This window comes from Lysobacter olei (assembly GCF_054777355.1).
In genome coordinates, this window is sequence record NZ_BAAHAT010000001.1 from 221,534 (window position 1) to 276,439 (window position 54,906).

Sequence of the window (54,906 nt, forward strand, 5' to 3'; positions counted from 1 at the left end):
CCTGCACACCGACGAAGGCGCGACGCGCCTGGGTCCCGGTCAGTGCGCCGGGTTCCGCGCAGGCACGGGCAACGGCCACCGCTTGAGCAACGACACCGCCGACGAGGTGGTGTACCTGGAGGTCGGGGATCGCAGTCCCGGAGATGCGGTCACCTACCCGGACGACGACCTGAAGGCTGAGTGGGTCGATGGCCGCTGGTCCTTCGCGCACACGGACGGCACGCCCTACTGAGCCGAGCCCGGCCCATGACCGCCTTCAACACCACCTGCGCCCGCCCGGGACGCCCCGTGGCCGCGGGCTCACGCACCATCTACCGCGGCCACGTGGCCGGGTTCAGCAACTTACGAAAACCCTCGGCTTGGGACTACCATCAAGCCGACTGCACCCATGCCGTGTTGCCCGGCGCCATGTACGCCAAGCAACACCATCACTGAAGGGCGGTTGCGCTGTCCGGCCCCATCCCAACCGATTGGTAAAAGATGAGCCACTCCACCCCCGAGATCGTTCCGCCTGCGGAGTCCCCTGCCAAGGACGCTGCCGAGCCGCCTACCGGCGCGTTGCGCAGGCAGGTCTTCGGGTTGCTCGTCGGCGCGGTGTTCGCCCCCGCCCTCGTCCTCGCGGTGCTGCAGGTCTATTTCGAATACCGCCAAGTGGAGCGGCAGCAGCATGACCGGCTGCGCCTTGCCGTCAGACTGACTGCCACCTCCATCGACCAGTTCGTCCAGACGCACGCGTCCGCCATTGGTCTGGCCGCGAACACGGCCTCCACCTACGGTGCAGCGCCGGACCTGCCCGGCATTCGAAGCCTGTTCCCGGCTTTCCTTACCGCCCTGACCGCCGACAGCACCGGCAGGATCACGGCCGTGGAACCCGCCTACCGCGCCCCGGGCGGTATCGGACGCACCGTCGCGGACCGGGATTACTTCCGGGTACCTGCGACGGTCAACCGCCCTTATGTTTCCAATGGGTTTGTGGGGCGCGGCCTCGGCTCGGACCCGCTGGTGGCCGTGTCCGCCCCCATTCTTTCCCAAGGCGAGTTCCGCGGGATTGTCGAGGGATCGATCAAGGTGGATGAGTTCACCGCGCTTCGATCCAGCGCATTGCGTTCACGCGGTCAGGAAATGCTGGTAATCGACCGCGAAGAACGGGTGATCTACGCCAGTGCGGGACTGCCCTTCAAGTTCCAGCAATCCGTTGCCAATGCATCCTTCCTTGAAGGTGTGGAACACGAAGGCGCCAGTCGGGCAGTTCTGGACAAGGCGTCCATTCCGACTGGCAGCGCCTGGGTTTCGTGGGCGCGGTTGCATTCCGGTTGGCGCGTGGTCGTCTTCGAGCCTCGTCGGGAGGCGCTGGCGGGGATCTGGCGCCACGCCGCACAAACGGCGGCGGTGCTCCTGCTGGTCACGTTGCTGGTGATGATCGTGGCGCATCTGCAGATCCGGAACATCGCGCGGGCTGCGAATGCCACGCTGGACAACCTGCGCGCTATTGCGGCCGGAGAGCGCCGACCCGGGGCACCCTTGAACGATGTGCCCGCGGAACTGAAGCCCGTCGCCGAGCAGGTCGTGCAATTGGCGGAACGGCTGAAACAAGCCAATGCGGATCTGTCTGACGCGTTGGCCAGCGAGGCCGTCCTGACGGCCAACCTCAAGCATACCAACGAGCAACTCGAACAGACCGTGCAGCAACGCACCGCGGAACTGGAAGCCGCCAATGGCGAGCTCAAGCTGCTGAGCCAGACCGACGCGTTGACCGGCGCCCTCAATGTCCGCGGCTTGGACGCGTGCTACGCCGAGGCAACCGATGCCGGGGGCCGCCTTCGCTACCCTGTCGCCATCGTCATGTTCGACGTGGATTTCTTCAAGGCCTTCAACGATCGCTACGGACACCCCGCCGGAGACCAGGTGCTCAGGCGGGTCGCGGCCATCGCCCTGGCTGCGTTGCGTGGCGAACATGATCGGCTGGCCCGTGTCGGCGGCGAGGAGTTCCTGCTTTTCCTGCCCCACACTCCCGCCAGCGCAGCCATACAGATCGCGGAGCGGGTCCGGCAGGACCTGTACGAATTGGGCATGCCCCATGCCGATGCGACGGATGCTCGGGTCACGGTCAGCCTCGGCGTCGCCAGAGGTGAGGAAGGCGAACGTCTGGACCGCTTGCTTCAGCGCGCCGACGAGGCGCTCTATGCGGCGAAGGAAAACGGGCGCAACTGCTGGGCCGAGTGGGAGCCCAGGCTGGCCTAGCGCCGGCGGCGGCATCCACCGCCGTCCTCAGCGCTTGGCTCGCTGCTCCTTTTCCAACTTGTTCAGCGCAAGGCGCAAGCCTTCATCGCTGCCCAAGGCCACGTCGTAAAGACGCTTCCCTGCAATTTCGGCCGCGGCAACCCAATCGTGCCTGGCAGCCCCCAGAACGAAATCAGCGGCGCGATTGAGCGTCTTGTAACGAAGCCCATAAGCCTCGCGTGCGTGGTGGCGAAGAAAAGCATCGGCCACCCGAGGCGAGGCCTCGGTCACCTCTGCTTCTGGAATGGTCGCCAGTACCTCGCCGGGGTGAAGCTCCTTCGCAATGGTCATCAGCAACTGGGCTGTATCGATGTCCAGCCGTTGCCGCTCCTCACGCGAGCGCTGGCGGTCTCCTGGATTCAGCAGGTCACTCGCGCGGTTCTGGCAGGCCTGCCACAGTTCGCGCATTGACTGATCCAGGTACGGGTTCACGAATCTGTCCATGGAGCGGAAATTAGGGTCGCTTCCGTGAAGGCATCGGCACGAATGAAGCATCATTCTCGAGCTGTACCGAGTCTGTTCAGCGGCGCTTTATGCACCTCACCTGATCGATACCGCAATGACCGCGACACCACCATGATGACTCCAGGTTATTGAGCGGAAGCACAGCGCCCAGACTTATTCCTTGCGCGGCACCGGCACGACCCAGCGACGCTTTGGCGAGCGGATGCGCTTTAGCAGTGTGAGATGCCAAATCATTGCGGTAAGGCAGAAGACCCCAAAATCGTTGAGCGCTGCAGACGTCCCTACGTGTCGGGGTGGCTCGCGGAATAGGCACTGGGGCACGAGCACCAACCGAAGAAAAAAGGCGCGGAGTTCGCGCCTTTTTTCTCAGTGCAAGTCAGCGATTGCGCTCGTTGTCGTGGCGCGGCGCATCTTTGCGGGTGCGGTCCTGATCCTGTTCACGCTCGCTCGCTTGGCGCTGGCTGTCCTCGTTGCGACCCATGCCCTGCTGGCCGCGGTGCTCGTCCTTCTTCTGATTCTGGTTCTGGTTCGTGTTGTGAGTCGGCATTGCAGAAACCTCGTTTCAATTGCGCAGCGTTTGACTGCGGTCGCAGAGTGCAACCTACGGCATTCGAACCACGCGAAAGAATCGTAGGTTCTGCGTGATCGATTGCGCGTTCAGATAGCGAAGCTGAAGCCATGTTCACGGACACGCTGCCGCGCAAGCGTAGACTCGGCCCGGCCATGAAGATCGGCGTTTACCGTAATCCGACGTTGCGCGGCCCGCTTGTCCTGGTCTCGCTGTGCATGCGCCCGAGCATTCAGATCGAGCGCGTGATGGGACCATTGCTGATGCTAGGCGTCGTTGAGTCCGACGCCCCTGGCCGTGGGTTCGCGTGGTCGGTTCCGCTTGCAGCGCTGGGCACCGACATGCACGCCATCGTCGCCAATGCTGGCCAAATCACATGCCTGCTGCGGAACATCGATTCACGCGCCAGCGCCAGCGGCGCAATCATGCCCCAGGCAGCCGCCGATCGAACCCCGGACATCGTCGAATCAGAGTAAGCCCCGCACCGCGCCGGCCTCTTCGGGTTGAGCCGGCATGCCGTACGAAAGTATATTTGCGACCTACCCTCGGGCACTCCCCGCACGATGACGCCACCCTAGACCCCTGCCAACGGTCAACGCCCCTCCCCGGGCGTGGTGGTGTGTGCCTGCTTCCCTGATCCCCAAAAGGCGTGCGCCGGTGGCGCGCGCGGAGTGCTGTCCATGTCTGTTTCCTACACCCTGCGCGAGCAGTGGTTCGGCAATGTCCGCGGTGACCTGCTGTCCGGCCTACTCGTCGCACTGGCCCTGATCCCGGAGGCGATCGCGTTCTCCATCATCGCCGGTGTGGACCCCAAGGTGGGGTTGTACGCGTCGTTCTGTATCGCGGTCATTACCGCCATCGCAGGTGGCCGGCCCGGCATGATCTCGGCCGCCACGGGCGCGATGGCGCTACTGATGGTGGACGTGGTCAAGGACCACGGGCTGCAGTACCTGTTTGCGGCCACCATCCTCACGGGCATCCTGCAGATTGGCGCTGCGGCGCTGCGGTTGAACACGCTGATGCGTTTCGTGTCGCGGTCGGTGGTAACCGGCTTCGTCAACGCGCTGGCTATCCTGATCTTCCTGGCGCAACTGCCCGAGCTGATCGGCATGCCGTGGATGGTGTACGCGGTCTGCGCGGCGGCGCTCGCCATCATTTACCTGCTGCCGCGCGTCACCCGCGCGGTGCCCTCGCCGCTGGTGGCCATCGTGGTGATGACCGCGGTCGTGATGTGGCTGGGCTGGGATATCCGCACCGTCAGCGACATGGGCCAATTGCCCAGCGAACTGCCGCGCTTCCTGATCCCCGACGTGCCGCTGACGTGGGAAACGCTGCGGGTGCTGCTGCCGGTGTCGGCCACGCTGGCCGTGGTGGGCCTGCTGGAGTCGCTGATGACCGCGCAGATCGTGGAGGACATGACCGACACCCCCACCAACCGCCGCCGCGAGTGTGCCGGCCAAGGCTCGGCCAACATCGTCACCGGCCTGTTCGGCGGCATGGCCGGCTGCGCGATGATCGGCCAGTCGATGATCAACGTCTCCTCTGGCGGACGCGGGCGCCTTTCGTGCCTCATTGCCGGCGTCGTGCTTCTGGTGCTGGTGGTGTACGCCTCCGACTGGGTGGGGCGCATCCCGATGGCGGCACTGGTGGCGGTGATGATCATGGTCAGCATCGGCACCTTCCAGTGGAGGTCGTTTGCCGACATGCGCACGCACCCGCGCAGCGCCACGATCATCATGCTCGGCACGGTTATCGTCACCGTGGCCACGCATGACTTGGCCAAGGGCGTGCTCACCGGCGTGCTGCTGACGGCACTCTCGTTCACCCGCCGTGTCAGCGCGATGCTGCAGGTGGAGGACCACGACCGGGAGGACGGCGCCCGCGTCTACACGGTGAAAGGCGGGGTGTTCTTCGCTTCAGCGACGCAGTTCGGCAACAGCTTCGACTTCCTGCATTCGCCAAGGAAAGTGATCATCGACCTGAACCAGGCGCACTTCTGGGACCTCAGCGCGGTCGGTGCGCTGGACCGGGTGGTGCTGAAGCTGCGCGCGCATGGCGCCGACGTGGAGGTGGTGGGGCTGAACCATGCCAGCGAGACACTGGTGGAGCGCGTGGGCACCCACCGCAGTGCGGCGGCAGGGTTCAGCGCGGGCCACTAACGTGCGCCCGGCGTTGCTTCGCGCGGCCAACCGGGTCAGCCAAGCCAACCGGCGCGCCCGCTAATGCGGCACGCGCCGGATCCGCGAGACGTCATAGCCCAGCGCCGCAATCTGGCGGATGCGTGCCTCGTAGTCTGCCGCTGGAATCTGCGGAGTGCGCGCCATCAGCCACACATAGTCGCGCTTGCTGCGACCGACGATGGTCTGCTGGTAATCGTCGTCCACGTACACGATCACGTACTCGGCCTGGATCGGCCACACGAACTGCATGTCCCACACCGCGCCACGACTGCCCTCACGCACGGTGCCGACGGGGTACATGGTCTTGATCGGGGCGTCCAGAGAACCCTTTCGATAGCGGAACGTGGTCTGGATGCGGCCGTCAGAGCGCAGGGCATACGACTCCACCGCGGCATAGGCATCGCGCTCGGGGTAGGTGGGAATGTGCGCAATCACATACCAGTCGCCCATGAAGCGCGGGATATCCACGTGGGCAACCGGTGGGATGCTGGGCTTGACGCTGCCGGAGCGGCATGCGGCGAGGGCGACCATGAGGGCGATCACTACGGCCAATCGAAAGGGGGTCATGTCGGCTCCCCGTCACGGCCGGACGAAGCGGTAATGGGCGACCATCCATTCTTGCCCGTCGCGGTACCCGAACAGTTCCGCGCAGGCCATCCAGAACATGCGCCAGCGCTGGTTCCATAGCGGCGCCGCCGCCGCGCCGTAGGCTTCGCGCAACACCCCCATTACTGCGTCGCGGTTGCGATCGTGCCGCTCCAGCCAGTGGTTGGCCGTGCGCTCGTAGTGCGTGCCATCCAGCAGCCAGCGTTGCTCCAATCGCAGGTGTTCCTGGAAGAACAACAGCAGGTCGGCCGACGGCATCATCCCCCCGGTGAAGAAATGCCGGCCCATCCAGTTGTCCTCGCCCTGCGTCTCGAACGGATACATCACGGTCCTGTGCACGAAGATGTGCACGAACAGCACGCCACCCGGACGCAAGGCGTGGTGGATTCGCTGCATAAGCGCGGCATGGTTGTGCACGTGCTCGAACATTTCCACCGAGACGCAACGGTCATACTGCTGCGCCTCGAGCTGCAGGTCGTTGACGTCGCAGGTGATGACCTGGACGTTGCCCAACCCGCGCTCGGCACACCGGGCTTCGATGTAGGCGCGCTGGGAGTGCGAATTTGATACCGCAGTGATCCGCGCGTTGGGATATCGCTCGGCCATCCACAGGGTCAAGGATCCCCAGCCACATCCCAATTCCAGGATGTCCTGCCCATCGGCCAACGCCGCACGCTCGCCGTACAGCGCCAGCATCGCTTCCTCGGCCTGCTCCAGCGATTCCTTGCCGGTGGGGTAGAGGCAACTGCTGTACTTCAGCCGCTGTCCCAGGCAGTGCTGGAAGAACGCAGGTGGCAGTTCGTAGTGCTGGCGGTTGGCAGCGTCAGTGTGGAGGGCCACCACGCCTGTCCGCAGATCCTGCAGCCGTTGGCGCAGGCGCTCGGACTGGGCGGACACGCCGCCGGCAAACTCGTCCTGCAGGCGCTGGGCACACATGCGGCGGATGCCCGCGCGGATGACGGCATCATGCAGAAGGCCGCGTTCGGCCAATCCCAAGGGACCGTCGGCGGGGCGGTCAAGCGGCAACTCGGCGAGCGTGGTGTTCATCGGGTCCTGTCCTGTGCGTGGGGCCGCGGCGGCCACGGAATCAGCATCGAAGTGGTGCGTTGGTAGTCGCGGTAATCGTCCCCGCGGGTGCGCAGCGCCTGCGCCTCGGTAAAGGGAATGCCGCTGATCCAACGCAGGAACGCGTACATCAGCAGCGGTCCAAGCCAGGCCATCCATGCCCATGGCGAACCCACTGCGAGCGCGACATACGCAAACCAGTGCAGCCACTCGAAGAAGTAGTTGGGGTGCCGCGAGTAACGCCACAGTCCCTCGCGACAGGTGCGACCCCGGTTTGCGGGATTGGCGCGAAAGCGTGCGAGCTGGCGGTCGGCGACGCCCTCCCCGACCACGCTGACGGCCCCGATCGCCAGCGCGAGCGCGATCCATGGCCAGAACGTCGCCACCGGACTGCGCGACACCGCGGCAAACGGCAAGGCAAACAGCACGACCAGCAGTGCCTGGCCAGCGAAGAACAGGTAGAACTTGCCCTGGTGGTTATTCCAGTGCGTGCGCAGGTAGCGGTAACGCCCGTCCTCGGGTTCGTGCCGAACGCGCTGCCAGAGATGCACGGCCAGCCGCAGACCCCACAGGCCACCCAGAACGGCCAGTGCGGCGCGGGCAGGCGCAGCCCCATCGCCCATGGCCGCCAGCAGCACGGCGCTGGCACCGACGCAGGCCGTCCACAGCACGTCCACGATCCCGGCGTTGGCGTGCCTTCGCTGCCAGTGCCAGCCGGCCGTCATGATCAGCAGCGTAAGCACGCCAACGACCGCCAGGACCGAGAACAGGCTCATGCGCAGTCACCTGCACCGTAGCCGGGGCGCGCCATCAACAGGTGCGACACGCCGATGGAGCGCTCCAGGAAGCCGCCTTCGCAGTACGCGAGGTAGAACTCCCAGAGGCGGATGAAGCGCTCATCGAAGCCCTGCTCGCGCACCTCCGGCAGGCGCGCGAGGAAGCGCTGACGCCACGCCCGCAGTGTGTATGCGTAGGACAGGCCGAAGTCCTCCTGGTGCAGCACCTGCAGGTCGCTGGCGCGCGTCTTCGCCTGGTACAGCGCGTTCAAGGACGGGATGAAGCTGCCGGGGAACACGAAGCGCTTGATGAAGTCCACCGTGTCGCGCGCCTGGACGTAGCGGTGGTCTTCGATGGTGATGGCCTGCAGCAGCGCTCGACCACCGGGCCGCACCAGCCGCCCCAACTGCCCGAAGAACGTGTCCAGGTACTGTGCCCCGATCGCCTCCACCATCTCGATCGACACCAGCTTGTCGTACTCGCCGCGAAGGTCGCGGTAATCCTGCAGCAGCAGGGTGACGCGATCCTGCAGGCCCGCCTCGGCCGCGCGCTGGGTGGCCAGTGCGTGCTGCTCGCGGGAAATGGTCGTGGTGGTGACATGGCACCCGTAATGGCGCGCCGCATGCAGTGCGAAGCCACCCCAGCCGGTGCCGATCTCGATGACCCGGTCGTCGGGCGACAGCGCCAGCTTGGTGCACACCGCGTCGAGCTTGCGCCGGGATGCCGTCTCCAGCTCGTCGTCCTCGGCCGCGTACATCGCGGACGAGTACATCAGGTCCGAGGACAGGAACAGCGAGAAGAAATCATTGCCGAGATCGTAGTGCGCGGCGATATTGCGCCGGCTGCCCGCGCGCGTGTTGCGGCGCAGGGCATTCCAGCCGCGCAGGGCCAGCCCGCCCGCCCGCGCCAGTCCGCCTTCCATGCCGTCCAGCAGCGCGCGGTTGCGCACCAACAGACGCACCAACGTGACCAGGTCGTCGCATCGCCAATGGCCTTGCAGATAGGCCTCACCGGCGCCGACGCTGCCCTGTGCCGCGACCAGCCGATAGAACGCCGCATCGTCCACGTGCACGTGAACCGCGGGCAGCCCCGCCGGTCCCGAGTCACCGAAGCGCTGTTCGCCCAATGCATCGCGCACCACCAGCACACCGCCGCGCAGGTCGCTGAAGCGCGCCAGCAATTGGGTGCGGAGCCAGCGTTCCAACGCGCCATACGTGGCGATCGGGGTACTTGGATGTGCGATCTCGTTCATGGCTGCTCACGTGCAATGGAAGGGTGGTCGTGCACCGGCGTGCGCTTGAGCCACAAGCGCAACGCCTGCCAATGGATCGCGCCGATCACCTGCGTGGTCATCAGCGGGTAGCGCCACAACACGCGCGCCAGCGAGGGGCCGTCCAGTGGGCGGCGCTGCAAGGACAGCGTGGCGTCGAAGGCACGCCCGCCCGACCGCGCCACCTGCATGTGCACGCGCAAGGCCTCGCCAGGCGTGTTGAAGCGCCAGCGGTACTGGCAGTCCATTGGCAGGAAGGGCGAGACGTGGAAGGACTTGTCGAATCCCCATTCCCAGCCATCGCCCTGTGGCTTGCCGTCGCAAACAGGCAACACGTAGCTGTGGCGCTCGCGCCAGGGGGTGTTGGTGATCTCGGCCAGCACCGCCTCCAGCGTCTGGCCGTCGCGCTGGAAGCAGTAGTAGAAGCTCACCGGATTGAACACGTAGCCGAAGTAGCGCAGGTGCGTGAGCAGGCGGATCGGCCCGTCGGGGCGATGCCCGAGGTGGGGTGCCACGCGGTCACGAACGGCATCGCTCAGCGGCTGCGCGTGCGGCGCCAAATAGTCATTGCGACGGAATTCGGCAATGTTGGGGCGGTTGACAGACCACAACCAGCGCGGCGCCAGCGTCGACTCGACCTCATCCAGGTCCAGGTACAGCTGCGCCATGCGGTACTGGAACGCATGCGGACGCGGCGCATGGCGGCGGTGTTGCACGCGGCCTTCGTAGACGGCGCTGGCGGTCGGCGCTGCGCTCATGCGGGCACCGGCTCCTCGTGCGCGACCTGCACGCACGTAGGCGCAACATCCTGACAATAAGGATCAAGCGCGGCCACCACATCTCGCGCGCTGCGGATCCCATCTTCGTGGAAGCCCCAGCCCCAGTAGGCACCGGCGAACCATGTCCGACGCTGACCCTGGATCTCGGACCGACGCTGCTGCGCGGCCACCATCGCGTGGTCGTACACCGGGTGCCGGTAATGCATGCGTTTCAGCACGCGCGCCGGATCGATCGCCTCGCTGCGGTTGAGCGTGACCACGAACGGCTCCGGCGACTCTACCCCCTGCAGCACGTTCATGCAGTAGCTGACCGTGCAGGGCGCCTCCGGATCGCGAGGCACATGCGCATTCCACGCCGCCCAAGCCTTGCGTCGCCGCGGCAGCAGGCGGGCGTCGGTATGCAGCACCGTGTCATTGGACTGGTAGCGAATGGCGCCCAGGATGCTGCGCTCGCGCTCGTCGGCATCGTGCAGCAATTCCAGCGCGTCGTCGCTATGACAGGCGAGCACGACGTGATCGAAGCGCTCCCGGCTGCGGGCCGTCTCCAGCTCGACCCCTTGCTCATCTCGGCGTACTGCCTCCACCGGGCACCCGAGTCGCTCCTGAACGCGCCAACGCTTCCGCAGGGCCCGCACATACGTGGCCGACCCGCCCTGCACCACCCGCCACGGCGACCGCCGCCCCAGCGACAGCATCTGGTGGTGCGCCATGAACTGCACCAGGTAGCGTGCCGGGAACTCCAGGATGCGGCTCGGCGGCGACGACCACAGCGCCGACGCCATCGGCACCAGGTGCTCGTCGCGGAAGGCGCTGCCGTAGCGGCCCGCACGCAGGTACTCGCCCAACGTGGGCCCCGGGCCCTCCTCCTCCAGCAAGGCCGGGGCCTCCCGGTAAAAGCGCGCCAGGTCCGCCAGCATGCCAAGGAAGCGCGGTGACAGCAGGTTTCGCCGCTGGCAGAACAGCGCATCCAGCGACGTGGCGTTGTACTCCACGCCGCTGCGCTCGCTATGCACCGAGAAACTCATCGTGGTGGGCTGCGACGCCACACCGAGCGTCTCGAACAAGGCGCTCAGCAGCGGATAGTTATCCGGGTTGAACACGATGAAGCCGCTGTCGATGGCGTAGCGCTGCCGGGCCATCTCCACATCGTGGGTGTGCGTGTGCCCCCCGACGTAGTCGTTGCCCTCGAACAGCACCACTTCGTGCCGGCGCGACAGCCACCATGCCGACGCCAGCCCCGCGATGCCCGAACCGACCACTGCAATGCGCATGCTCAACCCCTTGCCTTGGCCAACACCCAGGCCGGGATCGGCTTGAGATCGTGCACCAGTCCCAGCGCGGCCAGCAGGCGCAGGCCGTACCAGGTGATGTCCACCTCCCACCAGCGAAAGCCCTGTCGCGCCGTGCCCGGGAAAAAGTGGTGGTTGTTGTGCCAGCCCTCGCCAAAAGTCAGCAGCGCAAGCCAGGCGTTGTTGCGGCTGTCATCACGGGTATCGAAGCGGCGGCGGCCAAACCGGTGCGCCAGCGAGTTGATCGTGACCGTCACGTGGAACAGCACCACGGTGGAAACGAAGAAACCCCACACCAGCAACTGCGGGCCGTCGGTGCCCAGCTGTGGTGCCACGTGCTGCAACAGTTCTCCGGCGGCGTACAGCACGGCCGCCAGCAGCACCGGCACCAACGTATCGAAGCGGTCCAGCCAACGCAGTTCCGGATAACGGGCCAAGTCGGGAATGCGCGCCCAATCGGTGCGGAAGCCCTCACGGGTCAGGAACCAGCCGACGTGGCTCCACCAGAAGCCACGCTGCGTCGGCGAATGTGGGTCACCCGGCGTGTCGGCGTGCCGGTGGTGGTTGCGGTGGTGCGCCGCCCACCACAGCGGCCCGCGCTGCACGCTGGATGCGCCGATCAGCGCAAACGCAAACTGCACCGCGCGCGAGGTGCGGAACGTACGGTGCGAAAAATAGCGGTGGTAGAACCCGGTGATGGCGAACATGCGCACGGCATACAGCGCCAACGCCACGCCCACCGCTGTGGCCGACACCCCGACCCACAGCACCGCCACGCACGCCACGTGCATGCCAATGAAAGGCAGGGCGCGCAACCAATCGATGCGATTGCCCCCCTCGGAGTCCTCCTCAACCGGCGCCTGGGTGTCAAACCACCGGGACACGGTGGTCAGCATGCGCGTGGTCAACGGTTGGGGGGAAATCACGGGGGCGGTCATCGCGCACTTCTCCATTTCATCCACGGCGCATACGCATGCCCGGACGAATTGGATGCACGCGCCGCGCTCATCCCCCGCATCGGCCCACCAGTGGGGAGGTCAGTGCCCGTTGCAGCGCGCCGGCATCCGCGGGTGCGGGCGCTTGGGGAAACACGATGCGCACGTCCTGATGCCGCCCCGAGGCGTCGCGGATCGTGGCAATGCCGGCAAACTCCAGCAGCCGCCGGTCCTCGCTGGCGTAGGTCAACTCCATCGACGGGGCTGCGAACCCATACCAGCGGTCCAGGCGCATGGTCATGCGTTGCGCTTGCACGCCGCGCCAATGCACCTTGGGACCGGGCTGCACCCGGACCGGAACGAAGCCCATCCGGCTGGGCACCAGGAATGGCTGCGCCAGTTCACGGCCGGCGCGCAACCGATCCCAGTGCTGGCGCACGCTGGCGTCGAAGCCCGCATCGATCACGGCCCCGGGCGGCATCTCCACCCGGCGCTCGCGCAGCGGGGCCCGGGCGTGCGGGCGGACATAGACCACCCGGCCACCTGGCGTACTGCGCACCCCTTCGCGGTAGCCATCGCGCGCGTCCTCGAAATCGAAGTCCGGCGCGTGCGGCGCGGTACGCTCCAATACCGTCTTGCGCGCAAAGGGGCGACCGTCCGGGCACCGGTACAGCACCAGGCGACGTGCCGTAGCGCCCTCGCGGTACAGCCAGTGCGACTCCCGGTACAGCAGCGCACCGCCGTCGCGGGCATGGGCCAGCGCGTCCTGCGCGAGGACCGGGGCACGGGCCCCGGCGGGACTGGCGCCCAGCACGGCGAGCACGCCCACGAACAGGGGAAGCAAGCGGGTGGGTGGATGCATGGGATGACCCTCTGGCCAGAACTCGCCCCTCTACGGGGCCAAGGCCCCCGCGGATGCAGCGGCAAGGCGCGCGGACCTGCCCGGCCGGCGCATCCAATCCGCCCGGACTTGCGTATGCACGGTCAATCACGATCAGCAGCAGAGACGTGGCTTACCATGCCTGTCAGGTTCACCAGGAGCGCCCGCCCCTCCGGGGCAACACGGACCATGTCCACGCCCACGGCTTCCGCCAAGGACACCCACGATTGGGCCGGCGAAATGGTCGCCGTGGCGCGCTTGCGCGACCGCGACAGCTTCATGCGCATCTACGACCACTTCATGCCGCGCCTGTGCCTGTACTTGCGCGGCCTGGGCAACCCCGAGGCCGTGGCCGAGGAGCTCACGCAGGAGTCGCTGTTGCGCCTGTGGCAGCGCGCCACCCTGTACGACCCCCAGCAGGCCGCTGTGTCGACGTGGCTGTTCCGCATCGCCCGCAACCTCCACATTGACCGCATCCGCCGCGAGCCCCACTGGGCGCAGATGCTGGAGGAAGGGCATGCGGAGGCCGAGCCTGATGCCGACCGTTCGTTCACCACCGCCGAAGACTATGCCGAGCACGAACACCTCAAGGGCCGCATCGACGAGTTGCCAGCCACGCAGGCACGGTTGATGCGGATGTCGTACTTCGAGGCCAAGAGCCACCAGGAAATCGCCGACGAGCTGGCCATGCCGCTGGGGACGGTGAAGTCCCACCTGCGGCGCGCGTTCCTGCGCCTGCAAGGCCAATTGCGAGGTGCGCAATGAACCCGCACCACCACCTCGACCCCTCCACGCTGGTCAGTTATGCGGCGGGCGGCCTAACCGTGGAAATGGCCGTGGTGGCCGCCACGCACCTGGCCACCTGCGCCCACTGCCGCGAGCGGCTGCAAGAGGCCGAACGCATTGGTGGCTGCCTGATCGAACAGCAGCAGCCGCTGCCCTCGCCCGTGCCGGAGCAGCGCCATGCACAACTGCGCGACGCGATGTTGCGGCAGCTGGATGACGCACCCCCTGCCCTGCCCCCCGCGGCTGCACGCAGCGCACCCTACGAGGAAGAGGACCGCCTGCCTGCACCGCTGCACCCGTACTTCGGCACCTCGTACCGCGCATTGAAGTGGCGGTGGATGGCCCCGGGCGTGCACTGCATCCGCGCCCCCGGCACCCGCAGCGGCACGCTGCTGCTGCTGAAGATCGGCCCCGGGCGCAGCATGCCGGTGCACAGCCACGGCGGCACGGAGCTGACCCAGATCCTGCGGGGCGCGTACCACGATGCGTTGGGCCACTTCGCCCCCGGCGACGTGGCCGACCTGGACAGCAGCATCGAACACCAACCGGTGACCGTGCCGGGCACCGCCTGCATCTGCGTATCAGCGTTGAATGCGCCGCTGCGGTTCTCGGGCTGGATGGCGCGGCAGTTGCAGCCGCTGTTCAAGCTTTAGGCGCGAGTTTCCACCGGGCGTAGTTCAGACGCCCGACGGCAGCCGCGACCGCATGGCCCGGCGTCGGTCGTAGGAGCGGCCGTCGGCGATGAAGTGACCGTCACCGACGGCATGAATGAGGCGGCGCTCCTCGCGCTTGGCGTCGATGTGCGCCGCCACGCCTTCCAGCACCACGATGTCGTGCTTTCGCACGATGTCCACGACCCGGCACTCGATGTTGGCCAGGCACTCGGCAATCAGCGGCGCGCGGACCTGCTTGCCGGGCACTGCTGTCAAACCAAAGAGCTCGAACTTTTCCGTGTCGACGCCCGAGCAGGTGCCCACGCCCACCACGGTGTCGAGCAGGTCAATGGTGGGCACCGCGATCACGCACTCGCGCGTCTTGCGCAGCGCTTTGTAGGAATGGTTCCAGACCCCAGTGGTCAGGGCGAAGCGCGGGGTGAAATCCAGCACCATCGTCCAGGAGATCGTCATGATGTTGGCGCGCAGCCCGTCGTGCGTGGTGACCAGCACCACCGGGCCCGGCTCGATGAGAGTGAAGGCCTTGGATAAGGGCAACGATCTCATTAGAGCGATCCCGATGAGGCGGCGCCGTCGAGGCGAGACCAACGAGGCTGTCGACCGGTGCCGCGTCGCAAGGAGAACCCAGTCGAGCCGCAAAGCAGCTTACTGCGAATGGGTCGGGGCAGCCACCAGCTGCCGCGCCATTCATCGGACGTCACGCCACGCGCTCTAGAAAGCCGCCTACGCCAGAGTGACTTCGCCCCCGCTTCACAGAACAGCCCTCTTCGCCTCACACGCCAGGCGCAGACTCACCCCACATCCACCCGGGGACGCCGCCATGACCACCGATCTCATCTTCCACCGCAGCCCGCTCTGGCGTCGCATCCGCTGGGTGGTCTGGGGCGGCGCGGCTGCCTTGCTGGTGCTGCCGCTGGTCGCCATGCAGTTCACCACCGAGGTCAACTGGACCGGCTTCGACTTCGCGGCGATGGCGGTGATGCTGGGCACCGTATGCCTGGCATTCGAGCTGGCGGTGCGCGTGGCCCGCAGCCACGCCTATGTGGTCGGCGCGGGAGTGGCGGTGGTGACGGGGTTTCTGCTGACGTGGATCAACCTGGCCGTCGGCATCATCGGCAACGAGAACAATCCCGCCAACCAGATCTTCTTTGGCGTGCTGCTGGTGGCGATGTTCGGCGCGGTGCTGTCGCGGCTGCAGCCGTTGCGGCTGGCGCGCGCGATGGAAGCGACCGCCGTGGCGCAACTGGCGGCCGCGGTGGTCACGTTCTTCCTGGAGCAGACCCACGTGTGGGTCCTGACCGGCTTCTTCGCGGCGATGTGGCTGCTGTCGGCGCAGTTGTTCCACAAGGCAGCGCGAGAGCACGTCAGCGCAAGTTGATCCACAGGCGCAGATCGCGCGCGGCTGAACGCAAACGACTACGCCCCGCGCTGCGCCAACCAACGGTCGAGATAGTTGGCAAACGCCTGCCGGTCGCGCGCATGCAGGGCGGCTGGGCCGCCAGTCTGCACGCCGGCGCCGCGCAGCTCTTCCATGAAGTTGCGCATCGACAGGCGCTCGGCCATGTTGTCGGCCGTGAAGGGCTCGCCGCGCGGGCTGACGGCCACGCCGCCCTTCTCAATCACCCGAGCCGCCAGCGGAATGTCCTGGGTGACGACCAGGTCACCGGCCCCAAGGCGCTCGACGATGGCGGTATCGGCCTCGTCGTAGCCGCCCTGCACCTGCAGGGCGCGAAGGTAACGCGACGGTGGACAGCGCAACCAGTGGTTGGCGACCAGCGTCACGTGGACCCGCGCACGCTCCGCGGCCCGAAACAGGATTTCCTTGATCACGCCCGGGCAGGCGTCGCCGTCGACCCAGATCTGGGGCGAACCGGCGGCGTCAGCGCTCACGCTTGGTCGGTGGCGGGATCGCGTCCGGGCTCGGCGGTCCGGGCGGAATCGACCGGCTTGGCTTCTTCGCGCGCGGCGCGCTTCTTGGCAGCCTTTTCATCCTGCTGCTTCTTCTTGGCGATCTCGCGCTGGCGCTTTTCAAACGAGTAGTTGGGTTTAGCCACGTTGGCTCCTGATACGACGGTGAAAGGGGATTGGATCGGGGGCTCAGCGCGCCTTGGTCCGCGCCGACCGGGTGCTGGCCTGCGGCGCGGGCGCGCGCTCCAGCGAGGGCGTCACCGGGGTCTCGCCCTTGCGGCGCAACGGGGTGGTGCCCAGCACCTCCACGTGGCCACCCGCCTTACGGAACTCCTCCACCTCCTCTGCGAGGCGCTCGTGCGTCAGCGTCTTGTCGTGGACGGGCTTGGTGAATACCGACGCGACGTTGCTGGCGCCGCTCTTGCCGCGAGGGCTGGACATGGAGATGTTCCTTTTCGAATTGGCCGGGGTCATTTCAGCGCGAGCGGGATATGGCGGTGCCCTTGTTCGGCGTATTCCTGGCGCACGGCCTGGCAGTACGGGCCATTCATCACGAACCGGCGGCAGACAGAGGGACGGCTGCCGTAAATTCCGCAGTTCATGCGGGCACTGTCCAGCGCCACGCACCAGCCGTCCTCGTCGTGGGCCATGACGTGCAGGCCACTGGGAAGCACCGTCGTCAGGTGGGGCGGCGGGTGGTCCTCGGGCTGCAGGACGACCGTCAGGCGACAGCAAACGGCATCGCAGCGCGAACAGTCGGCCGGGGGCGGGGTGTCGGACGGTTGCTGGGCGGTCAAGACGACGCCAGGCGGTGGAAGGCAGGGGGCATGGTCGCTCCTGGGGGCCTCACCCCACGAAGGGGTGGTTCACACATGAAAGGGAGCGAGGCGAAGCCTGCTGCGCGACCGTACGCAGGGAGCTGCACGCACGGATACCCCCCATCCTACAGGACGGGGGCGTTGGCGGCCGACACCGGGGGGCGGGCCTACATCCGGCTGACGCGGAACTTGCGCCCCTTGATCTTGCCCTCGCGCAGGCGGGCCAAGGCTTTGTCGGCCTGTCCGCGGGCAATCGCCACGTATGAACGGGTGGCAAACACGTCGATTTTGCCCACCGCCGCGACCGGCAGCCCGGCGTCGCCGGTCAACGCGCCGACGATGTCGCCGGGGCGCAGCTTGTCGGTCTTGCCGGCGTCGATGCGCAGCGTGACCATCGCCGCCACCGGCGCGCTCTTGGCCTTGCCGGCCAGCGGGGTGGCCTTGTCCCAGCGCAGCGGCGTGCCGCCCTGCCGGGCCTGGATGGGCTCGGTGCGGTTCACTTCGCGCGGGGCCACCAGGCTAAGCGCTAGGCCCGCCTTGCCGGCGCGCCCGGTGCGGCCGATGCGGTGCACGTACACGTCCGGGTCGGTGGGCAGCTCGTAGTTCACCACGGCGGCCAGGTCGTGCACGTCCAGCCCGCGCGCGGCCACGTCACTGGCGACCAGCACGTTGCAACTGCGGTTGGCGAAGCGCACCAGCACCTCGTCGCGGTCGCGCTGATCCATGTCGCCATGCAGCGCCAGGGCGGTGAACCCGTAGTGGCTCAGCGAACCGACCACTTCCTCGGTGTCGCGGCGCATGTTGCAGAACACCACGCACGACTCGGGACGGTATTCCAACAGCAGCGCCGCCAGCAGCGGGGTCTTCTTCGCCGGCTCGACCTCGTAGAAGCGCTGCTCGATGGCGGTGTGCTGCTCGCCGCCTTCCACGGTGACTTCCACCGGATCGCGCAGCATCGCGGTGGCCATGGCGCGGATCGCCTCGGGGAACGTGGCGGAGAACAGCAGGCCCTGCCGCTCCTTGGGCAGCTTGCCGACGATCTCCTTGATGGGCTCCTCGAAGCCCATGTCGAGCATGCGATCGGCCTCATCCAGCACCAGCGTGCGCACGCCGCGCAGGTGCAACGCTTTCTTGCGCAGCAGCTCCTGCAGGCGGCCGGGGGTGCCAACCACCACCTGCGGGTCGTGGGTTTCCAGCGAGGCCAGTTGCGGGCCCAGCGGCATGCCGCCGCACAGCACCGACACCTTTAGGTTGGGGATGCCCACGGCCAGCTTGCGCAGCTGCTTGCCCACTTGGTCGGCCAGTTCGCGTGTCGGGCACAGCACCAGCGCCTGGGTCTGGATCTTGGTCGCATCGATGGTGTGCAGCAGGCCGAGGCCGAAGGCGGCGGTCTTGCCGCTGCCGGTGGGTGCCTGCGCCAGCACGTCGCGGCCGTCGAGGACGGCCGGCAGGCTGTGCGCCTGCACCGGGGTCATGGCGGTGTAGCCCAGTGCGTCCACGCCCTGCAGCAGGGCGGGGGTGAGCGCGAGGGAGGCGAAATCGGTGGCGGCCGGGCCGGGGGCGGCGGCGGCAGCGGGGGCGGTGTCGGTCATGCGCCATTTTCGCAGCTATTGGCCGCGCCTGCGCTGTGCCCCCCCATCGCGCCCGGGCGGACGATGGCCCCGCCCACCCGACGGCGTTCGGCTACGCTGGCGCCATGTCCGCCTGGTACCTCTACATCCTCGAATGCCGCGACGGCAGCCTGTACACCGGCATCACCGTCGACGTGGAGCGGCGTTTCGCCCAGCACGTGGCGGGCAAGGGCGCGCGCTACACCCGGGCTCGGCCGCCGCTGCGCGTGCTTGCCACGTTCCCCTACCCCGACCGTGCAAGCGCCAGTCGTGCGGAGCATGCCGTCAAACGCCTGCCAGTGGCGCGCAAACGGGCGCTGTATGCGCAGGGGGCGACCTCGCCGGACCTGCCCCGTTTCACCAACGACGGTGACTGAGCACCTCCGGGTCTACGCAGACCTTGCGCCCCGTGGGCCACGCTGCGAACCTGAGCGCCGTCCCCACGGCCAGCGCCCATGCAACAGATCGATTTCCACCTCGACCGCGACTTCGTTGAACTCAATCAGCTGCTCAAGCTGGTGGGGCTGTGCGACAGCGGCGGCGCGGGCAAGGCCATCGTCGCCAGCGGCGCGGTGCAGGTGGACGGCGTGACCGAACTGCGCAAGACCTGCAAGATCCACGCGGGCCAGGTGGTGACGCTGGAAGACATCGAGATCCACGTCATCGCGGACTGAGGCACGTCGCGATGGCGCATCGCGCGCGGGCGCGCGATCCGCTCATTGGCCGGCACCGTGCGTGCGGCACCGGCCTTGTTTCCACTAGCGCGCCTTACGGCTCGCGTACCGGCATGCGCGGCAGCTTCTCTTCGCGCGTGGCCGCGTGCCAGGCAAACGTGGCCACCACCGCAGCGGACTGCTTCAAGTCCTCGGGCACCACGTGGTCCAGCACGTCCAGATGGGTGTGGTGGACGTTGCTGAAGTAATCCAGCCGATCCTGCACGAACTGGAAGCCCGGCAGGCCGATGCGGTCGAACGGCACGTGGTCGGTGCTGCCCGTGTTGCGGTGGGTCACGGTGGTGGCGCCCACGTCGTTCAGCGGTTGCAGCCACGCGGCGAAGATCGGCGCCACGGCCGTGTTCTCCTGGGTGTAGATGCCACGGATGCGGCCACCGCCGTTGTCGAAATTGAAGTACGCGCTCAGCTTGGCGTGCGCCGGCTTGCGCTGCAGCGGGCCGGTCGACTCGCGCAACGACAGCGGCAGCTTCTTCTGCTGCGGGTCGGTGGGTTCCGGCCAGCCGCCGTAATGGCGGGTGACGTACTCGCTGGAGCCCAGCAGCCCCTGTTCCTCGCCGCCCCACAGCGCGATGCGGATGGTGCGGCGCGGCTTGGCGCCCACCGCCTTGAGGATGCGCATGGCCTCCATCATCACCGCCACGCCCGCACCGTTGTCGGCCGCGCCGGTGCCGGCGTGCCACGAGTCCAGGTGCGCACCGATGATCACCACCTCGTCCTTCAACGCGCCATGGCCCGGGATCTCGGCGAAGGTGCTGTGGCCCATCTCGTCGGTGTCGCCGGTGAAGCGCGCATCCACGTTCACCCGCAGGCGCATCACCTGCTTGCGCTCCAGCGCGCGCATCACCGCGTTGTAGTGCTCGGCCATCATGGTCAGCGCGGGCACGCCCACCGGCTCACCGGCCTTACGCGAGCCGCCGCCACCCAAGCGGATGATGCCGTTGTCCCAGCTGCTGATGGACACGGTGGCCAGCACGCCTTCCTCGGCCAGGAAGGTGTTGGTGGCTGCGGCCAGCTCGATCTCGCCCAGTCGCTCCTTGGCGTCCTTGGCCCGCTTCGCGGGATCGCGGTCTTTCGGCACGGTGAACGCACGCAGCTCGTCCAACTCGTGGTCGTCATAGCGGTCGCTGTCGGGCTTTTCGCCGGGCTTGTACTCGCGCGCGGCATCCAGGAACACAATCTTGCCGCGCAGCTTGCCGCGGTGCTTGTCCAGGTCGTCGCGGGTCTTGAGCGTCACCGCGATCGCCTCGCCTTCCACCGTTCCCGCCGTGCCCGGCGTCCACGCCTTGGGCAGCGCGTGCAGCGGGAACGGCCGCGGCGCAAGGACCTCGACACTCGCGCTGCGGAACTCCCAGCCGCGACCAAACGGGCCGAAAGCCTCGTCGTGCACATTGGCCAGACCCCAGCCCGACAGACGCTCGCGCGCCCAGGCGTTGGCCTTGGCCATGCCGGGCGAATTGGTCAGGCGTGGGCCAACGTCCTCGGTGAGCTGCGACAGGGTCTGCATGACTTGGGAGCGATGGAAGGCTTCCTGCCGGATCTTGCCGACCATGGCGTGGTCGACGGGTTCGGTGGCGCGCGCGGCGCCGACCAGCCCCAGGCACGCGGCCAGGGCAATGAGGCAATGCTTCACGGTGGTCCCCTGTGGATCGGCTAACCCGTCGATTCTAGGCGCAGACCCCCACCGTCACGTGTGTCGATGGTTGGGGGCCACACCGTGCCGAATCGGGGCCTTGGGCCGGCGCTCACCGCGTCCTGTGCCGCTTGGGCGCGATGCACGCTGTTGAACGATGGATATTGGAACGCCGCACGCCGGATGCCGTTGACCGGCCGGGGCGGCGGCCGCTCAGGCGTAGCGCTGCTGACGGACCCGCTCGTACAGGCACACCGCGGTCGCCGCGCCCACATTCAGCGACTCCACGCCCGGGTGCATGGGAATGCGCAGCCGCACGTCGGCACGCTGGAACACCGCCTCGGACACGCCTGCGCCTTCGCTGCCCATGGCGAGGACCAGGTCTCCTCGCAGGTCGGTGTCGTAGAGGTCGGTGGCCTGCGCCAACGTGGTGATGGCCACGCGGCCCGCAAAGGCCGCCAACGCCTGCAGCGGGTCCACACGTTCGATCACCGGCACGACGAAGTGCGCACCCATCGCCGCGCGCAGCACCTTGGGCGACCACGCGTCGGCCGCGCCCAGCGCCAGCCACACCTGGTCCACGCGCGCGGCCGCGGCGGTGCGCAGGATGGAGCCAACGTTACCCGGGTCCTGCACCCCATCCAGCAGCAGGCAGCAGCCGTCGGTGCGCAGCGGGGGGGCCTCGGGGATGCCGGTCAGCGCCAGCAGGCCCGTGGTGCTCGGCAACTGCTCAATCGCATCGAACAGCTCGGCGGCCAGCACCGTCGCCGGCGCGAAATGCGCCGCCAGCAACGCCGAGACTTCGCCGCGATGCTCGCTGCCTTCGCGCACGAACAGGCGCTGCAGCGGCCAGTCCGCGTCGCGCGCCGCCGCGATCAGATGCGTGCCCACCAGCAACGTCTGTTGGGAGACGTGACGCTCGCGGCGCTGCTCCGCCAGCTTGACCAGATGCTTGACCACCGGGTTCTGTCGGGAACGGATGATGTCCAAGGGCGCCGGCCTGAAAGGGGATGCGGGAATTGTCGCCGCGTGACGGCGCCGTCGCCAGCCGCTTTGCGGGCGACCTGAATGCGGCAATCGGCCGAAGCGGCCGTTTCACGCCCTGCCAACTCCCGCCGCGCGAGGCTGTGGCCACCCCCCTTCCCCCCAAAGGAGCCCACGATGAACGTTCAATCCGTCATGACCGCCAATCCCGCCTGCTGCACGCCCAAGACGCCGCTGCGCGACGTGGCGCAGATGATGGTGAAGCACGACTGCGGACAGATTCCGGTGGTCGACGATGCCGGCACGCCGCTGGGCGTGATCACCGACCGCGACATCACCGTGCGCATGGTGGCCTCCGGCCGCGACACGCTGCATGGCTGCGCGGCCGATGCGATGAGCAGCCCGGCGCAGACCGTGCGCTCGGACAGCCCGTTGAAGGATGCCGTCTGCCTGATGGAGGCGTCGAAGATTCGCCGCGTGCCGGTGGTGGACGCCAAGGGCCACCTCGCCGGCATGGTCTCGATTGCCGACCTGGCACTGCACGGCAAGGACGAGGCCACCGTGGAGGTGGTCAAGGAAGTCTCCGAGCCCAAGCACTGAGTCCCCACGAGCACTTGGCCCCCACGTCGTGGTCGTGAGCAGGTCGGGCGCGCTGCCCGGCCTGCGCTGCCTGTGTCAGGGACGGCGCAGCGCAAAGAACGGAAGCTCGGCGCGCACCCGGTAGCCGAGATGCTCGTACAGCGCCTTCGCCCGGGTGTTGGCCGGACTGACGTGCAGGAACGGCGTGGCACCGCGCGCCAGCGTGTCATTGGTGAGGAACGCGGTAAGTCGGCTCGCCAGCCCGCGCCCCAGGAAGTCGGGGTGCGTGCAGATGGCGCTCATCTCGACATGCTGGTCGGTGCCCAGCCGCTCTCCGATGATAGCGGCCAACCGATCGCCTTCGTAAATACCGAAGTACCGCCCCAGCTCCATGGTGCGGGCGCGGAAGTAGTGGGGATAAACCAGCGCAGTCAGCGCCAGCACGTCCGCGCGGTGCACGTCACTGAGCGGAATGATTTGCGGCCCCGCGACCACGTCCAGCGGCACCTCGCACACCATCTGTGCCAACGGGCCAAACGGCTCCAGTGTCCAGCCCTCCGGCACCTGCGGCGTAACGCCGAGCAGGTAGACGCTTTCGCCCGGGGCCACCAGCGTCCCTAGGGCTTCGTCGGCGTTGAGTCCCCCTTCGGCCACCCCCAGGAACGGCGCGACTTCGGCCGGGAAACGCGCGACGCCGTCCGCGCGCTGCGCAACGTGCGCGTGCCGGGTCTGCAGCGAGGACCAGAACGGATTGTCGAGAAGTGTTTCGCGCATGGGCGTGGCCTTTTTCCCAAGGGTAGCCAAGCGGGAGCCGCTTCGGAGCGGCCTACGGCCAATGGACTGCCATTAGCGCCGCAGTCTTCCTTTCCGAGTGGCCTATGCGAGTGGCTCGACCGTGTCGCCTACCCGGACCACGCCCGCCGAACGCGGGATCAGGTGCTGACCGAAGGTCACGCCATCCGGGGTGCGGCGGTAACGAGTGAGCGTGCGCAGCGGCTCGCCATCCGGATCGCGCTCGCCGCGTGCGGGATCAATGGTGATGAACACGCAGCGGGTGCAGGCCTTGGCCACGTCGAAGACGACATTGCCGATGCGCACGCGGGTCCAGTCATCCTCGGCATGCGGGGGCGCGCCGTCGACGACCAGATTGGGCCGGAACTGCAGCATCGACACCGGCTTGGCCAGCCGTTCGTTCAATGCATCCAACGCCGCCTGCGTGATCAGCATCAGCGGGTGGCCGTCGGCGAAGCTGACTTCGTCACCGGGACGTGCGCGGGTTGACTGCACCGGTCGGTGCACGTCATCGTCCATGTACACCAACCGCACGGGTCGCTGCAGGTAGGTGCTGAGCCAGGCATCGGCCGCGGCACCCGACAAATGGGCGTCGACCGCACTCTTCCACACGGTGACCGGCAAGGTGCCACCAATTGGCGCCATGGCCACGCGCAACGACGGCATATCCGGCGCCTCCAACACCAGGCCGGTGGCGTCGGGCGTCGCGCGCACCAGGGTCAGCTGCGGCAACTGCCGGCCGGTCAGGAACTTGCCCTGCTCGTCCACCACCATCCAGCGACGGTCATGCTGCAGGCCACGCGGCTCGACCACCGCCTGCTCAACGGCCAATGGTGCGGTGGATTTGACCGGGTAAATGTAAAGGCCTGACAGCTGCATCGGCACGCGATTCTCGGGTGCAGGAGTAGCGCGCATGCTAGCAAGCCCGCGGCAAGCGCTCATGGACGCGGCAGGTCACACCGTGCGGCCCATCGACCGATATTGCCCGGTAGTGAATGCGCCGGTCGCCCGGCCCGCAAAGCAAAGGCCGATCCCCGGAAACGCAAACGGCCCGGACATCCCGGGCCGTTTGCATCGTGAGCGGCGCAGGGCTCAGAGCATCGGCAGCTTCAGCCCCTGTTCCTTGGCGCACTGCTTGGCGATCTCATAGCCCGCATCGGCATGGCGCATCACGCCGGTACCCGGGTCGTTCCACAGCACGCGGGCGAGGCGCTTGTCGGCTTCTTCCGAACCGTCGCAGACAATGACGACGCCGCTGTGCTGGCTGTAGCCCATGCCCACGCCGCCGCCATGGTGCAGCGACACCCAGGTCGCGCCGCCGGCCACATTGAGCATGGCGTTGAGCAGCGGCCAGTCGGACACGGCATCGGAGCCGTCCATCATCGCCTCGGTCTCCCGGTTGGGCGAGGACACGCTGCCGCTGTCCAGGTGGTCGCGGCCGATCACCACCGGCGCCTTCAATTCGCCATTGCGCACCATCTCGTTGAACGCCAGCCCCAAGCGATGACGGTCGCCCAGCCCGACCCAGCAGATGCGCGCCGGCAGGCCCTGGAAGCTGATGCGCTCGCGCGCCATGTCCAGCCACTTGTGCAGGTGCGGATCGTTGGGAATCAGCTCCTTCACCTTGGCATCGGTCTTGGCAATGTCTTCCGGGTCGCCGCTCAGCGCCACCCAGCGGAACGGGCCCACGCCACGGCAGAACAGCGGTCGCACGTACGCCGGCACGAAGCCCGGGAAGTCGAACGCATCCTTGCAGCCCATGTCGAAGGCCATCTGGCGGATGTTGTTGCCGTAGTCGAAGGTGGGCACGCCCATGTCCTCGAAGTGCAGCATCGCCTCCACGTGCACGCGCATGGAGTGTTTGGCCGCCTCGACCACTTCCTCCGGCTCGGTCTTCTGCTTGTCCAGCCACTGCTCCAGCGTCCAGCCGGCCGGCAGGTAGCCGTGCAGCGGGTCGTGCGCGCTGGTCTGATCGGTGACGGCATCCGGACGCACACCACGGCGCACCAGTTCCGGCAGGATCTCGGCCGCGTTGCCCAGCAGCGCGATCGACTTCGCTTCGCCGGCGGCGGTGTACTTCTCGATGCGCGCCAGCGCGTCGTCCAGGTCGGTGGCCTGCTCGTCCACGTAACGGGTGCGCAGGCGCATGTCGATGCTGCTCTGGCGGCACTCGATGGCCAGCATGCAGGCGCCGGCCATGGTCGCGGCCAGCGGCTGCGCGCCGCCCATGCCGCCCAGGCCCGCGGTCAGGATCCACTTGCCGGTCAGGTCGCCGCCGTAATGCTGGCGGCCCATCTCCACAAAGGTTTCATACGTGCCCTGCACGATGCCCTGGCTGCCGATGTAGATCCACGAGCCGGCCGTCATCTGGCCGTACATCATCAGGCCCTTCTTATCGAGCTCGTTGAAGTGATCCCACGTGGCCCAGTGCGGCACCAGGTTGGAGTTGGCCAGCAGCACGCGCGGCGCATCCGGGTGAGTGGGGAACACGCCGACCGGCTTGCCCGACTGCACCAGCAGGGTCTCGTTGTCTTCCAGCTCGTGCAGCGACTTAAGGATGGCGTCGAAGCTCTCCCAGTCGCGCGCGGCGCGGCCGATGCCGCCGTACACCACCAGTTCGGCGGGGTTCTCCGCCACGTCCGGGTCGAGGTTGTTCTGGATCATGCGGTACGCGGCTTCGCTCAGCCACGACTTGCAGGACTTTTCGGCACCGCGCGGGGCGCGGATGGTGCGGGACGGATCGCGACGGGTGGACATGGGCCATTCCTGCGGCAGCGGTAATGGGGGAATTATTGCCCCCGGCACGGCGATGCGACAGCGCGGCAGGGTGGCCCGAGGCCCGTTTCAGCAGGTCGAAGGCCGAATTCGCACCCCCAGACCGCAGATTGTTTACGCTGTATACATTCCGGGTCCGTTTGCCGCTGCCTCGCCCACGGCGGCCGCATGACGCCCGACCCCACCCCAACGCCCCTGCACCCTCCATGCCCGCCGCACGCCCCACCGCCGACCGCCTGCTGCACGCCGCCCGCACCCTGTTCGAAAGCGAGGGCGCCGAGGCGGTGAGCATGCGCCGGGTGGCGGCCAAGGCCGGCGTGACACCGATGGCCATCTACCGCCACTTCGACAGCCGCGACGCGCTACTGTGGCGCATCTGCGACGATTCCTTCGAGGAGATCGCGCGGCACTGGCAGGCGCGCGCACGGGGTGGCGACCCGCTGCAGCAGGTTCTGGCCACGCAACGCATCTACCTCGACTTCGCGCTGGCGCATCCGCACCTGTTCGACTATGCGTTCGGCATCCAGCGCGGCCAGGCACGCCGCTTTCCCGAGGACTTCCGCGAACGCCGCTCGCCCACGCTCACCGTGGTGGCCGACGCGGTCGAAAACGCCATGCACGCGGGCACCCTGCGCCGCGACGACGCCTGGGACGTCGCCATGACCCTGTGGGCGCACACGCACGGCCTGGTGGCGCTGTACCGCGCCGGGCGCTTCAGCCTGGACGAACGCAGCTTCCGCGCGTTTTATGACGCGTCGCTGCAACGCCTATTGGCAGGACTGCAAGCCTGAGCGGACTCAGTACACCGAGGCGTCCAAGGTACGCAGCGCATCGGCGGTGTTGATCTGGCCCGTGCGATCCAGGTCCTCGCGGGTATAGGCGTGGCCCGGCATCCCGGTGCAGCGCTTCTGGCCTTTCGCGCTCTGGCGCGCCACGATGCGAGAGCCGGTCTCGCGCAGGCAGTTACGATCGGACAGCGGCTCGCTCGCTTCGTCGGTGCGTGCGTTATTGGAAGCCGTAACCGGTTCGGACGTCCCCGTTTGCGCAAAGACTGCCGGCATCGCGCCGACCAACAGGGCAGTAAGCAGAAGTTGCTTCATGGCGACACCTCACACGTATGGGCCGACGGCCGCGTCGGCGCCCAGTGGCAGGTATACGCCCATGTGGCGCGACCGGCATGTGCCATCACGGGGCCGTTCAAGTCCGCCTCAGCAACGTCCGACCCGCGGCCCCTTGCGACCAAAGTCCACCCCATGTCCGGCATCGGCTGCAACACACGGCTGGCATAAAATCGCCCCATGCGTTTTCGCCTCCTGACTGCCGCGTTCGCGGCCACCCTCGCCGTTTCCATTTCCGCCTGCACCACCGTCGGCAGCACACCGACGGCGGCGGTGGCTGCGCCCCGGCCGGCTGCCACGCCGGTGCTGCTGGTGTCCATCGATGGGTTCCGCGCGGACTACCTCGACCGCGCGCTGGCCCCGAACCTGGCCCGATGGGCCGCCGAAGGCGTTCGCGCGCAGTGGATGACACCGTCCTACCCCTCGCTCACCTTCCCCAACCACTACACGCTGGTCACCGGGTTGCGGCCGGACAGGCACGGCATCGTGCACAACACGATGTGGGATGAGGCGCTCGGCGGCTTCGCGCTGTCCCGACGCGAGGCCGTGGGCAACAGCGCCTGGTGGCAGGGCGAGCCGGTGTGGGTAGGCGCCGAGAAGGCGGGGCTGCGCACCGCCACGATGTTCTGGCCCGGCACCGAGGCCGCCATCCACGGCATCCGTCCACAGCGATGGCAGCCCTATGACGCCACGATCACCAACGCGGCCCGCGTGGACACAGTGCTGGGCTGGCTGTCCGAGCCCGAGGACCGGCGCCCGCACCTGGCCACGCTGTACTTCGACCGGCTCGACAAGAGCGCGCACGAGCACGGCCCCGATTCACCCGAGGCCCTCGCCGCCCTGCGTGACATCGACACCCAACTGGGCCGCCTGAGCGACACGCTGCAGGCGCGCGGCCTGCTGGATCGCGTGAACGTGGTGGTGGTCTCCGACCACGGCATGGCCCCGGTCCCTGCCGAGCACCAACTGAATACCGAAGCGATAGTGGCGCCGACCGATGCACGCGTGGTGGCCTCGGGCGAATCGGTGGGCTTCGAACCCCTGCCCGGACGCCGCGACGCCGCCGAAAAGCAGTTGCTGGGTCGGCATGACCACTACGCCTGCTGGCGAAAGGACGCACTGCCCGCAGCTTGGCGCTACGGCCGCCACCCGCGCGTGCCGTCGATCGTCTGCCAGATGGACGAAGGCTGGGCGGCGCAACCACGCGTCGTCGCCGAGCGCCGTCGGCAGATGGGCCTGCGCGGCGCCCACGGCTTTGACCCGGCCCTGCCGTCGATGCGCGCCGTGTTCGTGGCGCGGGGCCCCGCATTCGCACAGGGCCGTGTGTTGCCCCCCGTGGAGAACGTGGACGTGTACCCGCTCCTCACCCGCCTGCTCGGCATCCCGGCCGCGCCCCATGATGGCCGACCGGGCGCGCTGGACGGCGCGCTGGCCACGCCGGCACGCATATCCGCCCATTGACCGCTCCATGACGGACGACGACGGGTGAATACCCGTCACGTCGGTACCGTGGCCCGTCCACACGCGCCGACGGCGCGCCGCGGCTCAGTCCGCCAGCAGCTCCGCCATCGCGGCGCGGTAACGGGCCTCGATGGCATCGCGCTCGATGTGCCGCCCCTCGGCCACCACGCGGCGGCCGCCCACCCAGGTTTCCCGCACCAGGTTGCGGTTGCCACTGAACAACCAGCGGTCCACGGCGTCGGCGTCGGTCGCGCCGGCAAACGCCGGGGCGTCGGCATCCAGCACCAGCAGGTCCGCATGGCGTTTTTCGTCCAGCAGGCCGATGGCATGCCCGGTGGCATCGGCCGCGCTGGCCATGACCCCGTGCATCAGCGTCTCGCCCACGCTCGTTGACGCGCTGCCGACGGCAATGTTGCGCCGACGCGTCACCAGCCGCTGACCGTATTCCAGCCAGCGCAGCTCCTCCACCGGTGACACCGAGATGTGCGAGTCCGAGCCCACGCCCCAGCGGCCGCCGGCATCCAGGTATTCGCGCAACGGAAACAACCCGTCCCCGAGGTTGCCCTCGGTGGTGGTGCAGATGGCAACCGTGGCGCCGCTGCGCGCAACGCCCTGCACTTCATCCGCATCGAGGTGCGTGGCATGGACCAGCGTCCAGCGCGTGTCCACCGTCGCGTTGTCCAGCAACCAGCGCACCGGGCGCGCACCGCGCACGGCCACGCATTCGTCCACTTCCGCCGTCTGCTCGGCGATGTGGATGTGGATGCGGCTTTCGCGTGGCAACGCGACCAGCACGTCGCGCATCGCGTCGGCCGGGACCGCACGCAGGCTATGCAGCGCGCACCCCACGCGCAAGGCATCGTCTTCATCGGCGCGAAGGCTATCCAGCAGTCGCAGGTACGCCTGGACGTCGTGACCGAAGCGGCGTTGGCGCTCGGACAGCGGGCGCCCGTCAAACCCGCCGGTCATGTACAGCACCGGCAGTAGGGTCAGGCGAATGCCGGTTTCGCGCGCGGCCGCGATCAGCGCTCGCGACATGGCGGCGGGGTCCGCATACGGACGGCCATCCGGCGCATGGTGCAGGTACTGGAATTCGCAGACCGTGGTGTAGCCGGCCTCCAACATCTCGGCGTACAGCTGCGAGGCCACGGCCTGCAGCCGCTCGGGGGTGAAGCGCGCGGCGAAGCGGTACATCGTCTCGCGCCAGGTCCAGAACGAATCCGCCGGATCCGTCTGGCGTTCCGCCATGCCGGCCATGGCACGTTGGAAGGCGTGCGAGTGCAGGTTGGCGATGCCGGGCACGATGCGCGCGGGCGTCGCGTGGGCGACCAGCGGCGACGCGCTCGCCGCGGCCACCGCGCCCTCGTCTCCTGCTGGGCGTTCCCGCTGCGGGGATTCCAGGCGCCCATCGGCACCCGTCGCCAAACCCCGGGGCGCGCTCCAGCCCGCCGCGGTCCATACCTTTGCCTGGGGAATCGTCTGCATGGCGCGAATTGTCGCCGCTGCGGCCGCGCTTGGCGACGCCCGGCGTGCGCGGCCCGCCGGCATTGATGTCCGAATCCGGCGAGTCAACGCCACCCCCCGGTGCTAGCCTGCTTTCATGTCCAGCGCCCCCACCCCTGCCCTTGCCGCCAGCAGCGCCCTGCCCGCGCCACAGGTCTGCGAGCAGGCCCGCTTGAGCCGGGACGCGCGCTTCGACGGCCTGTTCTTCACCGCCGTGTCCAGCACCGGCATCTACTGCCGGCCGGTTTGCCCGGCGCCTGCCCCGAAGCCAGAAAACGTCAGCTACTACGTCAGCGCCGCCGCCGCCGAATCCGCCGGTTACCGCCCGTGCCTGCGCTGCCGGCCGGAACTGTCGCCGGGCGATGGCGCCTGGCGACGCGGCGATGCGGTCATCGCCCGCGCACTGAAGCTGATCGACGACGGCGTGCTGATCGACCAGCCGCTGTCCGCACTGGCCGAGCGTGTGAACCTGGGCGAACGGCAGCTGAGGCGGCTGTTCGTGGAGCGATTGGGCGCGCCGCCGGTTGGGGTACATGGCACGCGACGGCTGCTGTTCGCCAAACAACTGCTGACCGAAACCGACCTGAGCATCACCGACGTCGCGATGGCCGCCGGCTTCGGCAGCCTGCGCCGTTTCAACACCACGTTCCGCGAGGCCTACCACATGGCGCCCCGGGACCTGCGCAAGCGGACCGTCCCGCGTGGCGAGGACGGATTGACGTTGCGACTCGGCTACCGGCCCCCGTACGACTTCAATGCCATGCTCGACTTCCTGCGCGGCCGGGCACTGCCGGGTGTCGAGCGCGTGGATGCCCATGGCTACTCGCGCGTGGTCGCGACGGGCACCGCTCCGGGCTGGCTGCGCGTAAGCGCTTGGCCCGGCGGCGACCATGCGCTGAAGCTGGAACTGCATGGCATTCCCGCGAGCGCGCTGCTGGACACGGTCAACCGTATCCGCCGCATGTTCGACCTCGATGCCGACCCCAGGGCCATCGCCGATGCGCTGGGCGCCAGCCCTCGCCTGAAACCGCTGCTGGACCGGCACCCCGGATTGCGCCTGCCCAGCGGCTGGGAGGGGTTCGAGATCGCGGTCCGCGCCATCCTGGGCCAACAGGTCAGCATGGCGGCCGCCCGCACGCTGGCGACCCGCATTGTCCATCGCTTCGGCCACGTGTTGCCGACGCCGCTCGCCGACGGATTGGAGTGCCTGTTCCCGACGCCGGAGGCGCTGGTCGACGCCGACCTCGCCAGCGTCGGCCTGACACGCGCACGCGCCGATACCGTCCGTGCGGTTGCGCGTGCCCTGCTCGAAGGGCGCGTCGACTTCCGCCCCGAGCGCACGCTGGATGATTTCGTCGCCTGCTGGGTCGCGCTGCCGGGCATTGGTCCCTGGACGGCCCAGTACGTCGCGATGCGCGCACTGGGCCATCCGGACGCCTTCCCGACGGACGACCTGGTGTTGCGCCAGCAGGCCTCCGGCAACGGCGACCTCATCACCGGCAAGGCCCTCGCCCGGGTATCCGAACAGTGGCGTCCGTGGCGCGCCTACGCCGTGATGCACTTGTGGCGCGACGCGGCCCTGCAGGCGGCATTCGCCGCGAAGCCGTCGCGCCAATCCCCTTCCCGCATCGCCACGGCACGGCGAGCGACGCCTGGAGCCACCCCATGATCCGCTACACCACCGTCGACAGCCCCGTGGGTCCGCTGCTGCTCGCCGCCAGCGATGACGGACTGCATCTCATCGAGTTCCACGAATCACGGCACCGCGTGTCCCGCGGCCCGGACTGGGAAGTGGGCGACCACGCGCTGCTGCGCGACGCCGTCCGCCAGCTGGACGAGTACTTCGCCGGCCGACGCCGCGCGTTCGACCTGCCGCTCGCACCGCGCGGCACCCCCTTCCAATGCGCGGTTTGGCGCACGCTGTCCGGCATCCCGTTTGGCGAGACGATCAGCTATGCGCAACTCGCGCAACGGGTAGGCAAACCAACGGCCATGCGCGCCGTGGGTGCCGCCAACGGCCGCAACCCGCTGCCAATCGTGCTGCCCTGCCATCGCGTGATCGGTGCCGACGGCAGCCTGACCGGCTTCGGGGGCGGACTCCCCGCCAAGCGGTTCCTGCTGCAACTGGAAGGCGCATTGCCCCGCGACGACCTGTTCGCCGCCTGAGGTCGCCCACCGGGCGGCTTAGAATGCGCGGATGACCGATACCAACGCATTCCCATGGGATGGCCTGATCACCGGCGTCTCGCTGGCCACGCTCGATGGCCCCGAAGGCTATGGCGCCATCGAGGATGGTGCGCTGGGCTGGCGCGACGGCGTGCTCACCTTTGTCGGCGCCCGCACGGCGCTGCCGGATGCGCCCGAGCGACTGGCCCGCGAGGTGGTCGACGCGTCGGGCTGGATTACCCCCGGCCTCATCGATTGCCACACGCACCTGGTGTTCGCCGGTGACCGCGCGCGCGAGTTCGAGTTGCGCCTGCAGGGTGCCAGCTACGAAGCGATCGCCCGGGCGGGCGGGGGCATTCTCTCGACGGTTCGCGCCACCCGGGAGGCCAGCGAGGACGAACTGCTGCGCCAATCGCTGCCGCGTGCCCGTGCCCTGCTGGCCGACGGTGCCACCACGCTGGAGATCAAATCCGGCTACGGCCTGGACCTGGACAGCGAGCGCAAGATGCTGCGCGTGGCGCGCCAAGTCGGCGAAGTACTGGGTGTGGACGTGCGCACCACCTACCTCGCGGCGCACGCGCTGCCACCGGAGTACAAGGAGCGCGCCGACGAATACATCGATGCGGCATGCAGCTGGTTGCCGGCGCTGCACGACGAAGGCCTGGTCGATGCGGTGGATGCCTTCTGCGAGGGCATCGGCTTCACCCCGGCCCAGACCCGGCGCATGTTCGCGGCGGCTCGCGCGTTGGGACTGCCGGTCAAGCTGCATGCCGACCAGCTCAGCGACCTGGGCGGCGCGGCACTGGCGGCCGAGTTCTCCGGGCTCTCGGCAGACCACGTCGAACACACCAGCGAGGACAGCGTCCGTGCCATGGCCGCGAATGGCACGGTGGCCGTGCTGCTGCCGGGGGCCTTCCACGTGCTGCGCGAGACCAAGCTGCCGCCGTTGGATACGTTCCGGAACCATGGCGTGGCCATGGCGGTGGCAACGGACTGCAACCCCGGCACGTCGCCGCTGCTGTCGTTGCGCCAGGCCATGCAGTTGGCCTGCACCCATTTCCGCCTGACGCCCGAGGAGGCGCTGCGCGGCGCCACCGTGCATGCTGCACGCGCATTGGGGCTGCCGGATCGGGGCGTGCTTCGCGTGGGCGCCCGTGCGGACTTCGTGCAGTGGCAGGTCAGGCACCCGGCAGAGCTGTGTTACTGGCTCGGGGGCCGCTTGGCTGACGCGGTGTACGCCGGCGGTCAACGCATCGGCTGAGCCGAACCCGCCGCGCCTTCCCCGCCAGCGACACCCAGTGACGCCCCGCCACGCCAGACCGGCACCCACAAAAAAGCCCCGCATTGCGGGGCTTTTTCGTCAGCGCTGGCAGCGCTTATTCCTTGGCGGCGGCCTTCTTGGCCACGACCTTCTTCGCCGGGGCCTTGGCCACGGTCTTGGCGGTCTTCTTGGCCACCGGCGAGGCAGCGTTGCCGGTCGCCTTGGTCACGGCCTTGGCCGCACGGGCGTTGCCGTAGCTGGAGTTGTAGCGCTTGCCCTTGGCGGTCTTGCGGTCGCCCTTACCCATGGTCGTGCTCCTGAACTGGTACTCAAAAGTTGAACAAAGATGCCGCGCCGGGACGTCCAGCCCCGCCGCAGGCACCGAATCGGGATCGCGGCTGTCGCGCGCGAGACCGCAAAGCCTAGCACAAGCCGGCCCCCGGCCGCCTCAGTGGGCGCACTGGGCGTCGTGGACGTGGCCGTGGTTCAGCCGCAGGTTGACCAGGTGCGCCAGCCCGACCAGCGTGCCGCCCAGCGTCATCGCCACCGCATGCGGCACCAGCGAATGGTGCAGCGGCGCGTACAGCACCCCCGTCCACAGCACGATCAGGCCCGGTGCCAGCAGCGAGATGGCGCGGATGGCGCGGTGCCGGCGGTAGCCCCAGACGATGCTGAACAGCCCGAGCAGCGAGGCGAACACGACAAAAGCAAACTCGAACGCATCGCTGCTGAGGCTGGCCAGCCCCAACGCGGGCAGCAGCGCGATGGCCACCGGGATCAGCGCACAGTGCGCGGCACACACCAGCGAGCCCATGGCGCCGAAGCGGTCGAGCAGGTGGCGGATGCGGTGTTGGGGCATGGCCGTGACTTCCGGGAGGGGTGAATCCATAATTGCAATACTATAACATTACGCATCACTTCGTCAGCTGGACGCTTTGCTCCGCATGAACCGGATTCGCGCACCCCGTCGCCTGCCACTGGCCCTCGCCCTCGCCTTGGTCCTGCCCGCAGTTCACGCCGCCGAGCCACCGCAGGCGCAGACCGAACACGAGCACGACGCCGTCGACCTGGATGCGGTGATCGTGAAGGCCACCCCGCTGGCCGGTACCGCCGAAGAGCTGACCCGGCCGGTGGAAGTGCTGACCGGTGAGGAGCTGGACGAAGCCAAGGCCAACTCGCTGGGCGAAACGGTCAACAAGTTGCCGGGCGTGCAGTCCTCCTACTTCGGCCCTGGTGTCGGCCGGCCGATCATCCGGGGCTTCGACGGCGCCCGTGTGCAGGTCGTGAGCGACGGGCTGGGCAGCGGCGACGTGTCCACGGTGAGCGTGGACCACGCGGTCAGCATCGAGCCGTTCCTGGCCGACCAGATCGAAGTGCTCAAAGGCCCGGCCACCCTGTTGTACGGCAGCGGCGCCATCGGCGGCGCGGTCAACGTGATCGATGGCCGCGTGCCGGAGGCCGTCACCGACCAGCCGCTGCAGGGCCGCGCCGAACTGCGCGCGGGCAGCGTCAATGACGAGAAGACCGGCATGGTGCGCCTGGACGGCACCTCCGCCTCGGGCAACCTCGTGTTCCATTTCGACGCCCTGCACCGCGAAACCGGCGAGGTCGAGATCCCCGGCCAGGCGGAGAGCGCATGGCTGCTCGCCGAGCATGGCGAGGAGGCCGATCCCGCCAACGAAGGCCGCCTGCCCAACAGCTTCGTGCGCAACGACAGCGCCGCCCTGGGCGTGTCGTGGGTGGGTTCGCGCGGCTTCGTGGGCATGGGCTACAGCCTGTTCAATTCACGCTACGGCATCCCGGGCGGTGGCCATGCGCATGCCGACGAGGGCGATGGCGAAGGCGACGCCCACGGCGACGGCGTGCACATCGACATGGACCAGCGCCGCACCGAGCTGCGTGCGGGCCTGAACGACCTGGGGATGTTCCAGTCGCTGCGCGCCAAGGTCGCCCGCACCGAATACACCCACACCGAATACGAAGGCGACGCGGTCGGCACCGTATTCGACAACGACAGCACCGAGGCCCGCATCGAACTGGTGCACCAGCCACTGGCCGGCTGGAACGGCGCGTTTGGCGTTCAGTGGGGGCAGCGCGATTTCGTGGCCGTGGGCGACGAGGCGTTCGTCCCGGGCTCCAGTTCGAGCGACGCCGGCCTGTTCTGGATCGGCCAGCGCGACGTCGGTCCGGTGAAGCTGGAACTGGGTGCGCGCCACGACCGCAGCAAGGTGGACGTGGACGAGAGCGTGGCCATCGGCCCGAGCCGCGACTTCGACACCACCAGCCTGTCGGCCGGCCTGAAGTGGGAGCCGATTGATCCGGTGCACATCATGTTCGGCCTGGACCGGGCGCAGCGCGCACCGAGCGCCGAAGAGCTGTATTCCAACGGCCTGCACGTGGCCACCAACAGCCTGGAACTGGGCACGCCCACGCTGGACGTGGAAACCGCCAACCGCGCGGAACTGGGCATCCACTGGCACCACGGCCCGTTCAAGGCCAGCGCGTCGATCTATCACGTACGTTTCGACGACTACCTTTACCTGGCCGACACCGGACTGGTGGAACACGAGGTGCCGATCCGCCTGTGGACGCAGGGCGACGCCCGCTTCAATGGCGCCGAAGCGGAGGCCAGCTGGGCCTTCGCCGACAACGCCAGCGGCCAGTGGGACCTGCGCGTGTTCGGCGACTTGGTCCGCGGCGAACTGGCCGGCAGCGGTACCCGCGAAGTGGCCTTCACGCTGGAGCACGAAGGCGTCAGCGAGGACTACATTGCCGAGCTGCCACAGGACGGCAACCTGCCGCGCATCGCACCGTCGCGCCTGGGTGCCGAACTGCGCTGGGAGCTGGGCCAATGGCGCGCCTCGCTGGGCGCGGTGCGCTACGCCGAGCAGGACCGCGTGGCGGCATACGAACGTCCTACCGACGGCTACACCCTCGTTGACGCGCATGTCGCGTGGCACCTGGATACCGCCGGTGGCAACGGTCTGGAAGTGTTTGTCGACGGCAGCAACCTGCTCGACGAAGAGGCGCGGCCGCACACCTCGTTCCTGAAGGAACTGTCGCCGCTGCCGGGCCGCGGCTTCGTGGTGGGCGTACGCGCATTCTTCTGACGAAAGGCCATCCACCCCAGGCGTGTCGACACGACATGCCCTGAACCGCACGCTGCGTGACGAGGCCCGCCCCTTGGCGGGCTTCGTCGTTTCGCTCCGCGCCACCCAAGAAAGACGATGGTGGGGTTTACCGTCGCGCAGACGCAGGTGTATCAACGACCCATGCCGCACACCGCCCACACGCCTCGTTACTGGCCCCTCGTCCTCGCCGCCACCGCCACCCTGCTGGTGACCATGGGCATCCGCCAGTCGCTGGGGCTCTTCATGGAGCCGCTGGGGCGTGACACCGGCCTCGGCATCGCCGAGATCAGTTTCGCGTTGGCAATAGGCCAGCTGATGTGGGGCGCGTCGCAGCCGCTGTTCGGCATGGTCGCCGACCAGCACGGCCCCGGCCGGGTGTTGGTGGCCGGTGGGCTGATGCTCATCGTGGGCCTGCTGCTCGCGCCCGCGCTGCCCAGTAGTTGGGGCCTGCTGCTGACCTTGGGCCTGCTGACCTCGGCGGGCGCCGGCGCCGGCAGCTTCTCCATCCTGATCGGCGCGACCGCGCAGCACATTCCCGCGCAGAAGCGCTCGATGACCGCGGGCATGATCAATGCGGGCGGATCGATGGGTCAGTTCCTGTTCGCACCGTTCGTGCAGGCAGTGATCGCCGCCGCCGGCTGGGCCGCCGCGATGTGGGCGCTGGCGGCGACCGCACTGGCCACGTTGCCGCTGGCGTGGCCCCTGCGGCGACGCGAAGCGCCTGCTGCCGCCACGCAGGCCGCGGCAGCTCAACCGTCCGCCGCCATTGGACTACGCGAACAACTGCGCATCGCCGCGCGCGACCGCAGCTACTGGTGCCTGCACCTGGGCTTCTTTACCTGCGGCGTGCACGTGGCCTTCCTCGTGACCCACCTGCCCACCGAGATTGCGATGTGCGGCTTGTCGGCCAACGTGTCCGCAGTGAGCCTGGCACTGATCGGCCTGTTCAATATCGGCGGCAGCCTCGCCGCGGGCTGGCTGGGCCAGCACTACCGCATGAAGTACATCCTGGCGGGCATGTATGCCAGCCGCGCGCTGTTAATCGTGGTGTACCTGCTGTCGCCGCCCACCCCGATGACGTTCTTCCTGTTCTCGGCTGGGCTGGGCCTGACCTGGCTGGCGACCGTGCCCCCCACCGCCGGACTGGTCACCAAGCTGTTCGGGCCGCGCTACCGCGGCACGCTGTTCGGACTCACGCTGCTGTCGCACCAGATCGGCGGCTTTTTCGGCGCCTGGGTCGGCGGCCTGGTCATGGAGCGCTTCGGCGACTACACGTGGATGTGGTACGCCGACATGGCCCTGGCGCTGGCGGCAGCGGCGGTCAACCTCCCAATCCGCGAGCGTCCGTTGGGCCTGGAAGCCGCGCGGGCGTGATCGCAACGGCGCCGCCCCGCGTCGCGCAACGGGCGTCCCAGCGATCTAGACTGGCCCCAACTTGCAGAAGGACGGGGTCATGAGCGAGCAGATCAGTCACCTTGCCCGGTCATTGCTGGAGCACGGCCGCACCGAGTTCACCGCGCTGGAACGCAGCCTGCTCGAGCGCCTGTCGCGTCGCCCGCCGCTGTCGCGTGACCCCCAGGCCGATTACGAGGAAGGCCTGACGTTCGGCCAGCGCCTGGCCGACCGCATTGCGCGCTTCGGTGGCTCGTGGGGTTTCATCATCCTATTCATGCTGGTGCTGGTGGCGTGGGTGGTGCTCAACACGCTGGTGCTGCTGCGCCACCCCTTCGACCCCTACCCCTTCGTGTTCCTGAACCTGATCCTGTCGATGCTGGCGGCAGTGCAGGCGCCGGTAATCATGATGTCGCAGAACCGGCAGGCGGAAAAAGACCGCGTGACCGCCGCGCACGACTACGAGGTCAACCTGAAGGCTGAGCTGGAGATCATGTCGCTGCATGAAAAGCTGGACCGCATGCGCGACGAACAGCTGGCGGCGCTGATGGAAGAGCAGCAGCGACAGCTGACGCTGATTGAACGATTGTTGCGAGAGCGCGACGTCCGCGATTGACCCGCTACGACTCACGCAGGCAATCCGCTTCGCGGGCAATGCACGCGAAGCCGGCAGACGTTGGCGTGCGCTCTGGATTGCCTGAGCCACTGGCGCGATGAATCAGTCGTGCGGCGTATCCGCGACCGGCGCGGCGCACGCCGCGCACACGCCATGCACTTCCAGCGTCTGGCTGCGCGGCGTGAACCCCAGCGCACGCGCACGCGCATCCAGCGTCTGCACGATGCGCTCGTCCTCCAGCTCTGTGGCTGACTGGCACTGGTCGCAGATCAGGAAGGGCACGGCATGCGCCGGTGCGCCCGGGTGGTGGCACGCCACGAAGGCGTTGATCGACGCCAGCTTGTGGATGAAGCCATGCTCCAGCAGGAAGTCGAGCGCGCGGTACACCGTGGGCGGTGCGGCGGCGTCGTGGGTCTGCTTCATCCGGTCAAGCAGGTCGTAGGCCTTCATCGGCCGGCTGGCATCGGCGATCAAGCGCAGCGCGCTGGCGCGCAACGGCGTCAGCCGCAAGCCACGCGCCTCGCACGCCCTTTCCACCTCGGCCACGAAGGCATCGCCGTCGTGGACGTGGTGTTTGGGGTCGGTGCAGGCGTGGGCGTGGCTCATGCCCCTGATTTAGGCGCTGGCCGGCAGCTTTGCAAGCGCGGCGTCGATGCGCTTCACGGCCTCGGCCTGCCCGGCCAGGTACACAGTGTGCGAGATGTCCGGGCTGACCTGGGTGCCGGTGATCGCCACGCGCATCGGCTGGGCCACCTTGCCCATGCCCACGCCGCAAGCCTCGGCGGTCTCGTGCAGTGCGGCGGAGACCGCTTCGGCGGACCAAGCCGGCAACGCGGCCAGGCGCGCGCGCGCGTCGGCCAGCGGCGCCTGCGCGGCGGCGGTCAGGTGCTTGGTGACGGCCGCCTCGTCGTAGGCGGTCAGCGGGTGGAACCACACCGCCGCGCGCTCGGCCATCTCCTTCAGGGTCTGCACGCGGTCACGCAGCGCGATGACGATGTCTGCCGCCTTCGGCCCATGCGCGAGGTCGTAGCCCTGCGCCTTGAGGTGCCACTCCAGATGCCTGGCCACCGCTTCCGGCGCATCGGCCTTGAGGTACTGCTGGTTCAGCCAGCCCAGCTTGGCCGGGTCCAGGCGCGATGCCTTGGAGTTGACATCCGTCAGGTCGAACAGCTGTGTCATCTCGGCGATGGAGAACACTTCCTGGTCGCCGTGCGACCAGCCCAGTCGCACCAGGTAGTTGAGCAGCGCGTGCGGCAGGTAGCCCATGTCCCGGTACTGCATGACGTCGGCGGCGCCGGTGCGCTTGGACAGCTTGGCGCCTTCCGGGTCGAGGATCATCGGCAGGTGCGCGAAGTGCGGCACCGGCGCGCCCAGCGCTTCGTACAGGTTGATCTGGCGCGGGGTGTTGTTGATGTGGTCGTCGCCACGCACCACGTCGGTGATCTGCATGTCGAGGTCATCGACGACCACCGCGAAGTTGTAGGTCGGATAGCCGTCCGGGCGGAAGATCACCAGGTCGTCGAGCTCGCTGTTGGCGATCTCGATGCGGCCCTTCACCTTGTCCTCCCACGCCACCACGCCGTCCTGCGGGTTCTTGAAGCGGATGACGCGATTGGGATCGTCGCGGTACGGCGCGTTCTGCTCGCGGTAGGCGCCGTTGTAGCGCGGCTTCTCGCCCTTGGCCATTGCCGCTTCGCGCATCGCGTCCAGCTCGCCCTTGGATTCGTAGGCGTAATAGGCCTTGCCGGCCGCGATCAGCTGCTCAGCGACTTCCTTGTAGCGCTCGACGCGGTGGGTCTGGTAGATCGGACCCTCGTCATAGTCCAGGCCCAGCCAGTCCATCGCCAGCAGGATGGCGTCGATGGCCTCCTGGGTGCTGCGCTCGCGATCGGTGTCCTCGATGCGCAGGATGAACTGGCCGCCGCGGCGGCGCGCCTCCAGCCAGCAGTACAGCGCGGTGCGGGCGCCGCCGATGTGCAGGTAACCGGTGGGGCTGGGGGCGAAACGGGTGCGGCAGGTCATGCGGGGGTGGCTCGGGCGGAAAGGGGGCATTTTACCCGGAGTTGGGGGGAGGTCCCGGTGTAGAACGATGTGCGGCTCCGGGACGCGCCGTCCAGCGTGGGCATTGCGCCTCGACAAGTCGGGACATCCTGTCTCGAGTCACCGCAGGCCCGTCCGGGCCGGGGCGGTGCACCGGGCGTTCAATCGGGCCACGTGGCAATGCCGCGTAAGCAGCCTGCTTTTACCCAAGGCCTTCTCCATGAAACGCACATGCCGGGCGCCGCTCCCTACCGGAGCTTCTACAATGGGCCGATGACCACCTTGTTCATCTCCGACCTACACCTGGACGCCGAGCGTCCGGACGTCACCGAGCTGTTCCTGCGCTTTCTCCGTGACGAGGCGATGCGCGCCGATGCGCTGTACATCCTCGGCGACCTGTTCGAGGCATGGGTGGGCGATGACGATCCATCCGAAGTGGGCGCCGCGGTGGCCACGGGCACGCGCGCGGTGCGCGATGCGGGCGTGCCGGTGTACTTCATGCGCGGCAACCGCGACTTCCTGCTCGGCGCCGACTACGCGCGCCGCGCCGGGATGACGCTGCTGCCCGACCCGGCCGTGGTGATGCTGTACGGCAAGCCTACCCTGCTGATGCACGGCGACCTGCTGTGCACCGACGACACCGCCTACCAGGCGTTCCGCGCCCAGACCCGCAATCCCGACTGGCAGCGCCAGTTCCTCTCGCAGCCGCTGGCCGCGCGCCTCGCGTTCGCCCAGCAGGCGCGTGCGGCGAGCAAGGCACACCAGGCGGGCATGCAGGGAAAGATGGAGACGATCACCGATGTCGCACCCGCCACTGTCGAAGGCACGCTGGCGCGTTACGGCGTGGACACGCTGATTCATGGCCATACGCACCGCCCTGCGGTTCACGAACTGCGCGCGGGTGCGCACGCTTGTCGTCGCATCGTACTGGGCGACTGGTACGAGCAGGGTTCGGTGTTGCGCGTAAGTACGGACGGCCTCGATCTGGCGACCTTGGCCTGAGCGAACCCTCGCCGGCTGGCCCGGACACGATCCCAACCACGATCGAGCCCGCAAGAGTCAGTTGGCGTACTGACTCAACGCCGCCAACTCATCTTCGTCAAAGCCCGCCGCCGCCCGTGCTTCCACGTTGAACGGTCCGTACAGCACCGCGCGCGCATACTCGGCCAACAAGGAGCGGAACGTGACCCGCGGTTCCACGCCGGCGCGCTCGCAATACCAGCGGAACCAGCGCGAACCGGCGGCCACGTGGGCCACTTCCTCGCGCAGGATCACCTCCAGGATGGCCACCGTGGCCTCATCCCCCATCGAGCGCAGCTTGACGATCATTCCCGGCGTCACGTCCAGCCCGCGCGCCTCCAGCACACGCGGCACCAGCGCCATCCGAGCCAGACCATCGTGCGCGGTTTTCTCGGCCATTTCCCACAGGCCGTTGTGCGCGTCGAAGTCACCGTAGTCGTGACCCAGCTGCTGCAACCGCGCACGCAGCAACTGGAAATGCCGCGCCTCGTCGCGCGCCACCTCTACCCAGTCCGCATAGAATTCAAGCGGCAAGCCACGAAAGCGATACACCGCGTCCCACGCCAGGTCGATCGCATTGAACTCGATGTGCGCGATCGCGTGCACGAACGCCGCCCGCCCTTCGGGCGTACCCAGCCCGCGCTTGGGCAGGTTGCGCGGATGCACCAGCAGCGGCCGCTCAGGCCGCCCCGGCATCCGGATCGGTTCTGGCTTAGTAGCGTCCGCGGGAATGGCCAGCTCCCCGCGCGCGAACGCGTCAGCCGCCGCAAACGTGGACGCCACCTTCTCCTCGGGAGAGGAGGCATCTAAGCACCCGCGGGCAGCATCAAACAGATTCATTCACACTCCGCCACCTTCGGCGCACGGCACGAACCACATCACCGTTGGAAGGCGGCTGCGGGATGGCATGCCAACCAAGCGAGTATCGGGGAGCGACTTGGCAGGTCATCCCGCAGCAGCCCCCCAGCCACTTCACGCCGAGCGCCGCACCTTCTTAGCCTCATCCGACCGCATCTGCTTGATGCGCTCGAAATAACCTTCCTCGATGCCAGTGACATACTCACCGTTGAAGCACGACGAATCGAAGCTTTCGATGCGGTGCTTGGGCCCCGACACCGAAGCCTCCAGCGCCTCCAGGTCCTGGTAGATCAGCCAGTCGCAGCCCAGCAGCTTCTGCACCTCTTCCTCGGTGCGGTTATGCGCCACCAGCTCCTCCGCCGACGGCATGTCGATGCCGTAGATGTTGGGATAGCGCACCGGCGGCGCGGCCGAGGCCAGGTACACCTTGCGCGCGCCTGCGTCGCGCGCCATCTGCACGATTTGCTGCGAGGTCGTGCCGCGCACGATCGAGTCGTCCACCAGCAGCACGACGCGGTTACGGAACTCCAGCGGGATCGGGTTGAGCTTGCGACGCACTGACTTCGCGCGCTGGCCCTGCCCCGGCATGATGAAGGTGCGGCCCACGTAACGGTTCTTGATGAAGCCCTCGCGGTACTTCACGCCGATCACGTTGGCGATCTCCAGCGCGGCGTCGCGCGAGGTATCCGGAATCGGGATCACCGTGTCGATGTCGTGGTTCGGCATCAGGCGCAGGATCTTCTCGCCCAGTGCCTGGCCCATGCGCATGCGCGCCTTGTGCACCGACACATCGTCCATCATCGAATCGGGACGCGCGAAGTACACGTATTCAAAGATGCACGGCGCAAACTTGCCCGGCTCGACGCACTGGCGGGCGTGCAGCTGCCCGTCGGTGGTGATCACCACGCCTTCGCCCGGACGCACGTCGCGCACGCGCTCGAACCCGATCAGATCCAGCGCCACCGACTCCGACGCCACCGCGTATTCGTCGCGGCCGTTGCTCACGCGCTTGCCCAGCACCAGCGGGCGGATGCCGTTGGGATCGCGGAACGCCACCAGGCCCAGGCCCAGCACCGTCAGCACCACCGCATAGCCACCCACGCAACGGCGCGTCACGCCTTCGACGGCCTTGAACGCGGCCTCCGGCGTCAGCGCCTTCTGCATATCCAGCTCATGGGCGAAGACATTGAGCAGCACTTCCGAGTCCGACTCGGTGTTGACGTTGCGGCGGTCCTGTTCGAACACCTCGCGACGCAGCGCCTCGGTGTTGATCAGGTTGCCGTTGTGCGCCAGCGCGATGCCGAACGGCGAGTTGACGTAGAACGGCTGTGCCTCGTCCGAGCCTTCGCTGCCGGCCGTCGGGTAACGGCAATGGCCGATGCCCATGTGCCCCTGCAACAGGCCCATGGCGTTCTCGTCGAACACGTCGCTGACCAGGCCATTGCCCTTGTGCACACGCAGCTTCTTGCCGTCGGCGGTGGCGATGCCCGCCGCATCCTGGCCACGGTGCTGCAGCACCGTCAGGCCGTCATAAAGCTGCGCCGCGACGTCGTTGTGGCCGACGATACCGATGATGCCGCACATGGAAAGTAATCCTGCTGAACTTGAATGAATGGCGGACTCAGCCGCCGAATGCCGGCGCCGGCAGTGCCGCCGCCTTGTCCTGCAACGCCGGGATTGTCGCCCCACCGTCGCCCGTGAAATCCACCTGCGTCGCCACCCATTCGGGCAGCCATCCGCGCAGCCACTGCGCGCCCGGCACCAACACCGGCACCACCGGCGAGGCCCGCCATTGCGGTTCGCGCGGCATCGACGTCAACGCCAGGATCAGGACCAGCGCGCAGGCCACGAACCCGCCACGCACCAGGCCCAACATGAACCCCAGCATCCGGTCCATGCCGCCCAGGCCGGCCGACTGCACCAGCTTGCGCACCAGCCAACCCACCACGCCCACCACCACCATCACGGCGATGAAGGCCAGCGCATGGCCGGCAAACAGCTCGGTCGCGCCGGGCTCGCCATCGGAGGCCAGCACCAGACCGACGTCGCCGCCGTAACGGAACGCGACCCAGCCACCCAGCATCCACGCGAGCAACGACACCACCACGCCCACGAACCCGCGCATCACACCCAGCAGGGCCGATGCGCCGATGATGGCCAGCAACACCCAATCCACTGCACCCATCCGTTCGCGCGCCTCGAAAAAAATGAAGCGGCGTCAGGGATGCGGACGGACGATGCCGTTCACGCCCAGCTTCGACGCCACCTGTGCCTGCAAGCGCTCCGCGGCAGCGCGGTCGGCCACCGGGCCCACGCGCACGCGACTGAGCGCACCCTTGTCGGTGCGCACGGATTCGACGAAGGCACTGAAACCGGCGGCGCGCGCACGGTCGCGCAGGCGGGTGGCCTCTGCGGCGTTGCTGAACGCGCCCAACTGAACCGCGAACCCGACATTGGACGCTGCCGGCTTGGGCGTCGGCACCGCCACGGGTGTCTTCTCCGCAGGCTTGGGCGCCGCGGGCGCCGGCTTGGGCGCCTCGGGCAGGCGCGCGGCGGTCGCCGGCTTGCTTTCGGCCAACGCCACCGGCTTGGAGACGGAGGGCGCCGGCAGCGGGGCCGGCTGGGATACCGACGCCGCGGCAGGCGCTGCGTCGTCCGCCGAGGCATCCAGCACGATCACCTTCGCGCCGACGTCATCGCGCACGTGGCCCGCGCGCAGGCGGGCCGATTCGGCGATGGCTTGGCTGGTATACGGCCCGATGAGCACGCGGAACAGCGTGCGGCCGCTGGCGGTCTTCACCGACTCCTGGTAGCCCGGCAGTTGCGACGCGGTCAACGCCGCGACCACCCGCTCGGCGTCCGCGCTGGTGGCGTAACTGCCAAAGGTGACGGCATGGCTGCCGCCGGCCGTTGGCGGTGGCATCATCCCGCTGTCGGTGGAGGCGGCCACCGCGGCATCGGCGTCCACGTTGGGCAGCTTGTCCGGCGCCGTCTCCATGCCCAGAGCCCCGCCTGCAGCCGGCTGGCCCGGCGAGACGAGCGGCAGTTCACGGGTCTCGTAGCCGCCTTCCGGCGTGTCCGGCAGTTGCAGCGGGACGTCCGAGACGCCACTTTCCGGCGCGGGGCCCTTGATCAGCATCGGCAGGAAGATCACTGCGAGGGCGACAAGCACCGTCGCGCCGATCAGTCGCTGTTTCAGGGCAGGTTCCATCGGATCTCGCACGCCACGGGCGGAAATGCCGGGCGAATTATACCCGGGAGCGACCCGCGGGCCGGGCCGCCGGGTGCAGCTTCATTCAGCCCCCAAGGCCACCAACGCATCCGCGACGGTATGGAAAGAGCCGAACACCAGGATGCGGTCGCCGGCACTGGCGTCGCGACGGGCTGCGGCCAATGCGTCCGCCACGCCGGGGAACTGCGGCGCCGACGCCGCGGCCGTGCCGGCCAACCGGGCCGCCAGGGCCTCGGGGCCGTCTCCCCGCGGTCCATGCTCGGCCAGTCCCGCCAGGTACCAGGCATCAACCTCCCCCGCCAGGGCGTCGACCACGCCCTGTGCGTCCTTGTCTGCCAGCGCGGCGTACACCGCGCGGGTCACGCCCGCGGCCGGGCGCTGCCGGGCCTTCGCCTGCTTGAGCCACGCGGCCAGTTCCGCCGCCGCCTGCGGGTTGTGGCCCACATCGACAATGATTTCCACGCCATCCCGCTGAATCTGTTGCAGGCGGCCCACCAGCCGGGCCTGGGCCACGCCGGCTGCCAGCGCCTGCCGGGGCGGGCGCTTGGGCAGCGCGCGCACGGCGGCGATGGCGGTGGCCGCATTGCGCAACTGGACGGGCGCCGCCAGTTGCGGGCGCGGCAAGGTGGCACTGAAGCCCACTTCGCGCCAGCGCCAGCTGTCCGCATCCATCGGTTCGAAGAAGAAGTCGCAGCGCGCGCGGATGGCCGATGCGCCGATGGTGTAGGCATGGCCCAGCACGCTGGAGGGCGGGTCATCGTCGCCCAGTACCAGCGGCTTCCACGGCCGCGCGATGCCGACCTTCTCCGCGCCAATGGCCTCGCGGTCGTCACCGAGGTAGGCCTGGTGGTCGAGGTCGACGGTGGTGATGACGGCCACGTCGGGGTCGACGATGTTGGTGGCGTCCAGCCGCCCGCCCAGCCCCACTTCCAGCACCGCGAGGTCGAGCCTGGCGCGTTCGAACAACCACAACGCGCAGAGCGTCCCGTACTCGAAGTAGGTCAGCGGCACGTCGCCTCGCGCGGCCTCCACGGCCTCGAAGCCGGCCACGAGCGCCGCGTCGTCGACGTCCTCGCCATGGATGCGCACGCGCTCGTTGTACGCCAGCAGGTGCGGGGACGTGTACGCGCCGACCTTCCAGCCTGCGGCCCGGCCGATGGCCTCGATGAACGCGACGGTGGAGCCCTTGCCGTTGGTGCCGCCCACGGTGATCACCCGTTTGGCGGGACGCTTGAGCCCCATGGCGGTGGCGACGGTGCGCACGCGCTCCAGCCCCATGTCGATGGACTGAGGGTGCTGGCGTTCGATGTAGGCCAGCCAATCGGCCAGCGTCAGGGGCTTGCTCAAGGTCACGGGCGCGCCCGAAGCGGGCGGCATGCGGCGGTGGGGGCGCCTATTGCATCACAACGCCCGGTGGACCGCCTCCCCGAACAGCGCGGTGTGGTGGCTGCAATCGTTCAGACGCACCACCTCGAGGTGGTCGACATCGGGGCCTTCCAACAGGTTGACGGTCGTCGGCGCCTGTCGGAAACCCCACAACTGCGCCAGCGGAATGCCCAGGATCTTGCACAGCAGGACGCGGTTCACCGCGTCGTGGGCGACCACCAGCAGCGTGTCGTCGTCGCCCAGCCCCTCGGTGGCGCGGGCGAACGCCGGCCAGGCGCGGTCGAGCACGTGCTGCAGCGATTCGCCTTCAGGCATCAGCACCTCGTGCGGGGCTTCGCGCCACAGGCGCAGGCGCTCGGGGTCCGCCTCGCGGATCTCGCTGGCCAGCAGGCCCTCCCAAGTGCCGTGCGCGATTTCCATCAGGCCCGGGTCGAGCGTGAGCGGCAGGTCGCGCTGGCCGAGCGCGAGTTCGGCGGTGTAGCGCGCACGGCGCAGCGGCGAGGCCACGGCACGCGTGATCGCCACCTCGCGCAGGCGTTCGCCCAGTGCGCGGGCCTGACCCTCGCCCACGGGCGAAAGCGGGATGTCTTCCTGGCCCTGGTAACGGCCTTCGGCGTTCCACGGGGTCTCACCGTGGCGTGCAAGCAGGATGCGCATGGGAATCGGATGCTGGGGACGCGGGGACACCGGAGCCTAGCAGACGACAACCGGGCCGCAACCGTTGCGAGCGAAACGAAAAACGCCGGCGCGGGGCCGGCGTTCCTCGTATTGCCCATGACGCGCGGCTTACTTGCCCTTCGGCGCCACGTTCATTTCCTTCAGCAGCGCCGGGGCCGGGAAGACCTCCTGCATGATCCAGCGCATGTAGCGCTGGTCGACGGTGATCATGCGGGTCATGACCGGGTCGAACACCCAGTTGGAGCTGACCGATTCCCAGTTGCCGTCAAACGCCAGGCCCACCAGCTTGCCCTGCGCGTCCAGCACCGGCGAACCGGAGTTGCCACCGGTGATGTCCAGGTTGGACAGGAAGTTGACCGGTACCGTGCCCAGGCGCTTGTCGGCCAGGCCGCTGTAACGCTTGGTGGCGATGGCTTCCAGCTGCACCTTCGGCGCGTCGAACGGATCGACGCCGGTGTCCTTGGCCGGGATTTCCTCGAGCACCGTGAAGGGCTTCTGCTTGCTGCCGTCCAGCTTGGTGTAGCCGGTCACGTTGCCGAAGGTGATGCGCAGGCTGGAGTTGGCGTCCGGATAGACGAACTCACCCTTGCTCTTCTTGTAGTCGGCGATGGCCTGCAGGTAGGCCGGGCGCGCCAGCAGCGACTCGCCGGCGCGGGTCTTGGCGGTCTCTTCCAGCTGCAGCACGGTCGGCATCACCGCCACGGCGAACTGGATGGCCGGATCCTTGCTGGCCTCGAGCGTGGCGCGGTCAGCACCGAGGAGTGCCATGCGCTTGTCGGCATTGCGCAGTTCGCTCTTGGCCAGGCTGTCCAGCGCGCGCTGGATGGCCTGCTCGTCGTTGCCGCCCAGCCACTTGTCGACGGCCGCCACGCGCTGCGCCTGCGGCAGCTTCACGTACTCACGCAGCCAGTACTGCTGCAGCTCGCGGTCCATGTCGGGGTGGTAGCGGCGCTCCATCTGCTTCATGCCGCCTTCGAACGCCGGCATGTCGCGCTGCTGGTAACCCTGCTCGCGCTCGGCGTCCGGCTTGGCCTTTTCGAGGGAGAGGCGGTACAGCTGCGAGGCCGCTCCCAGGATGCCGCTGTTGCGCAGGCTGCCGAACACCAGGTCCCGCTCGCGGGTGGCGCGGGCGATGTTGCCCAGCTCGATCAGCTTGGCGTGGGCGGCCAGACCGGCCTTGCCGGCGTCGCCCTGCGCACGCAGCCACTCCAGCACCGCGGCCTCTTCCTTGCGCTTGGTTTCGGCGGCGCCGATGCGCTTGAAGCCTTCGAGCTGGCCGTCGTAGTTCTTCATCGTGTTGTTGAGGCTGGCCAGCGTCGCGGCGTACTTCACCGCGATGTCCGGGTTCTTGGCGCCGGCGGCCTCGATCATCGCGATCGTGTTCCTGTAGTGCTGGCCTACGGTCGGGTAGGTCCAGCCGGCGGTGTCGTCGAACTCGCTGGCCAGCGCGTAGCGCGCGGTGCGGCCCGGGTAGCCCGCGACCATCACGAAATCACCCTCGCCCAGCGGCTTGTCGGCGAGCTTCAGCCAGTGCTTGGGCTGGTAAGGCACGTTGTCCGTCGAGAACGCGGCCGGCTTGCCGTCCTTGCCCACGTAGGCGCGGTAAAACGAGAAGTCGCCGGTGTGGCGCGGCCACATCCAGTTGTCGACGTCGCCGCCGTACTTGCCCACGCTGCTCGGCGGGGCGTACGACAGGCGCACGTCCTTGATCTCGAGGTTGCGGAACAGGCGGTACACGTTGCCGCCGGAGAAGCTGTACACGCGGCAGCGAAAACCGGCTTCGGCTTCGCAGTCGGCGACCAGCTTCTTCTCCAGCGCATCGGCGGCCTTGGTGCGGGCCAGCGCGTCGGGCGCGGCGGCAATGGTGGCCTTGAACTGGTCGGTCACGTCGGTGATCGCATCCAGCACGTAGATGCGCGCATTCGGGCCGGCGGACAGCTCCTCGCCCGGGGTGGCGGCGTAGAAGCCGTCGCGGATCAGGTTCTTTTCCGGGGTGGAGTTCAGCTGGATGGCGCCGTACGCACAGTGGTGGTTGGTGGCGACCAGGCCCTGCGGCGACACGAAGCCGGCGGTGCAGCCGCCCAGCGAGACCACGGCGCCCAGCGGGTCACCGGTGAGATCGGACAGCTGCTGGGCACTGAGCTTCAGACCGGCCTTCTTCAGCGGACCGGCGATTTCCGGCAACTGCTGCGGCACCCACATGCCCTCGCCCGCTACCGCGGTCCCCATGCCTGCCAGCGCGATGGCGGCGGCCAACACCGAATGACGCATGCCTCTACTCCGTTTGCGAAATGCGAAACGGCGAGTCTAGCGGGGTTGGGGCGGGCGCGCCCATGACTTATGACAGGGGCAGGAGGCAAGTTCCGGTTCGAAACGCGAACCCTCTGGGCACTGATTAGGGAGGTGTCCATGGCGGGCATTGCGGAAAAGCGGGCCATGAATGGCCCGCGGCCCGACTCGCGGCAGGATGCCGCGACGGAGGGCTGGAGCAATGCCCGCCATGGACATCTCCCGCCCCACCCGACCTCACTCCGCCGGCAGCCCCATCTCCCGCAGCAGGTGCGGCGCCGGATACACCTTCGCCATCAGCCAGCGCATGTAACGCATGTCCACATGGATCGCGCGCTTGTAACGCGGGTCGAACATCCAGCTGGCGCTGACCGCCTCCCAATTGCTGTCGAAGTTCAGGCCGATCAGCCGCCCCTTCGCATCCAGCACCGGCGAGCCGGAGTTGCCACCCGTGGTATCGAGGTTGGTGAGGAAGTTGACCGTCTGCGTCTTCAGGCTCGGCTCGGCCGTGGTGCCGAAGTCGCCCTTGGCGATCGCATCGAGCAGCGGCTTGGGCGCGATGAACGGATCCACGCCGGTGTGCTTCTCGACGATGCCCTGCACGGTGGTCAGCGGCGTGTAATGGATGCCGTCACGCGGATCCATCGACTGGATGCGGCCGTAGCTCACGCGCAGCGTGGAATTGGCGTCCGGGTACACCGCACGGCCCTGCGACTTGCGGAAGCCGATCAGCGCACGCATGTACGCCGGACGCAGTCGCAGCAGCTCACCCGCGCTGGCCTTGGACTCATCGTCCAGGCGTAGGATCGCGGGCAGCAGCGTTGCCGCCGCCTGCAACAGCGGGTCCTTGGAGCCCTGCAGCGCACCCACGTCGGCCTGCATGGCCTGCAGGCGCGCGGCCTCCTCGCCCAGCCCCGTGCCCGCGTAGAGCGCATCGAGCCGGGCCTTCGCCTGCTCCAGCGTGGTGCCGAACACGGCGTCGTATTCGGCCACCTGCTGGGCGGGCGGCAGCGCCTGGTACTGCGCCAGGAGATGCATCAGTAGTGCCTTTTCTACCGAGGGCGAATAACGCCGCTGCACCTGCTTCAGCTGGCCGGTGATCAGTACCTCATCGCGCTGCTGGAAGCCCGACTCGCGCTGGGCATCCGGCTTGGTGCGCTCGTGCGCGAGGCGTTGCAGCGTGATCGCCGAGCGCAGCAGCTGGGCGTGCCCGTTGATCGCGGCCAGCAATTGGTCGCGCTCACGCGTGGCAACGCCGCGATCCAGTACGGCCTGTGCCGCCGCGATGTCGGTCCGGATGGCCGCCGCATCGGACTGCTGCGCCAGCCACGCATACATGGCCGCCTCGTCATCGCGGCGGACGGCCGCCGCATTGCTGCGGCGCAGGCCATCCAACTCACCCTGCGCACGCTTGAGTGAATTCTTGAAGCTCCTCACCTGCGAGGCGTAGCGAACGCGCGCTTCCTCGTCCTTGGCGCTGGCGGCTTCGATGGTCTTGATCATGCCGTCGAACAGCGCCACCCGCGAAGGCAACTGCCACTCGATCTGGTTGGCGAACTCCGAGGCCATGCGGTGGCGGAAGGTGACGCCCGGATAACCGGCGAGCATGGCGTAATCGCCTTCCTTCACATTGCGCGTGGACACCTGCAGGTGCGCCGGCGGCACGTACGGCACGTTGTCCGGCGAATAGTCGGCCGGCTTGCCGTCCTTGCCCACGTAGGCACGCAAAAGCGTGAAGTCGCCGGTATGGCGCGGCCACATGAAGTTGTCGACCTCGCCACCGTAGTTGCCAATGTCATTGGGCGGTGCGTAGACCAGGCGCACGTCGCGCAACTCCAACTGCTTGACCAGGTAAAAATCCGTGCCGTAGTACATGTTGGCGACGCTGCAGCGGTAGCCGGCATCGCGCTCGCATTCGGCCACGACCGCCTTGGTCGCCGCGTCCACTGCGTCGTAATAGGCCTTGCCCTGCTTGCCGCGCGCGTCGGCCAGGATGCGGTCGGTCACCTTGTCGAAACCCGTCGTCACCAGGACGCGGTAATCGGGGTTGGCCGGCAGCTCCGCGGCGCGGTCGGCGGCGATGTATCCGTCCTGGATCAGGTCACGGCCGGGCTTGCTGTTGTACTGGATCACGCCAAAGGCGACATGGTGGTTGGTGAGCACCAACCCGTCCTTCGACACGAACGCACCGCTGGCCCCACCGACCTTGACCACGGCGTTCATGGGCGGGCGCGCCAGCCCGGCCAACTCGCCCGGCTTGCCCTGGAACCCGGCCTCACGGAGCTGCTTGGCAATGTCCGGCAGCTGTGACGGCATCCACATGCCCTCGTTGGCGATGGCGCCGGTGGCGGCCAAGGAAAGTGACAGGGCGAGCAGACGGCGGCGCATGGTCGATCCGGTGGAAAGCGGGACAGGAACGATAGGCCACGGCCCGGCGCACGGCAAACCGCATTCCCGGGACCGCCCCACCCCGGGGCCACCCGACGGAACGTGATTCAACCGGCTGTGCCGAGGACGCCCGCGTATAATTGTTGCCCCCGGCGCCCGTGTTGGACGCCCGCGAAGGACACCCCTCCATGACGCAGACGATGATGAAGGCGCTGGTGAAGCGCGAAGCCACCAAGGGCATCTGGATGGAGGAAGTGCCGATCCCCGCCCCCGGCCCGAACGAAGTGCTGGTGAAGCTGGAGAAGACCGCGATCTGCGGCACCGACCTGCACATCTACCTGTGGGACGAGTGGAGCCAGCGCACCATCAAGCCCGGCCTGGTCATCGGCCATGAGTTCGTCGGCCGCGTCGTCGAGCTCGGCGCCGGCGTCACCGGCTACAAGGTCGGCCAGCGCGTGAGCGCCGAAGGCCACATCGTCTGCGGCCACTGCCGCAACTGTCGCGCCGGCCGCCAGCACCTGTGCCCCAACACGGTGGGCATCGGCGTGAACCGCAACGGCGCCTTCGCCGAATACATCGTCATGCCGGCCAGCAACCTGTGGCCGATCCCCGACCAGATCCCGAGCGAACTGGCCGCGTTCTTCGACCCGTACGGCAACGCCGCGCACTGCGCGCTGGAATTCGACGTGGTGGGCGAAGACGTGCTGATCACCGGCGCCGGTCCCATCGGCATCATCGCCGCGGGCATCTGCAAGCACATCGGTGCGCGCAACGTGGTCGTCACCGATGTCAACGACTACCGCCTCAAGCTGGCCGCCGACATGGGCGCCACGCGCGTGGTCAACGTCGCCAACACCTCGCTAAAGGACGTGATGGCCGACCTGCACATGGAGGGCTTCGACGTGGGACTGGAGATGAGCGGCAACCCGCGCGCCTTCAACGACATGCTCGACTGCATGTACCACGGCGGCAAGATCGCGATGCTCGGCATCATGCCGAAGGGCGCCGGCTGCGACTGGGACAAGATCATCTTCAAGGGCCTGACCGTGCAGGGTATCTACGGCCGCAAGATGTACGAGACCTGGTACAAGATGACGCAGCTGGTGCTGGGCGGTTTTCCGCTGGGCAAAGTGCTGACGCATCAACTGCCAATCGATTCCTTCCAGGAAGGTTTCGAACTGATGGAATCGGGCAAGGCCGGCAAGGTCGTGCTCAGCTGGAACTGAGTCGCTCGTGACTGCCGTGGTACTGGGTTCGGTGGTGGCCGTGCTGCTGCTCGGCCTGGTCGCCACGGTGGTCCGCGGTGCACGCAGCCGTCCCAAACGGCGCATTGACTAGAATGCGCCCCGTCCCCGCGCCCTCCACGGAATCCGCCATGTCCGACGCCACTGCCTCCCTGACCGCCCGCTACGCCGACGAACTCGACGCGATCCGCGCGCAGGGCCTGTTCAAGTCCGAGCGCATCATCACCAGCCCGCAGTCGGCCGAGATCACCCTCGCCGACGGGCGCAAAGTGCTGAACTTCTGCGCCAACAACTACCTGGGCCTGGCCGACCACCCTGACGTGATCGCCGCCGCCAAGGAGGCCTTGGACACCCACGGCTTCGGCATGGCCTCGGTGCGCTTCATCTGCGGCACGCAGGACCTGCACAAGCAGCTGGAAAAGACCATCGCGGACTTCTTCGGCACCGAGGACACCATCCTCTACGCCGCCTGCTTCGACGCCAACGGCGGCCTGTTCGAGCCGCTGCTGGGCGAGCAGGACGCGATCATCTCCGACGCGCTCAACCATGCCTCGATCATCGACGGCGTGCGCCTGTGCAAGGCCAAGCGTTACCGCTACGCCAGCTGCGACATGGCCGATCTGGAGAAGCAGCTGCAGCAGGCCAAGGCCGACGGTGCGCGCACCATCATGATCACCACCGACGGCGTGTTCTCGATGGACGGCTTCATCGCGGCGCTGGACGAGATCACGCGACTGGC

General features: G+C 68.1%; 57 protein-coding genes (2 of these 57 only partly in view). 22 read left to right on the forward strand and 35 right to left on the reverse strand.

The window, feature by feature from the left end; translation table 11 throughout:
• The 3 genes in view from ACYVBS_RS01110 to ACYVBS_RS01120 are tightly spaced (at most 45 nt apart) and all read left to right on the forward strand, a layout consistent with a single transcriptional unit that may run on beyond the window.
• Positions 1-232, forward strand: the final stretch of a protein-coding gene (locus tag ACYVBS_RS01110; RefSeq protein WP_460821249.1) for a cupin domain-containing protein. The gene continues 239 nt to the left of window position 1, outside the view; the window shows 232 of its 471 coding nt (coding positions 240-471); its start codon lies off the left edge, out of view; it ends in the stop codon at positions 230-232.
• 14 nt (positions 233-246) lie between these two features.
• The gene (locus ACYVBS_RS01115; RefSeq protein WP_460821250.1) at positions 247-435 is read left to right on the forward strand and encodes a hypothetical protein; all 189 of its coding nucleotides are present in this window, start codon (positions 247-249) and stop codon (positions 433-435) included.
• 45 nt (positions 436-480) lie between these two features.
• On the forward strand, positions 481-2,241 hold the full coding sequence (locus ACYVBS_RS01120) for a sensor domain-containing diguanylate cyclase (protein ID WP_460821251.1): 1,761 nt from the start codon (positions 481-483) through the stop codon (positions 2,239-2,241).
• Positions 2,242-2,268: 27 nt separating this feature from the next.
• Here ACYVBS_RS01120 and ACYVBS_RS01125 read toward each other — a convergent pair whose 3' ends face one another.
• Both ACYVBS_RS01125 and ACYVBS_RS01130 read right to left on the reverse strand, forming a co-directional pair.
• Positions 2,269-2,712, reverse strand: coding sequence for a hypothetical protein (locus ACYVBS_RS01125; RefSeq protein ID WP_460821252.1), 444 nt, complete (start codon positions 2,710-2,712; stop codon positions 2,269-2,271).
• A 409-nt stretch (positions 2,713-3,121) separates the two neighbouring features.
• A complete protein-coding gene (locus ACYVBS_RS01130; protein WP_460821253.1) occupies positions 3,122-3,292 on the reverse strand; it encodes a hypothetical protein in 171 nt (56 codons plus the stop codon).
• Positions 3,293-3,423: 131 nt separating this feature from the next.
• On the opposite strand from ACYVBS_RS01130, the gene ACYVBS_RS01135 reads away from it, so the two are divergent.
• Together ACYVBS_RS01135 and ACYVBS_RS01140 are read left to right on the forward strand one after the other, a co-directional pair.
• The gene (locus ACYVBS_RS01135; RefSeq protein WP_460821254.1) at positions 3,424-3,789 is read left to right on the forward strand and encodes a hypothetical protein; all 366 of its coding nucleotides are present in this window, start codon (positions 3,424-3,426) and stop codon (positions 3,787-3,789) included.
• Positions 3,790-3,993: 204 nt separating this feature from the next.
• The gene (locus tag ACYVBS_RS01140; RefSeq protein WP_460821256.1) at positions 3,994-5,472 is read left to right on the forward strand and encodes a SulP family inorganic anion transporter; all 1,479 of its coding nucleotides are present in this window, start codon (positions 3,994-3,996) and stop codon (positions 5,470-5,472) included.
• A gap of 60 nt (positions 5,473-5,532) precedes the next feature.
• On the opposite strand, the gene ACYVBS_RS01145 is transcribed toward ACYVBS_RS01140, so the two are convergent.
• From ACYVBS_RS01145 to ACYVBS_RS01180, 8 genes are all read right to left on the reverse strand, one after another.
• On the reverse strand, positions 5,533-6,060 hold the full coding sequence (locus tag ACYVBS_RS01145) for a lipocalin family protein (protein ID WP_460821257.1): 528 nt from the start codon (positions 6,058-6,060) through the stop codon (positions 5,533-5,535).
• 12 nt (positions 6,061-6,072) lie between these two features.
• On the reverse strand, positions 6,073-7,146 hold the full coding sequence (locus tag ACYVBS_RS01150) for a class I SAM-dependent methyltransferase (protein WP_460821259.1): 1,074 nt from the start codon (positions 7,144-7,146) through the stop codon (positions 6,073-6,075).
• Entirely contained in the window at positions 7,143-7,940 is a 798-nt protein-coding gene (locus ACYVBS_RS01155; protein ID WP_460821260.1) for a DUF1295 domain-containing protein, read from the reverse strand. The genes ACYVBS_RS01150 and ACYVBS_RS01155 overlap by 4 nt, the downstream gene beginning before the upstream one ends.
• A complete protein-coding gene (locus tag ACYVBS_RS01160) occupies positions 7,937-9,193 on the reverse strand; it encodes a class I SAM-dependent methyltransferase (RefSeq protein WP_460821261.1) in 1,257 nt (418 codons plus the stop codon). Before ACYVBS_RS01160 ends, ACYVBS_RS01155 begins: the two co-directional genes overlap by 4 nt.
• Positions 9,190-9,969, reverse strand: a complete 780-nt coding sequence (locus ACYVBS_RS01165) for a DUF1365 domain-containing protein (protein WP_460821263.1) — start codon at positions 9,967-9,969, stop codon at positions 9,190-9,192. Before ACYVBS_RS01165 ends, ACYVBS_RS01160 begins: the two co-directional genes overlap by 4 nt.
• Positions 9,966-11,261 carry an NAD(P)/FAD-dependent oxidoreductase gene (locus tag ACYVBS_RS01170; protein ID WP_460821264.1) on the reverse strand — a complete coding sequence of 432 codons (1,296 nt, stop codon included), beginning with the start codon at positions 11,259-11,261 and terminating at the stop codon, positions 9,966-9,968. Before ACYVBS_RS01170 ends, ACYVBS_RS01165 begins: the two co-directional genes overlap by 4 nt.
• A 2-nt stretch (positions 11,262-11,263) precedes the next feature.
• Positions 11,264-12,217, reverse strand: a complete 954-nt coding sequence (locus tag ACYVBS_RS01175; protein ID WP_460821266.1) for an acyl-CoA desaturase — start codon at positions 12,215-12,217, stop codon at positions 11,264-11,266.
• A gap of 67 nt (positions 12,218-12,284) precedes the next feature.
• Entirely contained in the window at positions 12,285-13,076 is a 792-nt protein-coding gene (locus ACYVBS_RS01180) for a hypothetical protein (protein ID WP_460821267.1), read from the reverse strand.
• A 207-nt stretch (positions 13,077-13,283) separates the two neighbouring features.
• On the opposite strand from ACYVBS_RS01180, the gene ACYVBS_RS01185 reads away from it, so the two are divergent.
• Both ACYVBS_RS01185 and ACYVBS_RS01190 read left to right on the forward strand, forming a co-directional pair.
• Positions 13,284-13,859 (forward strand): sigma-70 family RNA polymerase sigma factor, encoded by a 576-nt coding sequence (locus tag ACYVBS_RS01185; RefSeq protein WP_460821269.1) that lies wholly within the window; start codon positions 13,284-13,286, stop codon positions 13,857-13,859.
• A complete protein-coding gene (locus tag ACYVBS_RS01190; RefSeq protein ID WP_460821270.1) occupies positions 13,856-14,533 on the forward strand; it encodes a ChrR family anti-sigma-E factor in 678 nt (225 codons plus the stop codon). The genes ACYVBS_RS01185 and ACYVBS_RS01190 overlap by 4 nt, the downstream gene beginning before the upstream one ends.
• 24 nt (positions 14,534-14,557) lie before the next feature.
• On the opposite strand, the gene ACYVBS_RS01195 is transcribed toward ACYVBS_RS01190, so the two are convergent.
• Positions 14,558-15,100, reverse strand: coding sequence for a flavin reductase family protein (locus ACYVBS_RS01195; RefSeq protein ID WP_460821271.1), 543 nt, complete (start codon positions 15,098-15,100; stop codon positions 14,558-14,560).
• Between the two features lie 274 nt (positions 15,101-15,374).
• Here ACYVBS_RS01195 and ACYVBS_RS01200 point away from each other — a divergent pair, with 274 nt between their 5' ends.
• Positions 15,375-15,932, forward strand: a complete 558-nt coding sequence (locus ACYVBS_RS01200; protein WP_460821273.1) for a hypothetical protein — start codon at positions 15,375-15,377, stop codon at positions 15,930-15,932.
• 38 nt (positions 15,933-15,970) lie between these two features.
• On the opposite strand, the gene ACYVBS_RS01205 is transcribed toward ACYVBS_RS01200, so the two are convergent.
• The 5 genes from ACYVBS_RS01205 to dbpA form a co-directional block, all read right to left on the reverse strand.
• Positions 15,971-16,444 carry a YaiI/YqxD family protein gene (locus ACYVBS_RS01205; protein WP_460821275.1) on the reverse strand — a complete coding sequence of 158 codons (474 nt, stop codon included), beginning with the start codon at positions 16,442-16,444 and terminating at the stop codon, positions 15,971-15,973.
• Positions 16,441-16,608, reverse strand: coding sequence for a hypothetical protein (locus ACYVBS_RS01210; RefSeq protein WP_460821276.1), 168 nt, complete (start codon positions 16,606-16,608; stop codon positions 16,441-16,443). The genes ACYVBS_RS01205 and ACYVBS_RS01210 overlap by 4 nt, the downstream gene beginning before the upstream one ends.
• Positions 16,609-16,651: 43 nt before the next feature.
• Positions 16,652-16,903, reverse strand: coding sequence for a hypothetical protein (locus ACYVBS_RS01215; protein WP_460821277.1), 252 nt, complete (start codon positions 16,901-16,903; stop codon positions 16,652-16,654).
• A gap of 29 nt (positions 16,904-16,932) precedes the next feature.
• Complete coding sequence (locus tag ACYVBS_RS01220) at positions 16,933-17,259, reverse strand: YkgJ family cysteine cluster protein (RefSeq protein WP_460821278.1); 327 nt, start codon at positions 17,257-17,259, stop codon at positions 16,933-16,935.
• 188 nt (positions 17,260-17,447) lie between these two features.
• Positions 17,448-18,872 carry an ATP-dependent RNA helicase DbpA gene (gene dbpA / locus ACYVBS_RS01225; RefSeq protein ID WP_460821280.1) on the reverse strand — a complete coding sequence of 475 codons (1,425 nt, stop codon included), beginning with the start codon at positions 18,870-18,872 and terminating at the stop codon, positions 17,448-17,450.
• A gap of 104 nt (positions 18,873-18,976) precedes the next feature.
• Here dbpA and ACYVBS_RS01230 point away from each other — a divergent pair, with 104 nt between their 5' ends.
• On the forward strand, positions 18,977-19,267 hold the full coding sequence (locus ACYVBS_RS01230; protein WP_460821281.1) for a GIY-YIG nuclease family protein: 291 nt from the start codon (positions 18,977-18,979) through the stop codon (positions 19,265-19,267).
• Between the two features lie 78 nt (positions 19,268-19,345).
• Positions 19,346-19,564 (forward strand): RNA-binding S4 domain-containing protein, encoded by a 219-nt coding sequence (locus tag ACYVBS_RS01235; protein ID WP_460821282.1) that lies wholly within the window; start codon positions 19,346-19,348, stop codon positions 19,562-19,564.
• A 94-nt stretch (positions 19,565-19,658) separates the two neighbouring features.
• On the opposite strand, the gene ACYVBS_RS01240 is transcribed toward ACYVBS_RS01235, so the two are convergent.
• On the reverse strand, positions 19,659-21,254 hold the full coding sequence (locus tag ACYVBS_RS01240) for a M20/M25/M40 family metallo-hydrolase (protein ID WP_460821284.1): 1,596 nt from the start codon (positions 21,252-21,254) through the stop codon (positions 19,659-19,661).
• A 213-nt stretch (positions 21,255-21,467) separates the two neighbouring features.
• The gene (locus ACYVBS_RS01245; protein ID WP_460821285.1) at positions 21,468-22,244 is read right to left on the reverse strand and encodes a TrmH family RNA methyltransferase; all 777 of its coding nucleotides are present in this window, start codon (positions 22,242-22,244) and stop codon (positions 21,468-21,470) included.
• A 171-nt stretch (positions 22,245-22,415) separates the two neighbouring features.
• Here ACYVBS_RS01245 and ACYVBS_RS01250 point away from each other — a divergent pair, with 171 nt between their 5' ends.
• Entirely contained in the window at positions 22,416-22,838 is a 423-nt protein-coding gene (locus ACYVBS_RS01250; RefSeq protein WP_460821287.1) for a CBS domain-containing protein, read from the forward strand.
• A 75-nt stretch (positions 22,839-22,913) separates the two neighbouring features.
• Here ACYVBS_RS01250 and ACYVBS_RS01255 read toward each other — a convergent pair whose 3' ends face one another.
• The 3 genes from ACYVBS_RS01255 to hutU all read right to left on the reverse strand — a co-directional run bounded on the left by ACYVBS_RS01255 (position 22,914) and on the right by hutU (position 26,366).
• A complete protein-coding gene (locus tag ACYVBS_RS01255; protein WP_460821288.1) occupies positions 22,914-23,591 on the reverse strand; it encodes a GNAT family N-acetyltransferase in 678 nt (225 codons plus the stop codon).
• Between the two features lie 102 nt (positions 23,592-23,693).
• Positions 23,694-24,524, reverse strand: coding sequence for an MOSC domain-containing protein (locus ACYVBS_RS01260; protein ID WP_460821289.1), 831 nt, complete (start codon positions 24,522-24,524; stop codon positions 23,694-23,696).
• Positions 24,525-24,701: 177 nt separating this feature from the next.
• Positions 24,702-26,366 (reverse strand): urocanate hydratase, encoded by a 1,665-nt coding sequence (gene hutU, locus ACYVBS_RS01265; RefSeq protein ID WP_460821290.1) that lies wholly within the window; start codon positions 26,364-26,366, stop codon positions 24,702-24,704.
• Between the two features lie 224 nt (positions 26,367-26,590).
• Here hutU and ACYVBS_RS01270 point away from each other — a divergent pair, with 224 nt between their 5' ends.
• Positions 26,591-27,175, forward strand: a complete 585-nt coding sequence (locus ACYVBS_RS01270; RefSeq protein ID WP_460821291.1) for a TetR/AcrR family transcriptional regulator — start codon at positions 26,591-26,593, stop codon at positions 27,173-27,175.
• A gap of 6 nt (positions 27,176-27,181) precedes the next feature.
• On the opposite strand, the gene ACYVBS_RS01275 is transcribed toward ACYVBS_RS01270, so the two are convergent.
• A complete protein-coding gene (locus ACYVBS_RS01275) occupies positions 27,182-27,484 on the reverse strand; it encodes a hypothetical protein (RefSeq protein ID WP_460821292.1) in 303 nt (100 codons plus the stop codon).
• A gap of 198 nt (positions 27,485-27,682) precedes the next feature.
• On the opposite strand from ACYVBS_RS01275, the gene ACYVBS_RS01280 reads away from it, so the two are divergent.
• A complete protein-coding gene (locus ACYVBS_RS01280; protein WP_460821293.1) occupies positions 27,683-28,963 on the forward strand; it encodes an alkaline phosphatase family protein in 1,281 nt (426 codons plus the stop codon).
• An 84-nt stretch (positions 28,964-29,047) separates the two neighbouring features.
• Here ACYVBS_RS01280 and ACYVBS_RS01285 read toward each other — a convergent pair whose 3' ends face one another.
• Positions 29,048-30,448, reverse strand: coding sequence for a formimidoylglutamate deiminase (locus ACYVBS_RS01285; protein WP_460821294.1), 1,401 nt, complete (start codon positions 30,446-30,448; stop codon positions 29,048-29,050).
• 115 nt (positions 30,449-30,563) lie between these two features.
• Here ACYVBS_RS01285 and ACYVBS_RS01290 point away from each other — a divergent pair, with 115 nt between their 5' ends.
• Genes ACYVBS_RS01290 through hutI form a run of 3 tightly spaced genes read left to right on the forward strand, consistent with a single transcriptional unit; the run spans position 30,564 to position 33,893 of the window.
• A complete protein-coding gene (locus tag ACYVBS_RS01290) occupies positions 30,564-32,135 on the forward strand; it encodes an AlkA N-terminal domain-containing protein (protein ID WP_460821295.1) in 1,572 nt (523 codons plus the stop codon).
• A complete protein-coding gene (locus ACYVBS_RS01295) occupies positions 32,132-32,632 on the forward strand; it encodes a methylated-DNA--[protein]-cysteine S-methyltransferase (protein WP_460821296.1) in 501 nt (166 codons plus the stop codon). Before ACYVBS_RS01290 ends, ACYVBS_RS01295 begins: the two co-directional genes overlap by 4 nt.
• Positions 32,633-32,663: 31 nt before the next feature.
• Positions 32,664-33,893 carry an imidazolonepropionase gene (gene hutI / locus ACYVBS_RS01300; protein WP_460821297.1) on the forward strand — a complete coding sequence of 410 codons (1,230 nt, stop codon included), beginning with the start codon at positions 32,664-32,666 and terminating at the stop codon, positions 33,891-33,893.
• 115 nt (positions 33,894-34,008) lie between these two features.
• Here hutI and ACYVBS_RS01305 read toward each other — a convergent pair whose 3' ends face one another.
• Together ACYVBS_RS01305 and ACYVBS_RS01310 are read right to left on the reverse strand one after the other, a co-directional pair.
• Positions 34,009-34,200, reverse strand: a complete 192-nt coding sequence (locus ACYVBS_RS01305) for a 30S ribosomal protein THX (protein WP_460821298.1) — start codon at positions 34,198-34,200, stop codon at positions 34,009-34,011.
• A 141-nt stretch (positions 34,201-34,341) separates the two neighbouring features.
• Positions 34,342-34,752, reverse strand: coding sequence for a MerC domain-containing protein (locus ACYVBS_RS01310; RefSeq protein WP_460821603.1), 411 nt, complete (start codon positions 34,750-34,752; stop codon positions 34,342-34,344).
• A gap of 85 nt (positions 34,753-34,837) precedes the next feature.
• Between ACYVBS_RS01310 and ACYVBS_RS01315 the strand changes: the two genes are divergently transcribed.
• The 3 genes from ACYVBS_RS01315 (at position 34,838) to ACYVBS_RS01325 (ending at position 39,032) form a co-directional block, all read left to right on the forward strand.
• Positions 34,838-37,003 (forward strand): TonB-dependent receptor, encoded by a 2,166-nt coding sequence (locus ACYVBS_RS01315; protein WP_460821299.1) that lies wholly within the window; start codon positions 34,838-34,840, stop codon positions 37,001-37,003.
• A gap of 162 nt (positions 37,004-37,165) precedes the next feature.
• Positions 37,166-38,398, forward strand: coding sequence for an MFS transporter (locus ACYVBS_RS01320; RefSeq protein ID WP_460821300.1), 1,233 nt, complete (start codon positions 37,166-37,168; stop codon positions 38,396-38,398).
• A gap of 79 nt (positions 38,399-38,477) precedes the next feature.
• Entirely contained in the window at positions 38,478-39,032 is a 555-nt protein-coding gene (locus ACYVBS_RS01325) for a DUF1003 domain-containing protein (protein WP_460821301.1), read from the forward strand.
• Between the two features lie 102 nt (positions 39,033-39,134).
• On the opposite strand, the gene ACYVBS_RS01330 is transcribed toward ACYVBS_RS01325, so the two are convergent.
• A complete protein-coding gene (locus ACYVBS_RS01330) occupies positions 39,135-39,638 on the reverse strand; it encodes a transcriptional repressor (RefSeq protein ID WP_460821302.1) in 504 nt (167 codons plus the stop codon).
• Positions 39,639-39,647: 9 nt separating this feature from the next.
• A complete protein-coding gene (gene gltX / locus ACYVBS_RS01335; RefSeq protein WP_460821303.1) occupies positions 39,648-41,054 on the reverse strand; it encodes a glutamate--tRNA ligase in 1,407 nt (468 codons plus the stop codon).
• A 291-nt stretch (positions 41,055-41,345) separates the two neighbouring features.
• Here gltX and lpxH point away from each other — a divergent pair, with 291 nt between their 5' ends.
• Complete coding sequence (gene lpxH, locus ACYVBS_RS01340) at positions 41,346-42,074, forward strand: UDP-2,3-diacylglucosamine diphosphatase (RefSeq protein ID WP_460821305.1); 729 nt, start codon at positions 41,346-41,348, stop codon at positions 42,072-42,074.
• 57 nt (positions 42,075-42,131) lie between these two features.
• On the opposite strand, the gene ACYVBS_RS01345 is transcribed toward lpxH, so the two are convergent.
• The 8 genes from ACYVBS_RS01345 to ACYVBS_RS01380 form a co-directional block, all read right to left on the reverse strand.
• Positions 42,132-42,932 (reverse strand): ferritin-like domain-containing protein, encoded by an 801-nt coding sequence (locus tag ACYVBS_RS01345; RefSeq protein ID WP_460821306.1) that lies wholly within the window; start codon positions 42,930-42,932, stop codon positions 42,132-42,134.
• Between the two features lie 132 nt (positions 42,933-43,064).
• On the reverse strand, positions 43,065-44,534 hold the full coding sequence (gene purF, locus ACYVBS_RS01350) for an amidophosphoribosyltransferase (protein ID WP_460821308.1): 1,470 nt from the start codon (positions 44,532-44,534) through the stop codon (positions 43,065-43,067).
• A 37-nt stretch (positions 44,535-44,571) separates the two neighbouring features.
• Positions 44,572-45,126, reverse strand: a complete 555-nt coding sequence (locus tag ACYVBS_RS01355) for a CvpA family protein (protein ID WP_460821309.1) — start codon at positions 45,124-45,126, stop codon at positions 44,572-44,574.
• A gap of 42 nt (positions 45,127-45,168) precedes the next feature.
• On the reverse strand, positions 45,169-46,161 hold the full coding sequence (locus tag ACYVBS_RS01360; RefSeq protein WP_460821311.1) for an SPOR domain-containing protein: 993 nt from the start codon (positions 46,159-46,161) through the stop codon (positions 45,169-45,171).
• A gap of 81 nt (positions 46,162-46,242) precedes the next feature.
• Positions 46,243-47,529 (reverse strand): bifunctional tetrahydrofolate synthase/dihydrofolate synthase, encoded by a 1,287-nt coding sequence (gene folC / locus ACYVBS_RS01365; RefSeq protein WP_460821312.1) that lies wholly within the window; start codon positions 47,527-47,529, stop codon positions 46,243-46,245.
• 54 nt (positions 47,530-47,583) lie between these two features.
• Positions 47,584-48,225: a histidine phosphatase family protein gene (locus ACYVBS_RS01370; RefSeq protein WP_460821313.1), complete on the reverse strand. Its 642-nt coding sequence runs from the start codon at positions 48,223-48,225 to the stop codon at positions 47,584-47,586.
• A gap of 129 nt (positions 48,226-48,354) precedes the next feature.
• Positions 48,355-50,517, reverse strand: a complete 2,163-nt coding sequence (locus tag ACYVBS_RS01375; protein ID WP_460821314.1) for a S46 family peptidase — start codon at positions 50,515-50,517, stop codon at positions 48,355-48,357.
• Between the two features lie 255 nt (positions 50,518-50,772).
• Positions 50,773-52,923 carry a S46 family peptidase gene (locus ACYVBS_RS01380; RefSeq protein ID WP_460821316.1) on the reverse strand — a complete coding sequence of 717 codons (2,151 nt, stop codon included), beginning with the start codon at positions 52,921-52,923 and terminating at the stop codon, positions 50,773-50,775.
• Positions 52,924-53,111: 188 nt separating this feature from the next.
• Here ACYVBS_RS01380 and tdh point away from each other — a divergent pair, with 188 nt between their 5' ends.
• Entirely contained in the window at positions 53,112-54,149 is a 1,038-nt protein-coding gene (gene tdh, locus ACYVBS_RS01385; protein ID WP_460821318.1) for an L-threonine 3-dehydrogenase, read from the forward strand.
• Between the two features lie 149 nt (positions 54,150-54,298).
• A protein-coding gene (gene kbl, locus ACYVBS_RS01390) for a glycine C-acetyltransferase (RefSeq protein WP_460821320.1) crosses the window boundary here: on the forward strand, positions 54,299-54,906 show its 5' portion. The gene runs 601 nt beyond the window's last position; 608 of the gene's 1,209 nt are visible here — the first part of the coding sequence; the start codon lies at positions 54,299-54,301; the stop codon falls past the right edge of the window.

Coding starts and splice junctions, on each gene's coding strand:
- ACYVBS_RS01115 (WP_460821250.1), top strand. CDS start 247: ATGACCGCCTTCAACACCACCTGCGCCCGCCCGGGACGCCCCGTGGCC.
- ACYVBS_RS01120 (WP_460821251.1), top strand. CDS start 481: ATGAGCCACTCCACCCCCGAGATCGTTCCGCCTGCGGAGTCCCCTGCC.
- ACYVBS_RS01130 (WP_460821253.1), bottom strand. CDS start 3,292: ATGCCGACTCACAACACGAACCAGAACCAGAATCAGAAGAAGGACGAG.
- ACYVBS_RS01135 (WP_460821254.1), top strand. CDS start 3,424: ATGTTCACGGACACGCTGCCGCGCAAGCGTAGACTCGGCCCGGCCATG.
- ACYVBS_RS01140 (WP_460821256.1), top strand. CDS start 3,994: ATGTCTGTTTCCTACACCCTGCGCGAGCAGTGGTTCGGCAATGTCCGC.
- ACYVBS_RS01145 (WP_460821257.1), bottom strand. CDS start 6,060: ATGACCCCCTTTCGATTGGCCGTAGTGATCGCCCTCATGGTCGCCCTC.
- ACYVBS_RS01150 (WP_460821259.1), bottom strand. CDS start 7,146: ATGAACACCACGCTCGCCGAGTTGCCGCTTGACCGCCCCGCCGACGGT.
- ACYVBS_RS01155 (WP_460821260.1), bottom strand. CDS start 7,940: ATGAGCCTGTTCTCGGTCCTGGCGGTCGTTGGCGTGCTTACGCTGCTG.
- ACYVBS_RS01160 (WP_460821261.1), bottom strand. CDS start 9,193: ATGAACGAGATCGCACATCCAAGTACCCCGATCGCCACGTATGGCGCG.
- ACYVBS_RS01165 (WP_460821263.1), bottom strand. CDS start 9,969: ATGAGCGCAGCGCCGACCGCCAGCGCCGTCTACGAAGGCCGCGTGCAA.
- ACYVBS_RS01170 (WP_460821264.1), bottom strand. CDS start 11,261: ATGCGCATTGCAGTGGTCGGTTCGGGCATCGCGGGGCTGGCGTCGGCA.
- ACYVBS_RS01175 (WP_460821266.1), bottom strand. CDS start 12,217: ATGACCGCCCCCGTGATTTCCCCCCAACCGTTGACCACGCGCATGCTG.
- ACYVBS_RS01180 (WP_460821267.1), bottom strand. CDS start 13,076: ATGCATCCACCCACCCGCTTGCTTCCCCTGTTCGTGGGCGTGCTCGCC.
- ACYVBS_RS01185 (WP_460821269.1), top strand. CDS start 13,284: ATGTCCACGCCCACGGCTTCCGCCAAGGACACCCACGATTGGGCCGGC.
- ACYVBS_RS01190 (WP_460821270.1), top strand. CDS start 13,856: ATGAACCCGCACCACCACCTCGACCCCTCCACGCTGGTCAGTTATGCG.
- ACYVBS_RS01195 (WP_460821271.1), bottom strand. CDS start 15,100: ATGAGATCGTTGCCCTTATCCAAGGCCTTCACTCTCATCGAGCCGGGC.
- ACYVBS_RS01200 (WP_460821273.1), top strand. CDS start 15,375: ATGACCACCGATCTCATCTTCCACCGCAGCCCGCTCTGGCGTCGCATC.
- ACYVBS_RS01215 (WP_460821277.1), bottom strand. CDS start 16,903: ATGTCCAGCCCTCGCGGCAAGAGCGGCGCCAGCAACGTCGCGTCGGTA.
- dbpA (WP_460821280.1), bottom strand. CDS start 18,872: ATGACCGACACCGCCCCCGCTGCCGCCGCCGCCCCCGGCCCGGCCGCC.
- ACYVBS_RS01230 (WP_460821281.1), top strand. CDS start 18,977: ATGTCCGCCTGGTACCTCTACATCCTCGAATGCCGCGACGGCAGCCTG.
- ACYVBS_RS01235 (WP_460821282.1), top strand. CDS start 19,346: ATGCAACAGATCGATTTCCACCTCGACCGCGACTTCGTTGAACTCAAT.
- ACYVBS_RS01250 (WP_460821287.1), top strand. CDS start 22,416: ATGAACGTTCAATCCGTCATGACCGCCAATCCCGCCTGCTGCACGCCC.
- ACYVBS_RS01255 (WP_460821288.1), bottom strand. CDS start 23,591: ATGCGCGAAACACTTCTCGACAATCCGTTCTGGTCCTCGCTGCAGACC.
- ACYVBS_RS01260 (WP_460821289.1), bottom strand. CDS start 24,524: ATGCGCGCTACTCCTGCACCCGAGAATCGCGTGCCGATGCAGCTGTCA.
- hutU (WP_460821290.1), bottom strand. CDS start 26,366: ATGTCCACCCGTCGCGATCCGTCCCGCACCATCCGCGCCCCGCGCGGT.
- ACYVBS_RS01270 (WP_460821291.1), top strand. CDS start 26,591: ATGCCCGCCGCACGCCCCACCGCCGACCGCCTGCTGCACGCCGCCCGC.
- ACYVBS_RS01275 (WP_460821292.1), bottom strand. CDS start 27,484: ATGAAGCAACTTCTGCTTACTGCCCTGTTGGTCGGCGCGATGCCGGCA.
- ACYVBS_RS01280 (WP_460821293.1), top strand. CDS start 27,683: ATGCGTTTTCGCCTCCTGACTGCCGCGTTCGCGGCCACCCTCGCCGTT.
- ACYVBS_RS01285 (WP_460821294.1), bottom strand. CDS start 30,448: ATGCAGACGATTCCCCAGGCAAAGGTATGGACCGCGGCGGGCTGGAGC.
- ACYVBS_RS01290 (WP_460821295.1), top strand. CDS start 30,564: ATGTCCAGCGCCCCCACCCCTGCCCTTGCCGCCAGCAGCGCCCTGCCC.
- ACYVBS_RS01295 (WP_460821296.1), top strand. CDS start 32,132: ATGATCCGCTACACCACCGTCGACAGCCCCGTGGGTCCGCTGCTGCTC.
- hutI (WP_460821297.1), top strand. CDS start 32,664: ATGACCGATACCAACGCATTCCCATGGGATGGCCTGATCACCGGCGTC.
- ACYVBS_RS01305 (WP_460821298.1), bottom strand. CDS start 34,200: ATGGGTAAGGGCGACCGCAAGACCGCCAAGGGCAAGCGCTACAACTCC.
- ACYVBS_RS01310 (WP_460821603.1), bottom strand. CDS start 34,752: ATGCCCCAACACCGCATCCGCCACCTGCTCGACCGCTTCGGCGCCATG.
- ACYVBS_RS01315 (WP_460821299.1), top strand. CDS start 34,838: ATGAACCGGATTCGCGCACCCCGTCGCCTGCCACTGGCCCTCGCCCTC.
- ACYVBS_RS01320 (WP_460821300.1), top strand. CDS start 37,166: ATGCCGCACACCGCCCACACGCCTCGTTACTGGCCCCTCGTCCTCGCC.
- ACYVBS_RS01325 (WP_460821301.1), top strand. CDS start 38,478: ATGAGCGAGCAGATCAGTCACCTTGCCCGGTCATTGCTGGAGCACGGC.
- ACYVBS_RS01330 (WP_460821302.1), bottom strand. CDS start 39,638: ATGAGCCACGCCCACGCCTGCACCGACCCCAAACACCACGTCCACGAC.
- gltX (WP_460821303.1), bottom strand. CDS start 41,054: ATGACCTGCCGCACCCGTTTCGCCCCCAGCCCCACCGGTTACCTGCAC.
- lpxH (WP_460821305.1), top strand. CDS start 41,346: ATGACCACCTTGTTCATCTCCGACCTACACCTGGACGCCGAGCGTCCG.
- ACYVBS_RS01345 (WP_460821306.1), bottom strand. CDS start 42,932: ATGAATCTGTTTGATGCTGCCCGCGGGTGCTTAGATGCCTCCTCTCCC.
- purF (WP_460821308.1), bottom strand. CDS start 44,534: ATGTGCGGCATCATCGGTATCGTCGGCCACAACGACGTCGCGGCGCAG.
- ACYVBS_RS01360 (WP_460821311.1), bottom strand. CDS start 46,161: ATGGAACCTGCCCTGAAACAGCGACTGATCGGCGCGACGGTGCTTGTC.
- ACYVBS_RS01370 (WP_460821313.1), bottom strand. CDS start 48,225: ATGCGCATCCTGCTTGCACGCCACGGTGAGACCCCGTGGAACGCCGAA.
- ACYVBS_RS01375 (WP_460821314.1), bottom strand. CDS start 50,517: ATGCGTCATTCGGTGTTGGCCGCCGCCATCGCGCTGGCAGGCATGGGG.
- ACYVBS_RS01380 (WP_460821316.1), bottom strand. CDS start 52,923: ATGCGCCGCCGTCTGCTCGCCCTGTCACTTTCCTTGGCCGCCACCGGC.
- tdh (WP_460821318.1), top strand. CDS start 53,112: ATGACGCAGACGATGATGAAGGCGCTGGTGAAGCGCGAAGCCACCAAG.